This window comes from Methylobacter sp., from assembly GCF_023227905.1.
Taxonomy (GTDB): domain Bacteria; phylum Pseudomonadota; class Gammaproteobacteria; order Methylococcales; family Methylomonadaceae; genus Methylobacter_A.
The window spans coordinates 1-47,790 of the sequence record NZ_JALOCF010000036.1; the positions used below are offsets into that span (position 1 = coordinate 1).

Sequence of the window (47,790 nt, forward strand, 5' to 3'; positions counted from 1 at the left end):
TCTCGCGGCGTGGGTCTTTGAGGTCTTCGAAATACGGCAGCGGATTGGGTAACATTCTTGTTATCTCTGCAAATTGCCAATTCTATACTTCTTGTCCTGTCAATGGCGAGATAGCGCGATTGCCCTGATTGTTACAGATACCTATTCCTGTAACTACGCCGGATTGCAGTACAATAAGCGCTTTGCCCAACTGTTCGCCGATATCAAATATGATTAATCAAAAAAAACTGCTCCGCTCCGATATACGCTACGAATGTGGCGACGCTTTCTATGAGCGTGGACGCAGCTACTTTGAAAGAGGCATGGTGATTAATTTCACCGTTAAAAGCGAAGGCGCTCTTTTTGTACAGCTCAATGCTGCCGTTAAAGGCACCAATGTAGATCCGTATCGACAAAATATCCGTATCATTTGGCGGCCGGACTATAGCGCGGCAGAGATTGAAGGGGACTGCACCTGCCCCATAGGCTATAACTGCAAACATGTTGCCGCTGTTTGCCTGATGTATCAAAATCCCAAGCAAAACCTTCCTGCCACGGAAGATAAGACCAATTGCCTTGATTGGCTCGACAGCCTTCATGAGCAAGTGCCGAAACAACGCGATGCCTGCCAGGACTTCATCGCGTATATCCTCAAACCCGGCAACACAAAGCACGAATTCACCGTTGAGTTTTTAATTACCAAAGCCAAAAAAACCGGCGGTTTGAATAAAGGCAGAAGAACGACCTTAAACAATCTCCGCTACAGCTATTCCTATCTCAATTATGTGCAACCGGAAGATCAGGAAATCGCAAAACTGCTGACTGCGCTTAATCCCGCTTTTAAGGATGAACCCTTAATTGCCGGCGCTACCGGTTACTTGGCCTTGTCCAAGTTGCTGAAAACAGGCCGACTGTTCTGGCAAGACACTGAGCGAGTGCCATTAACAAAAGGCGTTGTCCACGATTTAAAATTTGTCTGGCAGACCGCCGATAACGGCGATTATCAATTAACGACCGAAATCGACCCGCCTGCGACCCTGCTGCTTACCGATCCGCCGCAATATCTGGACGAAGCTTTGGGCATGATAGGTCCAGTCAACACCCACAATCTGTCGATGGAGCAGCTTAAACATATTCTGTCCGCCCCGCGTATCCCGGCCGAGCATGCCGATGAATTCAGTCAGCGCCTGCTTATCGAGCACCCCAGCCTGCCGCTGCCTGCTCCCAAAAAAATCGAACTCATCGAAGCCGACGAGCTGACGCCTATCCCTCAGCTATTGCTGTTCGGACATCAGGCAACGCCCCAGCAGTACACCCATTTTATGGCAGTCAGTTTCAATTATGGTGAATGGACACTTTCTGCGACCTCTCCTGAAGACTACAGCGTCGTAAAAACCGGGCAGGGGCTGGTGCGGGTTAAACGCAACCTGGAAGCCGAGCAGATGGCAATACATCGCCTGACCGAGTTCGGTTTTATCGCCGCCCCATCCATCGAAACCGGCATACAAGAACTGCTTTTATACAGCCCGGCAAAAACAGTAATGGACAGCGCCGCGCGTTGGGGGGACTTTCTCCAGAACACCTTGCTGGAGTTGGAACAGGACGGCTGGATGATCGACATTGATGACAGTTTCCTGCTTAATTTCCAAACCGCCCAAAACTGGGATGCCCAGATCAGCGAAAGCCAACAGGACTGGTTTGAAATGCACTTTACCATCGAAGTCAACGGCCAGCCTCTGCCTCTGCTGCCGTTAATCATGCCGGTGCTGGAAAACTACGACCCCGAACACCTACCGGAAATGCTCAGCATACCGCTAGGCGCGCACAACTACCTGAACTTGCCCAGCGATAAAATCAAACCGTTTCTGAACGTATTGATAGAACTGTTTAACACCAGCACCTTGGGCAAGGACGGAGTACTGAAACTGTCCCGTTTTAACGCCGCAACGCTGGCTGACATGGAAGAACAAAATCACGGTCTGTTCAGCATCAGCGGCGGAAAAGAGTTGCGGGAGTTGGGACAAAAACTGAAAAATTTTACCGGCATCCAGGATGTCGCCCTGCCCAATAACTTGCAGGCGGAACTGAGGCCTTATCAGCAGCAAGGCCTCAACTGGCTGCAATTTTTACGGGAGTATAAATTCTCCGGCATACTCGCCGACGACATGGGCCTGGGCAAAACCATACAAACCCTCGCCCACCTGTTGCTCGAAAAACAAAACGGCCGGATGCGCCTGCCCTGCCTGATCATCGCGCCGACCAGCCTGATGAGCAACTGGCGTCGGGAAACCGAACGCTTCACGCCTGATTTGAAAATCCTGATCTTGCAGGGCAACGAACGCAAACAACTATTCTACAAAATCAGGGACTACGACCTGATCCTGACCACCTACCCTTTGCTGTCCAGAGATGAGGAAACGCTGCTGGAGCATGACTACCATTACCTGATCCTCGACGAAGCCCAAACCGTTAAAAACCCGCTGTCCAAAGCCGCGCAATTGGTGCGCCGCATCAAAGCCAATCACCGGCTTTGCCTGACCGGCACGCCGATGGAAAACCATCTGGGGGAACTGTGGGCGCAATTCGATTTCCTGATGCCGGGCTTCCTGGGCGACATCGCCACCTTTAAAAAACTCTACCGCACCCCGATTGAAGTGCATGGCGATAGCGAGCAAAGAGCACGGCTGTCGCGCCGGGTTGCACCTTTTATGCTGCGTCGCACCAAGCAGGAAGTCGCCACCGAACTGCCGTCCAAAACCGAAATCATCCGTTCCGTACCGCTTTATGACAAACAGGCCGCGTTATACGAGAGCATCCGCCTGACCATGGAGAAAAAAGTCCGCGATGCGATTGCCCTGAAAGGCCTGTCGCGCAGCCATATCACCATCCTGGATGCCTTGCTTAAACTGCGCCAAACCTGCTGCGACCCGCGCACCCTGTCGCTCAAGGAAGCGCAAAAAGTGCAGGAATCCGCAAAGCTCGACCTGCTGATGGAGCTATTGCCTGAGCAGCTCGAAGAAGGCCGCCGAATTCTGGTGTTCTCGCAATTCACCCGCATGATTGCGCTGATTGAAAATGAATTAACCGCAAAAAACATCGGCTACGCCAAACTGACCGGCCAAACCCGCAACCGCGACGAAGCCATAGAACGGTTTAAAAGTGGGCAAGTAAACGTCTTCCTGATCAGTCTTAAAGCCGGAGGCGTCGGCTTAAACCTGACCGAAGCCGACACCGTGATTATTTACGACCCGTGGTGGAACCCCGCCGCAGAAAGCCAGGCCGCAGACCGCGCCCATCGCATCGGCCAGGACAAACCGGTATTCGTGTACAAACTGATTACCGAAAATACCGTCGAGGAAAAGATTATCGCGATGCAGGATAAAAAGCGCGCCTTGGCCGAAGGCATTTACAAAGGCGGCGAGAAAGAGGAATCGTTGAAACTGACGGCGGAAGACCTGACGGCTTTGTTCGAACCGTTGACATAAGCTAAAGCCATGGCGAACAACGCCCCAGGTTACGCCTTACTGCTGTAGCCGTTTGATAAAGGTTCGTGAAAGCTTCGGTCGATACAATGGCCTCTGGTAGCCGTTCAAACAAACCTCCTCATGTTCTTCCAACGGCAACGTGGCACGTTTTTCTTGCCCCTCTCGACGGGTAAGCTTCCCGTGCCCCAGAATTGAACGGTTACCAACCGCTTATCCGGCAGCAACTCGCCATAAGCCTGCACGCTGCAATGCCGCCAGGCGTCCTGGTTCCTTGCCCGGTACTACCTCGGTTTCCGTGCAGTCTTTTCTCCACGATAACTTCCAAGCGTACCAATCCATAATCTCATAAATGTCAGCCTGAATGCGCGAGGCCACGGGACAATATTTTGTCGGGCGGCTATGAAGCAGACATGACGTACCGTAGAATAGCAAGTCTTATATTTGAAGAACGGTTTTACAAGGTATAAAAATTTATCGTCAGTCTAATTTTTTGCAAACATAAAACTGTGCTTATTTAGGCTGATCAAAAAAGATGTTATGAGTAACAAACCCATCGAAATCCTCAAAACCGTTTTCGGCTACGATAAATTCAGGGGATCGCAGCAGGACGTCATCGAACAACTGATCGCCGGTCAAGACGCCTTGGTGCTAATGCCGACCGGCGGCGGCAAGTCGTTGTGCTACCAGATTCCGGCGCTGATCAGGCCCGGCGTCGGCATTGTGATTTCCCCATTGATCGCGTTAATGCAGGACCAGGTCAATGCCTTGCTGCAATTGGGCGTCAAAGCCGCCTTCCTGAACTCGACCTTGTCCCTCGAAGAATCCCGAAGCGTCGAGCGGCAACTGCTTAACGGCGAGCTGGATTTGCTGTACATCGCCCCGGAACGGCTGACCTCGGAGCGTACCGGCGCGTTGTTCAAGCAGATCAAGATTGCACTGTTTGCGATTGACGAGGCGCATTGCGTGTCGCAATGGGGGCACGATTTTCGATCCGATTATCTCCAGCTGTCTCTGCTGCACGAGCGTTTCCCCGACATTCCCCGTATCGCGCTGACTGCAACCGCAGACGACAAAACCCGCGAAGAAATCAAATTACGCCTGAATCTGGAGCAAGCAAAGCTCTATCTTAGCGGCTTCGATCGCCCGAACATCCGTTACCGGATCGTGCAAAAACAAAATGCCCGCGATCAGCTCATCGATTTTATCCGCGCCGAACATGCCGGCGATTCCGGGATTGTGTATTGCCTGTCGCGCAAGAAAGTCGACGCCACCGCCGAATGGCTCAGAACCAAGGGCGTCAACGCCCTGCCCTATCATGCCGGGATGGATGCCGGTTTGCGCGCCAAACACCAGCACCAGTTTTTAATGGAAGAGGGTTTGGTGATTGTGGCGACCATTGCGTTCGGCATGGGCATCGACAAGCCCAACGTCCGCTTTGTCGCGCATCTGGATTTACCCAAAAGCGTTGAAGCCTATTATCAGGAGACCGGCCGCGGCGGACGCGACGGCTTGCCCGCCAACGCCTGGATGGCTTACGGCTTGCAGGATGTGATCACGCTGCGAAAAATGCTCCAGGATTCCAATGCCGATGAAGCGCACAAGCGCATCGAATACCACAAACTGGATGCGATGCTGGCCTTGTGCGAGCAGGTTCATTGCCGTCGCCAAGCCTTGCTGAGCTATTTCGGCGACCGTCTTGAGCAGCCCTGCGGCAACTGCGACACCTGCCTGGAACCGGTCAAGACCTGGGACGGCACGGTAGCCGCTCAAAAAGCGCTATCCTGCATCCATCGCACCCATCAGCGTTACGGCGTCGGCTATTTGATTGATGTGTTGCGCGGCAAGTCTACCGACCGGATTCTAAAGTCCGCCCATGACCAGCTATCGACCTTCGGCATCGGCATTGATATTGAAGAACAGCAATGGCATTCGGTATTCAGGCAGCTGGTCGCACGGGGATTGGTTGCGGTCAATTTCGACCAATTCGGCGCATTGCAACTGACCGAAGCCTGTCGGCCGATTTTGCGCGGCGAGCAGCAATTGATGCTGCGCAAGGATTTACAGCCTGAGAAAGTCAAAGGCAGCAAGAAGACCAGCCGGGAATTTGCTAAGGCGGACGATACCCTGCTGTGGAATGCGTTGCGCGCCAAACGTAAGATGATTGCCGATGCCCAGGATGTGCCGCCTTATGTTATTTTTCATGACGCGACCTTGATGGCGATGCTGGAAGCCAAGCCGACCAATCGCCAGCAAATGAGCCTGCTGTCCGGCATCGGTGTGCGCAAGCTGGAGCTTTATGCCGATGAATTCCTGGCCGTGATCAGCGAATTTGTCGATATCAACAAAAACGGGCCGATCGGCCTGTCGGACACCATGGCCGAATCGGTGGCCTTGTTCCGGCTGGGGTACAGCGTCAAGCAGATTGCCCAGCAACGGGAGCTGCAAGAGTCGACTGTTTACGGGCATCTGGCCCAATCTCTGGAACAGGGATTGCTGGTACTGACCGATGTCGTGGAGCTACCCGAGCAGGAAATCAGGCGCATAGAACAGGCTATTATGGACTTGCCCGAAGAGCAACGGAACGCGCTCAAGCCGATTTATGAACTGTTTGGCGGGCAATACAGTTACGGAGTTTTGCGGTGCATCAGGGCGGCGTTGCAGCATCAAACGGGGTGATTATTCTATCTTGTGGACGCATCAAAATTTTTATTCACCACGAAGACACGAAGAAATAAAACTTCGCGTCTTCGTGGTGAAAATCTCTACTTTTTTGACCAATGAAATTCTCGATCATTATCCCAACCTTGAATGAAGAAAAAACCATTGCCTCGTGCCTGCTGCCGTTGCAGCCATTGCGCAATAACTGTGAAATTATCATTGTCGATGCCGGAAACGCATCGTCTAATTTCCCCCATGCCCATCTGGCCGACAAAATCATCAGCTCCAAAAAAGGCCGCGCCCGGCAAATGAACCTCGGCGCAAGCCATGCCGGCGGCGACGTATTAATATTCCTTCATGCCGACACCTATCTGCCCGACAACGCCTTGCAATTAATCGAACAACACCTGGACAGCAAGCAATGGGGCCGATTCGACATTCAATTAAGCGGCGATCATTTCATGTTAAAAGTAATCGCCTGGATGATGAACCGGCGCTCCCGCCTGACCGGCATTGCCACCGGCGATCAAACGATTTTTGTGACCCGGCAAGCGTTTGCGGCGGCGGGCCAATACCCTGAAATTGCTTTGATGGAAGACATTGCGTTGAGCAAAGCACTAAAAAAAATCAGTCCGCCGCTTTGCCTTGACGCCAAAGTCACCAGTTCCGGGCGAAGATGGGAGCATTTCGGCGTTTACCGGACTATACTGCTGATGTGGACTTTACGGCTGCGTTATTTCTTTAACACGGACCCGCAACGACTGGCCGAACTTTATTCGAGGGGGCGATTTTGGAAACCATAATCCGTTTATCCGTAGCACTGGCTATTTTTTTCCTGATGATAGCCTGGGAATACGCTCGTCCCAGACGAACCTTGCATATCGGCCGTACGCAGCGCTGGCCGACCAATCTGGGCCTCGCCGCGTTCAACGTTTTAGTCATGCGCTTCAGCTTGGGCAGTGCCGCCTTTTTCAGCGCGGCCGCTGCCGCAGAGCACGGCTATGGCATATTAAACCTTGTCCGGGCCCCGGAATGGCTGTCGGTCATCGTCACCTTGCTGCTGCTGGATTTTGCGGTTTACCTCCAGCACATTGCTACGCACAAATGGGCGCCGCTCTGGCGCTTGCACCAGGTGCATCATACCGATCTGGAATTCGACGCGACCACCGCCGTGCGTTTTCACCCATTGGAAATCATGATTTCGATGGTTTACAAAGTGCTGTGGATCGTTTTGATCGGCGCAACGCCGTGGGCGGTTATCGCTTTCGAGATACTGCTTAACGGCGCGGCGACATTCAACCACAGCAATATCAATATCCCGCCGGCAATCGATAAGAAACTGCGCTGGATGGTCATCACCCCGGACATGCACCGTATCCACCATTCGACTTTTCCGGTCGAGACCGACAGCAATTACGGCTTTTCGTTTTCTTTTTGGGACCGACTGTGCGACACCTACACCGAAGAACCCAGGCAGCCGCAGACATCTATGGACATCGGCTTGACGCCTTTCCGCGACGTGCGTGAACTGGGGTTTGTGGAGTTATTGCGGTTGCCTTTTAAAGCGTTGCGGAAACGGTGATTCATTTAATATCCATAAGTATCAACTAAAGATGTATCACCACGAAGAACACGAAGTTTTATCTTTCCTTCGTGTTCTTCGTGTCGCCTAGAGGCGCCTACTTTTGGCTTCGTGGTGAATTAATCGTTTTACATTAGCTGACACTTAATAGAGCAACTGACATCTTGCCTTTATATGACTTACAAATACCCTAATGCCGTGCTGATGATTTTCTGTAAAGCCCCGGTTCCCGGCCAGGTTAAAACCCGCCTAATGCCGGAACTGACTGCCGAACAGGCCGCCGGACTTCATACCGAGCTCAGCACAGCAACGCTGCAACGGGCGGCGCTAAGCAAGCTATGCCCCGTGCAACTGTGGTGCACGCCATCCATCGACCATATATTTTTTACTGAATCGAAAGCCGCCTATCCGCTACTGCTAAAGCAGCAACAAGGGGCCGATTTGGGCGAGCGCATGCACCTCGCTTTTTGCTCGGCGCTTGCCAGTTACTCACGCGCTCTGCTAATGGGTTGCGATTGCCCGTCAATGACCGAGCAGGATCTGGAACAAGCCTTAATTGCTTTAAATGAGGACAATGAAGTCGTGTTAGCCCCGGCGGAAGACGGCGGCTACGTCATGATCGGGCTCAGTCAGCCCCGGCCGGAACTCTTTGATAACATGCCCTGGGGAACAGATCGGGTGCTGGCCCAAACCCGGTCCCGCATCGAACGCTATAAGCTTCGCCATCACGAACTGAACGAGCAGTGGGATTTGGATACGCCGCAGGATTTGGAACGGTACCGTCTACTTCAAAGCAGATAAGCGCAAGGTTCCGTTGTCTTACTTGATCGCCCGCAATAAATTCCCGTAATACAGTTCCTTGCCGGTTTTGGTCAGCATCCACAGTTGCTTGATTTCCACTTGGCTTGCAGAAAAATACTGCCCGGCAGATTCCGCCAAATCCGCCAGATCTACTTTGGGCGAGTAGGTGTTGAGGATTAAAAAAGCGCCCGAATTCATCAGTCCGTGCGCCGTTTCTATCAAGCCGGACAGATGGTTTTCCAGTTTCCATTTTTCGCCTTTTGCGCCTAAGCCCCAAGCGGGCGGGTCCATAATGATACCGTCGTACTTATTGCCCCGTTTCAATTCGCGCCGGGCAAATTTTAACGCATCCTCATGCACCCATTTGATGTCGGAAAGACGGCTGCGCTCCTTGTTTTCGTTGGCCCAGGTGATCAGCTGTTTGATCGAATCCACATGCACCACGTCCGCCCCGGCGTCTCGGGCAACCAGCGAGGCCGCGCCGGTATAGGCAAACAAGTTCAAAACCTTTTGCCCGGCGCTAACCCGCTCTTTAATGAATCGCCAGTTTGCCTGTTGCTCTGGAAACAGCCCCACATGCTTGAATTTGGTCAGCTTCAAACCGAAATTCAGGTTTTCATAAGAGATAAGCCATTGCTCGGGAGCCTGCGGCTTGATACTAAGCCAGCGACCCTGAGTTGAAGATTGTTCTTCAAATTCCCAGTGCGCCATGTCCAGCCATTGGCTATAAGTCCAGCCCGGTTTGAAATTGGCCTGTATTTCCGGGCGGATGGTGATGACTTTGCCCCAACGCTCCAGCTTTTTTCCGTCACCCGCATCAAGCAACTCGTAATCGGGCCAGGACGATCCGTATTCGCGCGGGAATGGCTCGGTTTGCGCTTTTGCTTCCTTGGCCCCCTTATTTTCAGGCGGCTGCTGCCGACCCTTTGCCATTTTCGTCATCTGCTTGGATTTAATGCCATGAATCTCTAACTAAGCCTCGTCGATTCATACACAAGGTTTTGCAACATCACCTGGCTGGTGAGATCAAGCTCATGAAACGAGACGCCATGCGTGAACCTTGGCGGCGCGTCTTTTTTCTTGCTGGGCAACTGTTGGACGCTGCGAATCGTCGCACTGGTATTTATATGCGCACTCTGATTGCTCGGTTTTATTGGGAAATCGAAAGATAGTAGAGTTTCTTCATTGAGCCCACCCAACGCGTTATCGGCAACTATCGCGGCGCCTGTGACGCTGATATCGCTAATCACTCCGGTCACGCCATTAATTTGCACCGGCAAATTGACTTTGGCTCTGACGGCGCCGCGCAGTGCTATGGATTTAATATCGGTCGGGAAACTGAGGTGAATATAATAGTACGGAGCTTTAAAAACGGTTTTTACCCGGCTTGTCAGCGTGAAAACATCGACTCCTGCCAATATCCGCAGGGTAACCTGCTCGCCCGTATTAACCTGAATCGAAAGCCCGTTCTCAAAAGGCATCTTTACTATCAGATACTCCTTATCCACGTAGCCGATCAGTTCCGTATAATAAATAGATGGCTTGGCGCCATGCTGCAACATCATTTGCAGGCGTGCACCGACTTGCGGATTAATTTCTTTAAAAGTGGCCATCCTATTTCACCCAAGCGCTAAAGAGGCGCTCTCTGCAAGCCGTTAATACAAGCCTAATTGCAACTGTGCCACTTCCGACATCATTTCGCGCGACCAAGGCGGATCAAGCACCACTTCGACATTGACATCGGCGACGCCGGGCAGCGCGCGAATACATCTTTCCACGTCGCTCTGGATCACCGGCCCCATGCCGCAGCCCGGCGCAGTCAGGGTCATCTTAACGTGAACATCATTCAGGCCTTCCGCTGTCGGCGTTACTTTGCATTCATAAACCAGGCCGAGATCGACAATATTAACCGGGATTTCCGGATCGTAAACCGTTTTCATCACTTCCCAGCAGTTCTTTTCAACCGCCGCCGCATCGGTTTCCGATGCCAGTGTATGCAGTTGGTTCGGTTCCTTGCCCAATGCATCGGCATCCGCTCCGGCAATCCGCACCATGTGTCCATGTTCGGTGACCACGGTATAGTTATCGCCGAGCGCCTGGTAAATAGTAACCGTCTGACCTTTGCTTAAAGTCCCGGTATTACCGTCAGGGATAGTAACAACATTGACATCTCGGGTTAAAACTACGTCTTCTCTTTCAGCCATAATAATTCAGTTATAAATAGAAGGTTCGCGCATCGATAGCTTGGCCGGTTATGCCTACACTTTCTGAGCCGAATAAATACAGATAAATGGGGGCCAGCGATTTCATTGACGGCAGCTTGCTTTTATCTTCAGCCGGATAGGCACGTTTTCTTAGCGGGGAGTCTACAGGCCCTGGTATCAAGGTGTTGACCCGGATTTTCCCGAAAGACTCATGCTCTTCTGCCAGTATCTTTGCAAAGCCTTCCAAAGCTATTTTTGAAACGCCGTAAGCGCCTGCATAGGCCGGAGCCTTTCTGGCTGAGGAATCGGACGTGAATACGATGGAGGCATGTTCGCTCTTTTGCAGCACCGGCAGTAAGACCCTGCACAGTAAGAAAGGCGCGTTCAGGTTGACGTTTAAAGTATGCCCCCAATCCTGGGTTCTGTGGGTGGCGACCGGAGAAAAGGCGCTGAACTCTACTGCGGAATGCAATATGCCCTGCAGGGAACCGTATCTTTCATCGATCTTGTCGGCTAATTCCTGGTAGTCGTTTTCATTGGCGCCCGCCAAGTCAAACGGATAAATGATCGGTTCAGGCGCCTTGATTGCCAAAATCGCATCGTAAACCGCTTCCAGTTTGGGAATGTTTTTATCCAGCAGAATAATATGCGCGCCGTGCTTGGCCAATGCCAAAGCAGCGGTACTGCCTAAGCCGCCGCCTGCGCCGGTGATTAAGATGACTTGATTTGTTAACGGCATGACAATGATGCTATCCAGGTTGAAATTTGATCGGGAGACTCGATTAGCGCGTCCGCGCCCCAGGTTTCCGGCGTATCTCCGGGTTTAATGTAGCCGTAAAGCGCGGCCAGTGTTTTCATTTGTACGCTTTTTCCGGCAGTAATGTCGTGCCGGGCATCGCCGATATACACGCATTCCTGCGGATTAACGTCAGCTTGTTTGCAGGCCAGCAGCATCGGTTCCGGGTGCGGCTTGGGGTTAGCGGTGGTATCGCCGCTGACGATGCAGGCGGCGCGCTGGGTCAGGTTCAGGGCGTCCATCAACGGATTGGTGAAGCGTTCGCGCTTGTTGGTGACCACGCCCCATTTAAGCCCCTGGGCTTCAATAGCGGCCAGCGTCTCAATCATGCCGGCGAAAAAAACCGTGTGTTCGGCGATATTGTCCTGATACAAATTGAGCATGGTTTCCAGAATATCCGCTTTTACCTGCTCGTCACGCAATGGCTGGCTTGCATTAATCATCGCTAAAGCGCCGTATGAAATAAACGGCTTGATGATTTCAGGCGCAACGGCGTCAAAACCGTGGAGGTGCAGCGCCCGGTTCAGGCATGCAATCAGGTCCGGCGCGGTATCGACCAGAGTGCCGTCCAAATCGAACAATACGCAGGATAATTTAAAATCGGCAGACATGGGTTATACGGAGCGTTTAAACGCAGCGATGTAATTGACGTCTATATCCTTACCCAGACTGAAATGCTTGGTAAACGGATTGTATTCGATGCCTACCATGCCCTGTAGCTCAAGGCCTGCCGCGCGCGCCGACTGGCATAGCTCCGACGGTTTTATGAAAGTTTTAAAGTCATGGGTGCCTTTAGGCAGCATTTGCAGCACGTATTCCGCTGCAAAGATAGCCAATAAATATGCCTTGGGCTTACGGTTCAGTGTCGAAAAAAACACCATGCCGCCGGGTTTAACCATTCTGGCGCAAGCGGAAATGATCGAACCGGGATCAGGTACATGCTCAAGCATTTCCATGCAGGTCACATGATCGAAGCTTTCCGGCTGTTGCTCGGCCAAGTCTTCAGCGCTAATTTTTTGATAGTGGGCATTAACACCGGATTCAAGACCGTGCAAATCGGCGATATCGATAAGGTCTTCGCTAAGATCAATGCCCAGCGCATCAGCGCCTTGCTTGGCCAGGCCTTCGGTTAAAATACCGCCGCCGCAGCCGACATCAACAATGCGCGCTCCTGATAATTCCGCATAACGACGGATAAACTCGATACGCAACGGATTAATGTCGTGCAGGGTCTTGAATTCGCCCTGGGTATCCCACCAGCGTTCCGCCATCGAGCCGAATTTATGGATTTCATGGGGATTTACATTGTTTGAAGCTGTCATCGTGCTAACCGTGATGTGAGGTTGATATAGTTTACTATATTAGTAGGTTATTCGTCATACGTTGTCTGTCGAACAGTTTTTCATGATACCCGATTTGCTTAAGATACATCCATTATAACGACATATCATGAATGCTTATATTGTCGGCATTGGCTGTCTGCCGGACAAAAAAAAGGCCGATGCACACGCACCGGCCTTTTTTAGCTCATCGATTTAAAGACTGTTAACAGCGTTTAACTCTTGGAAAGCTTGTTCCAAACGAACCACCATGCCGACTTCACCGGCACGTTGCCAAACGCGTGGATCGTAGTATTTTTTGTTGGGCTTGTCGTCACCGTCAGGATTGCCGATTTGGCCTTGCAAATAACCTTCGTTTTGTTTGTAGTAGTTCATGATGCCTTCCCAAGTCGCCCATTGGGTATCGGTATCGATGTTCATTTTGATTACGCCGTAGCTGATAGATTCCTTGATTTCTTCAGCGCTGGAACCTGAACCGCCGTGGAAGACAAAGTTCAAAGTGTTTGCAGGAACGCCGAATTTTTCAGAAACGTGTTTTTGTGAGTTAGCCAAAATGCTTGGCGTCAATTTAACGTTGCCTGGTTTGTAAACGCCGTGAACGTTGCCGAAAGAAGCGGCAATAGTGAAGCGCGGGCTGATTTTGCTTAATTCTTCATAGGCATAAGCCACGTCTTCTGGCTGGGTGTACAACATGGAATGATCCATATCGCTGTTGTCAACGCCGTCTTCTTCACCGCCGGTGCAGCCCAATTCGATTTCCAGCGTCATGCCCATTTTGGACATGCGTGCCAGATATTGGCCGCAGATTTCAATGTTTTCTTTCAGGCTTTCTTCTGACAAGTCCAGCATGTGCGAACTGAATAAAGGCTTGCCGGTTTCAGCGAAATGTTTTTCGCCGGCATCTAATAATCCGTCAATCCAAGGCAGTAGTTTTTTAGCCGCGTGGTCGGTATGCAAAATGACCGGTACGCCATAAGCTTCAGCTACATTGTGTACGTGTTTAGCACCGGAGATAGCACCCAAAATAGCTGGAGTTTGGCCTTCAGCTTTAAGGCCTTTACCGGCAATAAATGCTGCGCCGCCATTGGAAAACTGGATAACGATAGGCGATTTTACTTTCGCGGCCGCTTCCAACGCTGCATTAATCGAATCAGTGTTAATGACATTTACCGCAGGCAATGCGAATTTGTTTTCTTTGCAAATTGCAAAGATTTTTTGTACGTCATCGCCAGTGACAACACCGGGTTTTACTACATCTGAAATTTTCTGTGACATTAAAGGTTCCTGTTTCAATCTGTTACGTTGAGGGAGATCAAGCCGAAAGTCATTGTGGTTGCGGATACAAATACCCATAGCCCAATGCGGTCAGCCGGATATTATAAAGTGTGTTCATATAATAGGCTACTTGCCAATTGCCGATTACTTGCAGCCAAAGCTCTCTTACAAAGCATCCAATTGCGCATAGGCCAGCATTAACCATTTGATGCCGACTTGCTTGAAGTTGATTTGCACCCTTTCCTGTGCACCGGCGCCTTCCATCTGCAGCACCATGCCTTCACCGAATTTGGCATGACTGACACGCTGCCCCAGTTTGTATTTTCCTTCCATTTGCAAAGACAGCGCTTTCGGTTTTGCCGAGGTTACCGGATGGCTCACGGTGGCGCGCATTCTGACTTCCTGAATATGCTCCGACGGAATCTCGCGCAAAAAACGCGACGGCCTCGGATAAGTCTCCCTGCCGTATAAACGCCTGGATTCGGCATAGGTCAGATACAAGCGCTGCATGGCGCGGGTGATGCCGACATAGCAAAGCCTGCGCTCTTCCTCCAATCTACCGACATCATCGACGGACTGTTGCGACGGGAACAAACCTTCTTCCATGCCGACCAGGAACACTTGCTTAAACTCCAGGCCTTTGGCCGAGTGCAGGGTCATCAACTGTACGCAATCGTCGAAGTCGTCGCCTTGCAGTTCACCAGACTCCAGCGTGGCATGCGCCAGGAACATGTCCAATTCGCTCAAGTTCTCTTCGTCTTCCATGTCTCCGATTGAAGTGGCATCAAAAAGCCGCGCCGCATTGACCAACTCTTCCAGGTTTTCTACTTTTTCTTCGCCTTTGTCGGCTTTATCCTTTTGATACAGCTCAATCAAACCGCTTTTTTCGACTACCAGTTTGACCTTTTCATACAGTTCCAGGCCTTCCGTCTGCGCATCAAGCTGCTTGATCAACTCCAAAAAACCGATCAAGGCATTGGTCGCCCTGGCTGACAAGGTACGCTGGTTAATCAGCACAATGGCCGCCGCCCATAACGACAGGCCTTGATCCCTTGCTATAGTACGGATGTCGTCGATGGTTTTAGTGCCTATGCCGCGCGTCGGGGTGTTGATCACCCGCTCAAACGAGGCATCGTCATTGCGGTTGGACATCAGCCGCAGATAGGCCAGCGCGTTTTTAATTTCCATCCGCTCAAAGAAGCGCAGCCCGCCGTAAACCCGGTAGGGTGTGCCGGTGGTCATCAGCCTTTCTTCGAACTGGCGGGATTGGGCGTTGGACCGATAAAGAATGGCAATATCCTTGCGCATGCCGCCCTCATTGACCCAGGCCCTGATTCGATCAACCACAAAATGGGCTTCATCCTGTTCGTTAAATGACGCATACAAGGAAATCAATTCCCCTTCGCCGGCATCGGTCCACAGCTCTTTGCCCATGCGGCCGTCATTAACGCTGATAACCTTGTTGGCAGCTTTCAATATATTGCCGGTCGAGCGGTAATTTTGCTCCAGCTTGATGACCTGGTGATTCGGGTAATGTTTTTGAAAGCTGTAAATATTCTCGATTTTCGCGCCGCGCCAGCCGTAAATCGACTGATCGTCGTCGCCGACCACAAAGATATTGTCCTTGCCCTCGGTCAACAGCCGCAGCCACGCATATTGTATGGTGTTAGTATCCTGAAATTCATCGACATGCACTTGCCTGAAACGCTGCTGGTAGTGCTCCAGCACATCAGGATTATCGCGCAGCAATTCATGCGCCCGCAGCAACAACTCGGCGAAGTCGACCAGACCGGAGCGGTCGCACAGCTCTTCATAGGCTTTATATATGATCAGCATTTGCCGCTGAAAAGGATCGCCGGTTTCCCTCATATGCCGCGCCCTGATGCCTTCGTCTTTTTGGGCATTGATATACCATTGCACCTGGCGCGGAGGCCATTTATCCGCATCAAGATTTAGCGTAGCCAACAGGCGCTTGATAAGCCGCAACTGGTCGCCGGAATCCATCACCTGAAAAGTTTCCGGCAATTTGGCCTGCTTGGCATGCCGCCTTAACAACCGGTGCGCGATGCCGTGAAAAGTCCCTATCCACATGGATTGTGCGGACATATTGAGCAAATCTTCAATCCTGCCGCGCATTTCCTTGGCCGCTTTATTGGTAAAAGTGACTGCCAGAATACTGTGTGCTGACACACCCAACACCTGGATTTGCCAAGCGATGCGATGGACTAAAACGCGGGTTTTGCCGCTACCGGCTCCCGCCAAAACCAGCATGGCTTGAGACGGCGCGGTAACAGCCTGACGCTGGGCATCATTGAGGGGATCTATTATTGAGGTAACATCCATTGCCTAAAGCACCTACTATTGGTAATTTTTTCGCTTGCACATTTTTTGGAGCTGTGTATATTGCATGAGTTCGATCATGACAGACTGAACCGTTGCTTTGCTAAAGATAATAATAACTACACACAGAGGATTCTAAGATGAATTTTGATTTTAAACGTATGCTTAAATTTGAACATAATATTGGCGAGAAGGAAAAGAAATACCGTTTATACGCAGGGTCCGCGCTTCTGGTTATTTCACTTTTCATCCCCGGCGGTGAGGTGCTTTTATTATTGATAGGCTTGGTTCTTGTTGCAACCGGTTATTCAGGCTGGTGCCCGGTTTACTCAGGGCTTAACAAAAATACTTGCGAAACCGCAGGCGGCCCAACTGATAGCGCCCCGACAGAAAACGACTCTACAGAGGGCTAAGTTAGCTCAGGCACAAGGCTAAATTCCGGTTTGTCTTGTGCCTTGATTGCCTTACTCTTCTTTACGAAACTCACCTTCCAGCACATTGTTTTCAGCCGTTTTTGACTGCTGAAAATGCGCCCCAGCCTGAACGAGATAATGCTCAATCACATATTGAGCAATTTTTCTGCGTAACTGCGGAATTAAGCAGGCAACGCCAATTATATCCGTAATAAACCCCGGCGTTAGCAACAATGCTCCTCCGACCAGAATAATTGGGCCTTCTACCATTTCATAAGCGGGGATCTCGCCTCGCGCCAAGTTCTCCTGAAAGCGCTGAAAAGTTGCAAAACCTTGCTGTCTCAACAGCCATGTGCCCAGCACTGCGGTAAACACCACCAGTAAAATGGTCGGGAACGCCCCAATAATCCCGCCCACTTGTATCAGCAAATAAATTTCTGCAAAAGGGATAATCAATATTGCCAGAAATAGTATTTGAAAATTTTTCATCTAAAGTACTCTTGTTGTCATCATCGTCGTTACAATATAAGGGCAATTCCAGTTAATTTCTAGGATAATATCCGATGCTCCAGTTTTTATGACCTGTAACATGCCTGCTGACTATCAAATAATATTCTGTACTTGCCCTGATAAAGACACGGCGGAAAAAATAGCCCGACTACTGGTCGCCAATCACGAGGCTGCCTGCGTAAATATTTTACCCGGCATTACTTCCATTTACGCTTGGCAGGGACAAATTGAGTCCGCCCAGGAACATTTATTGCTGATTAAGGCGCATAAAGATCACTATCAGTCTATCGAAACAACCTTGCGCAACCATCATCCTTACGAACTGCCTGAAATAATTGCCGTCTCTATTGAGCGCGGCTTACCTGAATACCTGCATTGGATAGATTCATGCCACTCTTTAAAATAATTTTTCTTTGCTTCCTGTCTGTTGTCAGTCAATCGGCCTTTGCGTTGGGCGCTGACGAAATACTGCCGCCCAACCAGGCCTTCAAGGTTTCTGCAAAAGCACTTGCAGCGGATCAAATCGAAATTTCCTGGGACATAGCCGATGGCTATTATCTTTACCGCAATAAGATGCGTTTTGAGTCTAAAACCACGCAAATCCAGTTAGGTGAACCCGTTTTTCCGGCCGGGCAAACCCACCATGACGAAAACTTCGGCGATGTGGTTATTTACCGCAATACCCTAAACGTGCCGGTTGCGGTAACCGTCGAAAACGGCGCATCCTCACTGCAATTGCTGGTGCAGTATCAAGGCTGCGCCGACCGCGGCATTTGCTATCCGCCGCAGAAAACCACTTTCGACCTGAAACTGCCCTCACCTGCCGCCAAAACCGATCCGGTCAAGCAGCTTATAAAAGGCGCTCAAGGCTTGAAAACTGGGTTGTTCGAAGATGCCTTGCTGCCGCCGGAACAGGCTTTCGAGTTTTTTGCATCGGTCAAAGATGACCGTACCCTGCACGTCAACTGGCATATCGCGGACGGCTATTATCTTTACAGGGAGAAAATTCAATTTGAATTGATCAATGCCGACGGCGTAAAGCTTGGGACTTACGACGTTCCCAGAGGAGCGCCCAAACAGGATGAAGCTTTCGGCCAGGTTGAAACTTTCCATGACAAACTCGACTTCGACCTGCCGCTTATCCGTTCCAGCCAAACGGCACAAAACGTCACCCTACAGGCAAAATACCAGGGGTGCGCCGATCGGGGCGTTTGCTATCCGCCGATGAGCAAGAAAATCGACCTGTCCTTGCCGGTGGCGCAGCAACTTGACGTGCAGGAACTTTCCGAACAGGATCAAATCGTGCAGTCCTTGCATAAGGACAGCTTCGCGGTAACCCTGTTCAGTTTTTTCGGATTCGGCTTGCTGTTATCGCTAACCCCGTGCATTTTTCCGATGATCCCGATTTTATCGGGCATTATCGTCGGCCACGGCAACCGAATTAACACCACTAGAGCCTTTTTACTGTCGCTGAGTTATGTGGTCGCCTCGGCGCTGACCTACACGGTATTCGGCATACTGGCCGCGCTGTTCGGCAGCAACCTGCAAGCAGCTTTCCAGGAACCCTGGATTATCGGCCTGTTCAGCGCTATCTTTGTGGCGCTATCTCTGTCCATGTTCGGTTTTTATCATTTGGAACTGCCCAAATCCTTACAGGTCAAACTGCACAATTCCAGCGAAATACACCGTGACGGCTCGCTCTGGGGTGCGGCCATCATGGGCGCACTATCCTCGCTGATCGTCGGCCCTTGTGTCGCCGCACCGCTGGCAGGCGCGCTGATTTTTATCGGCCAGACCGGCGATGCGGTACTGGGCGGCAGCGCCCTTTTCGCTCTGGGCTTAGGCATGGGCGTACCGTTGCTGCTGCTGGGCGCATCCGCCGGAAAACTGCTGCCCAAGGCCGGAAACTGGCTCAATTCCACCAAAGCCGTGTTCGGCGTGATTATGCTGGCGGTCGCGGTGTGGATGCTCAGCCGGATTTTACCCGGCAACGTGATCATGGTTCTCTGGGCGATGCTGCTGATATTTCCGGCTATCTATCTCAGCGCTGTCGACCCATTACCTGAAAACAGCTCCGGCTGGCGGAAATTATGGAAAGGCTTGGGCTTAATGATGCTGTCTTACGGCCTGTTATTGCTGATCGGTTTCAGCCTGGGCAACAGCAATCCGTTAAAGCCGTTGCAAGGGCTCGGCTTAAGTACGGCTCAAGCCGCAGAACCGGGCATCAACTTTGAACGCATCAACTCGCTAGCCGCTCTGGAAGCCCGCATCAATCAGGCCGCCGCCAATCATCAACCGGTCATGCTGGATTTTTACGCCGACTGGTGCATCTCCTGCAAGGAAATGGAAACGTATACCTTTGCCGACCCGCGCGTTAAACAGGCGCTCAAAGGCTATGTACTGCTGCAAGCTGATGTCACTAAAAACTCGGATGACGATAAAGCCCTGTTGGAAAAATTCAGCTTGATAGGGCCGCCGGCGATTTTGTTTTTCGGTTTGGATCGTCAGGAAAAAACCGCCAACCGAGTTATCGGTTATCAGGATGTAGAAACTTTTCTTACATCGCTGCAACGAGGTAAATAATGAAACAAGCAGGCCTGATTATTATTGCCGCGATTCTTGCGCTGGCTCTGGGCATATCCGCCCGGCATTTTTTTTCAACCACTCCAAAAAATGATGTTAGCGCTTTACCCGAATTCAACCTGTCCGATTTGTCTGACCGGCAGCACAATATTTCCGAATGGCGAGGCCGGATATTAGTGCTCAACTTCTGGGCGACGTGGTGCCCGCCCTGTCTCAAAGAAATACCCGATTTTATCGACTTGCAGAAGCAATATGCCGACAAAGATGTGCAGTTTATTGGCATCGCATTGGAGGACAAGGAACCGGTAGCCAAGTATGCCGCAGCAACTCACATCAATTACCCGATTTTATTGGGCGGCGACAATGGCATCACCCTGGCTCATCAGCTGGGCAATAGTATGGATGCCGTTCCCTATACGCTTATTGTTGATCGACAGGGGCAAATCATATACCGGCATCCGGGAGAATTATCTAAAGAACACTTACTGGAAATTATTACGCCGTTGTTGAAATAAATTTCCAGCAACAAACCATTTAAGGCAAATTTTGTTAAAACTCCAGTTCCAAATTGGCTTCGCAAAAATCAAACTTAGCCTCCTCGGATTCTGAACCGTCGGCATAGACCGCCTTGACATACTGATTGCAGCCTTCGTTATTGGTGCTTGAATCCCAAACCAGCATGAGATTATCGCCTGCCGCAATACCCTGACCGATATCGAAGAATCCCCAATCCTTCTTGTCCTCGGACACCAGAAGCTTAGTTATTTTGGTGCGGGTATTATTGTGCACTTTGAACGAATACTCTGATTCGGCTGCTATTGCATTATTAATAAAAATCTCTCCCACGAACAACAAAGCAATGGCTGTCAATGCGCCGGCAAAATTGTGAACTTTCATGTTCCTTCTCTCTAGTTTGAGCCGCAACGATATGTCACGGAGCCCTTATTTATATAATTGCGTAAAGCTTGTGTCAATCATCCAAAAACTCAACACACGATAGGAGCAAACAATACTTCCTTTTAAAATCGGTTGATTTGTACGTAATAACTCCAATTACCGTGAATTCTGCCGTTAACTTTGGCTAAAAACATAATATCTGGACAAAACCCTATAAATTGGGCAAAATTAATAGTTAATAATGCTTCTTCACCTCTAACTGATTTCAAGATTAATGGCGACTATCACCGTTTTAAATGGGCCGAATTTAAACCTGTTAGGCATTCGCGAACCCGGTCTTTACGGAAATCAAACCCTCGCCGACATTAAGCAACATCTCGAACAAAAAGCTTCAGACTTGAATCATCAGCTTAACTTTCACCAAAGTAATGCAGAACATGAAATTGTGGAAATAATACATAAGGCTTATCAAGCCCATGTTGACTTTATCATTATTAACCCGGCAGCCTTTACTCATACCAGCGTTGCCATTCGTGACGCGCTGCTGGCAACCAAGATCCCATTTATAGAGGTTCATTTATCAAACGTGCATGCACGCGAACCCTTTAGAAAACATTCCTATTTCTCGGATATTGCCAAAGGCGTTATCTGCGGATTAGGCGCAACAGGATACGAATTGGCCTTACTGGCCGCTCATCAGATATTAGCCGAGAGACACTAAAACTATGGATATTAGAAAAATAAAAAAACTCATCGAGATTATCGAGGAATCAGGCATTGCCGAACTGGAAATCAAAGAGGGCGAAGAATCCATTCGCATTAGCCGTTATTCTGCTGCGCCCGCTGCGGTCGCTTACGCACCCGCACCTGCTGCCGCCACTCCTGCTGTAGCAACCCCTGCTGCTCTGCCTACAGAAGAAAAAATCACCGGACACGTGGTCAAGTCGCCAATGGTCGGTACTTTTTACCGCTCCGCTTCGCCCGGCACCAAGGTTTTCGTCGAAGTCGGCCAATCCGTTCAAGTCGGCGATACATTGTGCATCATTGAGGCCATGAAAATCCTTAATCAGATTGAAGCGGATAAAAGCGGAACCGTCACCAAAATTCTGGTTGAAAACGCTGAGCCTGTCGAATATGGCCAACCATTATTCATCATTGAATAACACCAGGAACGGGGAACTCATGTTCGATAAAATCGTTATCGCCAATCGTGGCGAAATAGCACTGCGTATTTTACGCGCCTGTAGAGAATTAGGCGTTAAGGTGGTTGCCGTGCATTCCGAAGCAGACCGTGATCTAAAACACGTGCGTCTGGCGGATGAATCCGTCTGCATCGGCCCTGCGGCATCCGCTGACAGCTACTTGAACATTCCGGCCATTATCAGCGCCGCCGAAGTGACCGATGCGGAAGCCATTCATCCCGGTTACGGCTTTCTGTCTGAAAACGCCGATTTCTCTGAAAAGGTAAAGCAAAGCGGCTTTGTTTTTATCGGCCCCAACGCGGAAACCATCCGCATGATGGGCGATAAGATTTCCGCCAAGAATGCGATGCTGGCAGCCGGAATTCCTTGTGTACCCGGCAACAATGATCCGCTGTCGGATGACAACAAAAAGAACCTGAAGCTGGCCCAGGAAATCGGTTATCCGGTTATCATCAAAGCTGCCGGCGGCGGCGGCGGTCGCGGCATGCGCACAGTGCATACCGAAGCGGCGTTATTAAATGCGATCGCGATGACTAAAGCCGAAGCGGGAACCGCTTTCGGCAATCCTACTGTGTACATGGAAAAGTTCCTGGAAGACCCCAGACACATCGAGTTTCAAATCATGGCCGATTCGCATGGCAACGCCATCCACCTAGGCGAGCGCGACTGCTCGATGCAACGCCGCCATCAAAAAGTGGTCGAAGAAGCGCCCGCGCCCGGCATCACCGAAGAGCAACGCAAATTTATCGGCGAACGCTGCGCCAAAGCCTGTGTCGATATCGGCTATTTGGGCGCCGGAACGTTTGAATTTTTGTATGAAAAAGGTGAGTTCTATTTCATTGAAATGAACACCCGCGTACAAGTTGAGCACCCTGTGACTGAAATGGTGACCGGCTTTGACATCGTCAAGGAACAATTACGCATTGCGGCCGGTGAGCGGCTGTCTATTACTCAGGATCAGGTTAGGATTCAGGGACATGCTATCGAATGCCGGCTAAATGCTGAAGACCCCAAAACCTTCATGCCCTGCCCCGGCACGATAGACCAGTTTCATATGCCTGGCGGCCCCGGCATTCGTTGCGAGACTCACATCTACAATGGCTATAAAGTGCCGCCTTATTACGACTCGATGATCGGCAAGCTGATTGCTCATGGCGAAGACCGCAAAAGCGCCATCGCCCGAATGAACACGGCGCTAAGCGAAATTATCATCGACGGCATTAAAACCAATATCCCGTTACAGCATGACATCATGAATGACAGTGCCTTTGCAGCCGGCGGGCAAAACATCCATTACCTGGAAAAAAAGCTGGGGATTTATTAAAATCTAAAAAGTTCACCACGAAGGCACGAACGACTGCATGGACAGGAAATGATCCTGTCATTCCTCTGCATTGACCTCCAGGGATGGAGGAAATGCCGCAAGATTGCCTGGAGCAATCGCGGCCCCCACATCCCTGTGGGTTATACAGGAGCAATTGCCGAGAACACGAAGCTTTACATTTATGTTTCTTCGTGACCTTCGTGGTGAATACATCTTTCCGCCCTCCAAAATACCCCTTAATCATGGCCTGGCATCAAATTTCCGTTATTACCAATGAAGATCTTGCGCCCCGGCTTGCCGACTTTTTCGACAATCTCGGTGCGGTGTCCGTTACTTATATGGATGCCGAAGACGAACCCGTTTACGAACCGGCTATCGGCGAAACCAAAATATGGAGCAACACTGAAGTCATAGCGTTGTATGAACTGGACGCCGATCCCACTCTGGTCAAGGCCTTGACTTACGCGCAGTTCAAGCCGGAGCAATTACGCAACTGGCGGCATGAAGAGGTTGCGGACCAGGAATGGGAACGCGCCTGGATGGAATACTACAAGCCGATGAAGTTTGCCGACAAGCTCTGGGTTTGCCCGACCGACCAGGAGCAGTATGAGCCAGGCACGGTTTGTCTGACCCTCGATCCGGGGCTTGCTTTCGGCACCGGCACTCACCCGACCACCGCTTTATGTCTGGAATGGCTGGCCAGCCACGACTTGACCGGCAAAACCGTCATCGACTACGGCTGCGGCTCCGGAATTTTGGCTGTTGCGGCGATTCTATTGGGCGCTAAGGAAGCTCACGCGGTAGACATTGATCCGCAGGCAATCACCGCCACCCAGAGCAATGCGCTAAAAAACAAGGTGCAAGATAAAATCGCCTGCTATCTGCCTGAGCAGTTTACGCCGTTTCAGGCGGACATCGTGCTGGCCAACATCCTGGCAAAACCCTTAATCGACATGGCGGAGCAGATTTCCAATCTGGTCGCTCCCGGCAGCCATCTGGTTTTGTCCGGCATTTTGCATGAACAAGCCGAGTCGGTGATGAACGCGTATCGGCCATACATAACATTCAACGCGCCGGTGCAGCAGGAAGACTGGATCAGGCTGGACGGCATCAAGCGCTAATCAGCCTTCATGCTTGCGTACCTCATAGCAGTGGGTGGCGCATAGGATTGCTGACCGGGTCCGGGTAAACAATCTGTTTTTTAAAGATACGCCCAGCCGGAACCCAACATTTCGGCCACAGCAACCAGACTGATCGTTGCCGCACTGAAAACCAAAGTCGGCAGTTATACTTTCAAACTCAATTTATTAATATGGCTCATCCAGAAATTTACTTAAAAAAGAACGAAGACAAACGTTTACGCAAAGGCCATCTATGGGTGTTCAGCAACGAAGTCGACACCAAGCGCTCGCCGCTTGAACAGTTCAACGCAGGCGATCTGGTACAAGTAAAAAGCGATGACGGCAAGGTGCTGGGCACCGCCTACATCAATCCTCAAGCCCTGATTTGCGCCAGGCTTCTGTCCAGAAAAGCCAACTTGAAATGCGGCGCCAATTTTTTCAAAGAGCGCTTGGCTACCGCGCTGGCCCTGCGGGAAAAACTGTTCGACAAACCCTACTATCGCCTGGTTTTCGGCGAAAGCGACGGCTTGCCCGGCCTGGTCATCGACCGTTTCGGCCCGGTCTTGTCGGTGCAAATAACCACCGCAGGAATTGATCAGCGCAAAGAATTCCTGTTTGCCGCGCTGATTGAACTACTGAATCCCGAGGCCATTATCCTGAAAAACGATAACAGCCAGCGGCAGCAGGAAGGCTTAAGCCTGGAATCCGAGCTAGCCTATGGCAAGCTCCCGGAGCCGCTGATCATTGAAGAAAACGGCGCCCAATTTAAAATCGACATTCTGGAAGGACAAAAAACCGGCTGGTTTTACGACCATCGCAGCAGCCGCGCCCAATTGGCGGGCATTGCAAAAGGACAGCGGGTGCTCGATCTATTTTCTTATACCGGAGCATGGGGCATTCCTGCCGCCTTGGCCGGAGCACTGGAAGTCACCTGTGTCGATGCCTCGGAAAGCGCACTGGCGCTGGCAGGGGAAAACGCGGCGCTGAATGGAGTTCAGGATAAAATGCACTTTGTGCGTAGCGATGTGTTTGAGTTTCTGAAGCAAGCCCGTCTGGAAAACCAGCTCTACGACATTATCGTGCTGGATCCTCCTGCTTTAATTAAGCGTAAAAAAGATTTCAAGCAAGGCTATGAAGCTTATCGCCGCTTGAATCATCTGGCTTTACAGGTACTATCCAAGAACGGCATACTGGTCTCGGCATCCTGCTCCCATCACCTGAGCCGTGACAACCTGCATGAAATTTTACGCTCGTCAGGACGACATATAGACCGTCATTTGGTGTTTTTTGCCGCCGGAGGACAGGGGCCTGATCATCCTATCGACCCGGCTGCCCCCGAGACGGAATACTTGAAAACTTTTTTTTGTTCCGTCTCTTCAAGCTTGTAAAATGTAAGGTATTTATGATCGATGCAAAAACTACGGAGCCCTGCGTATTATGCGGTCAACCGGTAGAAATTACCGGCTTCTCGCTAACCACAAGCGACGGTCTGCAAAAATTTTGCTGCGCCGGTTGCCTGAGCATTTATCAGTTACTAAATAAGGACGATGCTAAACCGACGATAACCCCCCTGCTAACAACAAAAAAATGAGGATATAAAAATAATGAAAGCTTGCGAGTCCTGTAGCCGTGTTGAAATCGGCAAAAATCACCAAAAAATCCCGGTACTGCAAAGAGGCATAGGCATGGTCTTGGTGTACCTGCCCATCCTTACCCTTCCGTTTGTGTTTGCCAGCGCTTATATGACTTACTGGCACTTGCTGCTGATTGGCGCCAAAAACCTCAAAACTTACTCTGACTTTCTGCCTGACCGTGCCAGCCATCGCTATACCTTAAAAAATCAAATCACCATGCACGGCTCGTTCAAAACCAGCACCTCACAGTCAAAACTGTTCTGGATTCTGAACTGCACTTGGTATTGCCCTTACAGCGTCGCCTTGTTCGAGTGGCATGCTTATATGGTCAAGATTGTCGAGAACTGGTGGTGCCCGTTCGGCCATGACAAAAAGGAAGGTTATGACAACGCCAAGATAGATAAGTCTTTCTGGCATATTTATCCAGAGGATATTGTCAAACTGGAACCGGAAGACCGCGACAATCCCATCTGGAATGACGACGGAGATAAGTAAGTTGGACGAAGGGCAAAAGGCGAAAGGCTAAAAAACCTTCCGTGTGCCTTTAGCCCTTCGCCCTTCGCGTTCTCTATGCAAATTGGTCCTTATCAACTGGAAAACAATCTGATCCTGGCGCCCATGGCCGGTATCAGCGATCGGCCGTTCAGAGAGTTGTGCAAGCAATTCGGCGCAGGTTTGGCCGTATCTGAAATGGTCGCATCCAATCCGGCTTTAAGCCGACATAAAAAAACGTTATTAAAAACGGACCATAGCGGTGAAGTCGGCATACGTTCCGTGCAGATCCTAGGCACCGATCCCCAACAAATGGCCGATGCGGCAAAGCTCAACGCCCAAAAAGGCGCCCAAATTATCGACATTAATATGGGTTGCCCGGCCAAAAAAGTCTGTTCAGTCGCGGCAGGCTCTGCATTATTAAGGGATGAAGCGCTGGTAAAGCGGATACTTGACGCAGTCGTTAACGCCGTCGATATTCCGGTTACATTAAAAATCCGTACCGGCTGGGACATGCATAGCCGCAACGCCCTTGAAATCGCTCAAATAGCCGAAAATGCAGGCATTGCGGCACTGACCATTCACGGACGAACTCGTGCCTGCAAATTTGACGGGCAGGCCGAACATGAAACTCTTAAAAGGGTGAAACAAACCATCAGCATTCCGGTTATCGCCAACGGCGATATTGATTCCCCCGAACAGGCTCAGTTTGTGCTCCACTCAACCGGTGCGGACGCCATAATGATCGGCCGCGCCGCCCAAGGAAATCCATGGCTATTTAGCCAAATAAGTCACTTTATCAACCACGGTAAACACCTTGAAAAACCAACAATTAATGACATACACAGCACTCTCATGAATCATTTGGATAAACTATATAGCTTCTACGGTAAAGCGAGCGGTGTTAGAATAGCCAGAAAACATATAGCCTGGTATTTCAAGCATATTGAGTCCGTAGCTCAAGACGCGCGGAATATCATCAATCAGGCACAGTGTCCATCCCAACAAATAGCGCTGATTAATTTGGCATTTAAACCTTTAACCACCGACCGTGCTGAATAATATGAACGCATCCCAAAAAAGTGCTGAAGTCATTAACATAGACAGCAAAAAAATCGCCGCCATTCCCTTATCCGCGCATGTGAAGCAGACAGTGGAGCAATATTTTTTGCACCTGAATGGTCATGATGCAGTGGATTTGCATGCCATGGTTATCGGTGAAGTCGAAAAGCCGTTATTGCAAGCCACACTGGAACATTCCGGCTACAACCAAACCAAAGCCGCTAAAGCGCTGGGCTTGAGCCGCAGCACCTTGCGTAAAAAACTGGAATTCTACGGCCTGTCCTAATGCCCAAACAAGGCTGGTTTTACCCCTCCCCTTCATTCTGAGATCTGCATGAACAAAAAAGTCACTCGCGCGCTGGTCAGCGTATCCGATAAATCCGGTATCGTGGATTTTTGCCTGGAGCTCCATCAATTAGGCATCGAAATCCTGTCTACCGGCGGCACTGCCAAGACACTGGCTGAACATAATATTCCAGCGACCGAAGTTTCCGATTACACCGGTTTTCCTGAAATGATGGATGGCCGGGTTAAAACCTTGCACCCCAAAGTCCACGGCGGCATTTTGGCCCGCCGCGGCATTGATGACGCGGTGATGGCGGCAAATGGTATTAAGCCGATCGATATGGTGGTGGTTAACCTGTATCCCTTCGAACAGACCATCGCCAATCCTGACTGCGATTTAGATACCGCCATTGAAAACATCGATATTGGTGGTCCGACCATGATCCGCGCCGCTGCCAAGAATCATGCCGACGTAGCAGTGATCGTCGATCCGGCCGATTACACCGCAGTTATTGCCGAACTAAAAAACAGCAACGGGCTTTCTCATCAAACCCGCTTCAACCTGGCACTAAAAAGCTTTGAACACACGGCGCGTTATGACACCGCGATCTCAGCCTATCTTGGCAATATTAACAACGTGCAATTTCCTGAAACGCTGAATTTGCAGTTTTACCGCAACCAGACCATGCGTTATGGCGAAAATCCGCACCAAAACGCCGCTTTTTACCGCGAAAAAGCACCGGCCAGCGGCACGATCGCGGCTGCCAAACAACTGCAAGGCAAAGAGTTATCCTACAATAATATTGCCGATGCCGATGCCGCCCTGGAATGCGTCAAATCATTTGGCGACCAACCGACCTGCGTTATCGTCAAGCATGCCAACCCTTGCGGCGTAGCCCAGGCTAGCAGCCTGCTTGATGCTTACGATAAAGCTTACGCCACCGATCCCACTTCCGCATTCGGCGGCATTATCGCGTTTAACCGTGAGCTGGACGAACAAACCGCTGCTGAAATCGTCAAACGCCAATTTGTCGAAGTCATCATTGCGCCGTCTGTCAACGCGGCTGCACAAACCGTTTTAGCTGAAAAACAAAATGTTCGCGTATTGGAATGCGGCCAATGGAGCCGCGATAAGCAACCGTCACTCGATTTCAAGCGCGTTGCCGGTGGCCTATTAGTTCAGGACAAGGATTTGGGCGAAATCAGCGCGGCTGACATCAAAGTAGTCAGCAAACGTGCCCCGACCGAACAGGAGATGGCGGATTTGTTATTTGCCTGGAAAGTTGCCAAATTCGTCAAATCCAACGCGATCGTGTACTGCAAAAACAGCCAGACTGTAGGCGTCGGCGCAGGACAGATGAGCCGGGTTTATTCGGCCAGAATCGCCGGCATCAAAGCCGCCGATGCGGGTTTGGATGTGCCGGGTTCCGCAATGGCTTCCGACGCGTTCTTCCCGTTCAGGGACGGCATCGACTCCGCAGCCGAAGCAGGCATCACCGCCGTCATCCAGCCCGGCGGCTCGATGCGCGATAATGAAGTCATTGCCGCAGCCGATGAGCATAATATCGCAATGGTCTTTACCGGCATGCGTCATTTCAGGCATTAATTTTAGACGAAGGGCAAAAGGCGAAAGACAAAAAAACTCCCCTTAGCCCTTAGCCCTTAGCCCTTAGCCCTTAGCCTTTTATTTATGAAAATCCTCATCGTCGGCAGCGGCGGCCGTGAACACGCCCTCGCCTGGAAAGCCAAACAGTCACCCAAAGTCGAAAAAGTGTTCGTCGCACCCGGCAATGCCGGTACCGCGCTGGAACCGTCTGTAGAAAATATCGCCATTGCCGCCAACGATATTGACGCATTATTGGCATTTGCCCGGAAAGAAGCGATTGGCTTGACCATCATCGGCCCCGAAGTGCCTCTGGTTTTGGGTATCGTTGACCGTTTCCAGGAAGCGGGTCTCAAGTGCTTTGGCCCGACCGCAAAAGCCGCGCAGCTCGAAGGCTCCAAGACTTTTTGCAAAGATTTCATGATCCGCCACCACATTCCAACGGCGAAATACCAATCTTTTACCGACAAACAGCAAGCCATAGCCTACATAAAACAACAAGGCGCACCGATCGTAGTCAAGGCCGATGGCTTGGCCGCAGGCAAAGGCGTCATCGTCGCCCAGTCCGAACAGGAAGCAATAGCGGCTGTTGAAGATATGTTATCCGGCAATGTGTTCGGCGAAGCGGGCAATCGCGTTGTCGTCGAAGAATTCCTGACTGGCGAAGAAGCCAGCTTTATCGTCATAGCCGATGGCAAGCATGCCTTGCCGATGGCAACATCCCAGGATCATAAAGCCCGCGACAATGGTGACAAAGGCCCTAACACCGGCGGCATGGGTGCTTACTCCCCTGCCCCGGTCGTCACCCCTGAACTTCACCAACGGGTCATGCGCGAAGTCATCGAGCCGACCTTAAAAGGTATGGCCGAAGACGGCCTGCCTTACACGGGCTTTCTGTATGCCGGCTTGATGATCTCCGCAGACGGCGCTGTTAAAGTGCTAGAATACAATTGCCGTTTTGGCGATCCTGAAACGCAACCGATCATGATGCGCTTGAAGAGCGATCTGGTGGAGCTCTGCGAAGCCGCGCTGACCGGCAATCTCGACGAAACCAGCAGCGACTGGGACGAACGCGCCGCATTAGGCGTTGTTTTGGCGGCCGGCGGCTATCCTGACGCCTCTCAAAGCGGCGCAGTTATTTCCGGCTTGCCGACTGAGGAACAAGAAGACCGCAAGGTGTTTCATGCAGCCACCCAACAAGTCGGTGACGATCTGGTTACGGCCGGCGGACGGGTGCTATGCGCTTGCGCTTTGGGCCATGATATCAAGGAAGCCCAAAGCAAAGCCTACGCGCTAACTAATAACATCCATTGGGATAATGTCTATTACCGTACCGATATTGGTTTTAAGGCTATTCGGTAGTTTTTTGCTTTCCTGTTTATTTATCTAATATAATTAAAATACGGTTTTTAGACAGATGCCAGAAATAAATGCCATTAATATTTTTAATAAGTATTTCGAGATGGTTCCTGCGGTTACCGACGAACTTAAGCATGAAGTATATAAATTACGTTATCAAGTCTATAGCACTGAAAATGGAGATAAAACAGGATTTAATAATTTTATAGACCATTCTGGCGAAATAGAATTTGATGAATACGACTCGCATTCAAGTCATTATTTAATTCGCCATCGTGAGCTTCGAACTTATATGGCAACTACCCGACTTATTTTGCCAAATGCCCATAATGGAAAAAAACTATTTCCAATAGAAAAACACAGCCAGATTGATGATGTTGATTTATTAAAATTAATACCCCGACATAATTTGGCTGAGCTGTCCCGATTTTGTATATCGAAAGAATTTAGGCGCAGGAAAAACGAGGGGCATTTATTGATCACTAACGATATTGTTGGTTCAAAAGTTATATTTGAACAAGAAGAAAAACGGAGCTCTTCCTATTTGACACTGGCTTTAATTGCATGCGGCATTAAAATGAGCTCTGAAAATAATATTCATTACTGGTACGCTTTCATGGAACCAGCTTTGATTCGGATTATTTCGGCATTAGGCATACATTTTGTTGAAATTGGCCCATTAGTGAACCACTACGGCCTACGCCAACCTTGTGTGATTAAGATAGATGATCTCCTGGATGGCGTAGCCAAAAAAAATTTAAATCATTGGAATATGCTAACTAATAACGGGCAAATCCGGCCGCGATAAAGCCGCCGAATTTCGCATCAATATTACTTATTGCAAACCTATTCTATTTGTTTATTTAAAAGCCAATAACGGCTTCAATATAGAAGCTTCTTCCCGGCAATGGGATATTTTGCGGCAGTGCAGGGCTTGCAGGCTCAAGATTATTAGCATCGAACATATTGCGGATGGATGCTGACAGATTAAGATGCCCAAATAGTTTTTTGCCTCGCAATGTTAAGTCAATCGTCTCATAATCTTTTAGTGATCTATTATCGTCGAATGCACTGGTTCGGCTGCCGATCCAGTTAACCTGCGGCTGTAATTGCCACTGCGGCAAAAACTGCCAGCCAACTGCTGTATATACATGATGCTCAGGTACACCTGTCACTCGGCTATTAGTGTCGGTGCTACGGGCGTTTTGCCAAGCGTAATTACCCATTACATTCCAATTTTCAGTGGCTTGCCAGTTCCATTCGAACTCAGTGCCGTAACCATTCTGATTGCCGCTATTTTGAAAGGTGACCGATCCTGCCGGTATGGCGATAAGATTTTCAATTTCATAATAATACAGATTGACTGCCGTTCTCAGTCCAGAGAAAGGCCGGTAATCAAAAGCCCATTCAACAGTGTTAATGATCTCCGGCTTTAACTGCTTGTTGCCAACGATGACAGGATTATTCTGGTTGCCTTGCTCTGAAAAGTTTGGCGCCCTGAAGGCTTTGCCATACAACAGTTTGCTGGTCAGTTGCTCATTAATGTCCCAAACCAGGGCTGCACGCGGATTTACGGTGTTGCCAAAATCAGAATAGTCATCGAAGCGCACACCGGTTGTTAACTGCCAATGTTCAGCGAATTGCCATTCATCCTGTGCTACAGCAGACCAGATTGATCGGTGGGTATCGGGTAAATACACAAACTGTGTACCAGTCACATCAGTTAAGGCGCCACTAACTACTGCGGGCAGCGGCGTCCCATAACCGAAATTTCTACTCTCACTGGTAGTGATCTCTTCATACCGAAAGCCTGTGCCTAACCGCAACACATGATTGCCCCAACCCTGATAGATTGAACTCAACTCAATGGACGGAATTTTCTCTATTCGCCCTAAATTATTATTGACGCCATTAGGAAAAAACGTCCTTGGAACTAAAGGATCAAGCGTATTGCTGATATTTCCAGTATCAGTAACCGGCAGGCTGGCATTATTTGGAAAAACCTGAAATGCCGCGTTAAAATCAGCCTGCAGGTAACTGAAATGTGCCGTCAGTTCCAAATCGTCAAACCAGTCCTCTGTGGAGAAACGCACATCCCCCAGGTATTGCTCCCCGTTAGCTTTACCCCTTGGATCTAGCGTTGCATTAACACCAGCGCGAGCACCGCCATCAATTTCATTGAAGCCCCAGAAGCCGATATCCCAATGCTTACGCTGTAATGAGAGATGCCCATTCAAAGTTTCATAGCGAGTCGGCATTGCCCCTGGCGCTAAAGAGGCATGGGTGCCAAATGCATTATCTTTAACGGTTTGAGCGTCAGCATTAAGAATCCGCCCGTCATCCCCGCTGGTATGCTGGTATTGCAAACTGGTCGCAACATCCCAGCCCGCCCACTTGGCGCCATGTTGCCCCCAACCGCTCTGGGTGCTGTGATCACCTACGCGGGCACCAACTTTTGTGCCATCAATATCCTTGGCTTTTTTGGTAATAATATTAATAACCCCCGCAAAAGCATCCGCGCCATAAAGTGCTGACCCAGGCCCCCTGATAACTTCCACTCGTTGAATTGCTTCAACAGGCAATTCCATACCGGACATCGTTGTGCCACGGAACGGCGTAGTGATGCGCGTACCGTTTAACATTATCAGAAGTTGTGAATTGGTGGGGTTTTGTATGCCGCGAACACTGTAATTATAATCATAAGTGCTTCTTTGCAAGCTGGCATGAACCCCAGGCACTGTCTCCAAAACCTCATGCAGTTCGGTCGCCCCCATAGATTTGATCTGTTCAGCGGTAATGACACTGGTTACTGCGGCAGATTGGAAAATCGGCTTTGGCGTTCCGGTGGCAATGCTGACGATAGGTGTCGCGGCAAGTTCAGCCGGCGACATGGCAAAGAAATCATCCACCTTATTTGCCTCTGCCTTAACAAAATCGCTGTAAAGCATCAGCGCCAAACAGTTAACAACAAGTGTGGTTTTGACTTTCATTTTGACGTCCCTGTAAAGGGGGTTATAAGTTTAAGTTCTCCCAGCGGCACCGGTTTCCCAATCCCGTAGCCTTGCGCATAGTCCACGCCTAACTCACTAAGCAAATTAAAGATTTGTTCGTTTTCAACAAATTCGGCAATGGTCTTTTTACCCATAACATGCCCAACTTCGTTAATGGATTTCACCATCGCAAAATCCACCTTATCATGCAGAATATCCTTAACAAACAAACCATCAATTTTAAGATAATCGACCGGCAAGTTCTTTAAATAGGCAAAAGAGGACAAGCCGCTGCCAAAGTCGTCCAACGAAAACAAACACCCCCGCTCTTTTAATTGATTAATGAATTTGGTCGCATAGGATAAATTGGCGATAGCGGCTGTTTCGGTTACCTCAAAACAGATTTTATGTGCCGGAATTGCCCATTTGGAGAATTGCTCGGAAAGAAACACCAGCATGGTTTCATCGGACATCGACAAGCCGGATAAATTAACCGAGCAAACTGACAAGTTATCCAGAAAACCGGGTTTATTCGCTATCCATTCGAATAGATGCCTGATTACCCATCGATCCAACTCAGACGCCAAATTATAACGTTCTGCCGCCGGTAGAAATGCTCCAGGGGGAATAATGCGTCCATCCTCATCCCGATAACGAACCAGTGTTTCAAAATGCAGGCCGTCCTCGGGATGAGCGATTGCGACGATCGGCTGCCCGTACAGGCAAAACCGATTCTGTTCCAGCCCCTGCTGAATTTTTTCTACCCATTGCATTTCTCCCTGCCTCATGGCCAACTCTTCATCGTCAGGACGGAAAACATGCACCCGATTTCGGCCGTTGTCTTTCGCCGCATAGCAGGCGGCATCGGCCTCTTTAAGCAGATTGACAGCATTACCACTAGAGCTGTTAATAGCTGAAATACCAATGCTCGCGCCGATGGTAAAGCTTCTGTCTTCCCAGGCAAAACGGAAATCTTTAATCAAATCCCGTATATTCTCACAAGCTTGAAACGCTTCATTCAATGAGCAATTGCCCATCAACACGCCAAACTCGTCACCACCCAGTCGAGCGACAAAATCATGTTTCCTTATATTCCGTCTTAACAGCTCACCCAGCTGTCTAAGCAGTTCATCGCCGGCAAGATGCCCGCAGGTATCGTTGACCACTTTAAATTGATCAAGATCCAAGTAACACAAAGCATGTTCCGAATTATCGGTATGAGCCAATGCGACCGCATGCTTGATATAATTATCGAACTGGGTGCGATTGGCCAAGCCTGTCAAAGCATCATGGCTTGCCTGATAAGCCACTTTTTCGCTCAATAAGCGGGCTTCCATGATATCTTCGCCCACCAGCAATAAACTGCTCTGCCGATGTTCATTTTCAACCCGTCTCGCTGTGGCCCTAACCCAAATAATCCTTCCTTTACTGCAAACCTGTCTAAGCTCTTGTTTATAGACCAGCAAAGGGTTCGCCAAACAATGCTCCATTAATTCATGCAGGATAGACGTGTCATCCGTATGAACAAAATCAAAAATCGAGCAACCTTGCAGTTCATCAACAGATAAGCCCAGATGTCGCGCGCAGGTTCGGTTAGCGGATAAAATACGCCCGTCTATGGACAGATTAAAAACCATGGTCGGATTGTCATTATAAAGCGCCAGATAGCGGTCTTTTGCCAGCGTCAAAGCCTGGTTCTGAGCTTCAACAGTACCGATCAAGCCATTGAATGCATCAACCAGAACACCTAACTCATCATCATTAACTTTAATTGCTCTCAACGAGTAATCTTTGGTATCGCTAATTTTTTTAACTTTATCGACAAGCTTTTTTATCGGCGAGGAAATAAGCGTCAATAGCGGCGTTGATAAAAAGAAACTCAGTATTGATACCCCGGCCAACACCAGAAGTATGAGTCCTGAAAACTGTATTCTGCGCCAGTAAGCCTTGGTTAAATCAGCATAAATATAGACCGTACCCAATTGTGCGCCATCGACATCAACCAGTTCAGTGATATGTAGATGGTCTTTTTCAAACCGGGTTATTTCAGAGTTAATGGATAAAGGACACTCGGATGTCTTTTGTTTCTGTAATTGTGCAAAAACAACACCTTGTCCATCATAAAGACACGCTAGCCGCACGTCGGGCAGATTGCCGAAGACCGCCAGGTTTTCATTGGCCAAATCCTTGTCCCCAAACATTAAAGCAGCGGTACTACGATTACCTACAATTCGAGCCAAGGTTGACAAGTCATCCTGAGTATTCTTCTGAAATTCCGTGATTTCCAGCACTATCAACAACAAACCGGCAAACAACAAAGAGGTAATACTGGAAAATGTTAAAATTAGCAGTAGTTTTCGATTTATAGGCAAATTACGAACAAATCTAATCATTGCTTTCCTCCCCAACAAGCTCAGCGACTTCCAATAACTTTGCGCTGATTTTTAAATCGCTCTGTTGCAGCATTTTTAGATTAATTTGTAACTTTATATTGCCCTGTCTATTTACAAAGCCAATCATCCCTCCCTGAGCAGCAAACTCTTTACTTTCGCCTACGGTTAAGGATTTATTGGTTTTTTGAATAGCCAGCATGCTTTCAAGCAAGACGTTATCCTTGACAGAGGTGCTGATAAAAAGGATATGGCAGCTCTGCTCTTTATTAAGGCTATTAAACCTGAATAGTTTAATAGGTCGTCCAAATGCCGTGCGTTGTTCGATGGGATCTATTAAACCGCCGAAAGGATCCTCACCCACAATACAAAGGTTAAAGGTTTCACTGTTATCCTCAGGCCAGGTAATAAATTTGGTGAAATTATATAAATAACCGGCTTTTACTTTATATTCGACATTGGCATCATCAGCCATAGCCTGCTGCGCAAGCAAGACTATGAAAAAAAAAACACCTGATAAACTGACAATTTTCATCTATTCTGACGCGTGAGATAATTGAATGAGTATAGACATTATTTCGAAGTATTTATTATTTTTATGTAAATTTTGCCGATTAATGCGCAGTAAAATGTCATTTTGTTTTATCGTATACTCATGATCCCACCCTGACGTAAACGACCCGGCATTATAAACATTCCTGAAGCCGATCGTATCGTGGCGAATGAGTCACTCCGCCTTAATCTTCCGAAACGTCAAATTAATCCGTGGCGTTTTCAGCTTTTTCGTTTTAGGCACTGAATGCGTCCAATGGTGCTGCAAGGTTCCGGCCATTACCAACAAATCGCCATGACCTAAAGCAATATCCCGCTTTTCTTTGCTTTGTTTATGATGCAGTTTAAATAGCCGCTCGTCGCCGAGGCTCAACGACGCAATTACCGGATTTAGCCCCAGCTCTTTTTCATTATCGGCATGACAGCCCATCGAGTCTTCCCCGTTGCGGTACAAATTGGCTAATACGCTGTTAAAGGAGCATTGACATTGCCGCTCCATCCTTTCTCTGATGGCTTGTAACACCGGAGTCCACGGCAGTGGCTGATGGCTAACGCCCGAATAGCGGTACCAGGCATCCTTGTCCCCATACCAGCACATCAAACGGGGCACTTTAACCCACCTGCCGTAAATAAAAATCGCCTCTTCCTGCCAAACCAGCTCGGTTTGCAACTGTGCAAATAACCGGTCAGATTCCGGCAAACTGTAAAACTGCTTGATTAAATAAAGTTCGCCGTCAAAGGGGACTAAATTGGCCGCCATTAAGGTGCGGCGAAAAATCGTTTCATCACCCTGATCATATAATCGTGATCCAGCACCCCGGCGCTTTCCCTGATACTGTGCATCGCCCACATGGGATTGCCGACATCGATCGAGCGGATGCCGAGTTTTGCAGAGGTAATCGGCCCTATTGTGCTGCCGCAGGGCATATCGCAACGGTGCGAATATTTCTGATACGGTACGCCGGCCTGTTCGCACCAGTCAACGAACATCGCCGCCGACACGCTTTCCGAGCTGTAGTTATGATTGGCGTTGATTTTAATCACCGGGCCTTTGTTGACGATAACTTTATGGCCCGGATCGTAAGCATTGGGAAAATTGGGTTGGTAGGCGTGCGCCATATCCGAGCTGATCATGAAGCTTTTCGCCAGCGCCCTGGCATAATCCTCTCCGTCGGTTGCGGTCGCCAAAGCGATACGTCCAAGCACATCGGGCAGGAAACTGCCGTCTGCGCCTTTGTTGCTTTGACTACCGATTTCTTCATGGTCGAATAACGCGCATACTCGCGTGCTGTCCGGCCGTAAATCTGCATTATCCAGCAGCGCCTGTAACGCCGCATGACACGATGCCAAATTATCCAATTGGCTGTTTGCATAAAACTCGCTTTCAGCTCCCCAGAAAACCCCTTTTTGCGTATCGTACACCGCCAAGTCCCAGGACAAGATCCGCGTAGCGGCGATGCCGGTTTGCTGATGCAACAACGCCGAAAAATAAGCTTGCGGCAGTTGTTCTTCGGCCGATGCCGACAAGATCAGCGGTAATTCGGTTTGCTTTTGCAGTTTCAGGCCTTCCTCATTGACCGTCCTGTTCATATGAATGGCCAAATTAGGCAACCGCAGCAGCGGTTGATCGAATTTAACCAGCATACCGGTTATCTGATCCTGATCGTTTTTATAAGCGATACGTCCGGCAAGGCTCAAATCCCTGTCGGTAAAGGTCGCCAGTATCGGGCCGCCGTATATCTCGACACCCAACCTCATCAAGCCGTCCGCGCTACTGGCGGCATTCGGCTTGATCCTTAAGCCGGGCGAATCGGTATGTGCGCCGATAATCTTAAAGCCGGTTTCAGCCAGCGGTTTTTGCCCTACTATAAACAGGATAATCGAGGAATCATCGCGCACCACGTAATACCGCCCGCCCGGCTGCAATGTCCACTTGGCCGTTTCGTCAAGACGTTGCCAGGCCGGTGTTTGCGTTGCAAGCAGCGCTTCAATGGTTTTAACGACGTGCCAGGGACTGGGGCTTGCGTCGATGAAATCCAGTAAATTTTGAACCGGTTGTCTAGCACTCATACTCTTTCTTTCAAGTCTAATGCGGCGGAATTGATACAGTAGCGCAATCCTGTCGGTCGCGGACCGTCCTCAAAGACATGGCCTAAATGCGCGCCGCAGGATTTACAGGTCACTTCCACCCTGCGCATGCCGTGACTGACGTCAGCATGTTCAGCAACGCTATGCTCCGATAGCACATCCCAGAAGCTCGGCCAGCCGGAGCCGGAATCATATTTGGTCGTCGAATCGAACAACGGATTGCCGCAGCAAATGCAATGATAAATACCGTCTTTCTTGCAATCGACATATTTGCCGGTAAAAGGCGGTTCGGTAGCTTTCTGGCGGCAAATGTTAAATTGCTCCGGCGTTAATTTGTCTTGCCACTGGATATTTTCGTCGTGCTCTTTATTCGTCATGTTTTTACCCCTATAACAAGCATTTACAATGCCGTGTATTGTACGCGCTCAAGGCCGCATAGCCAAAAGACTGCATGCCAAATTGATACGAAAACAAACATCGATTAGTTATGATTTTTGCCTATGATACAATGCAATAGTTATTGAATTTTAAATACGTGATCAACCATGACAGAACAAATGACTAGCGGGATCGAATTAATGTTTACCGGGATGAGCATAGTATTCCTGTTTTTGACCATGTTGGTAGTCGCTATCAACCTCATGTCGGCACTGGTGCAACGCTACTTCCCGGAGATACCTGTATCAAGGTCAGTTCCCGGCATTACCAATGATATTGACAAGAGCGTTGTTGCGGCGATAACTGCCGCCGTACACCAGTACCGCAAAAAGCATAACTAACCACCTTTAGGTCAACGATCAAAATTTACGAAGGTTTCAGGAGAAACAATAAGCATGTCCACTGTTAAAAAGCAGCCCTTAGGTATCACCGAAGTCGTTCTGCGTGATGCCCATCAATCCATTTTGGCAACCCGGTTGCGCATCGAAGACATGCTGCCGATTTGCGAAAAGCTCGACCAGATCGGTTATTGGTCTATTGAGTCCTGGGGCGGCGCAACCTTTGATGCCTGTATCCGCTACCTGGGCGAAGACCCTTGGGAAAGACTGCGCCTGCTGAAAGCTGCCATGCCCAAAACGCCCCAGCAAATGCTGTTCCGCGGCCAGAATATCCTGGGCTACCGTCATTATGCCGACGATGTGGTCGATAAGTTCGTCGAGCGTTGCGTCGTCAACGGTATTGACGTATTCCGCATTTTCGATGCGATGAATGACATGCGCAACATCGAGCACGCGGTCAAAGCCGTGCTCCGCACTGATGCCCATGCGCAAGGCACCATTTCCTACACCACCAGCCCCGTACACACCATGGATTTATGGGTTGATCTGGGTAAACAGATCGAGGACATGGGCGCGCATTCCATTTGCATCAAGGACATGGCCGGACTGCTCAAGCCTTACGATGCCTTTGAACTGGTCAAACGCCTGAAAAAAAGCACTAAAATTCCGATCCATCTGCATTGCCATGCCACCACAGGCTTGAGTGTCGGCACGCTGATCAAGGCCGCCGAAGCTGGTGTGGACAATGTCGATACCGCCATTTCGTCAATGAGCATGACCTACGGGCACAGCCCCACCGAAACCATCGTCGCCAGCCTGGAAGACACCGGTCGCGATACCGGCCTGGACCTGGTCGAACTGGAACATATTGCCACTTATTTCCGGGACATACGCAAAAAATATGCGCAATATGAAGGCAGCTTAAAAGGCGTCGACAGCCGTATCCTGATTTCCCAAGTGCCGGGCGGCATGCTGACCAACATGGAAAGCCAACTGAAAGAACAGGGCGCCGCCGACAAGTTCGACGAAGTCATGCTGGAAATCCCGCGTGTTCGCGAAGACTTGGGCTTTATTCCACTGGTGACGCCGACTTCGCAAATCGTCGGCACCCAAGCCGTGATTAATGTGATGAACGGCGAACGCTACAAAAACATCACCAAGGAAACCGCCGGCGTTTTAAAAGGCGAATATGGCGCAACGCCTGCACCGGTCAACAAAGCCTTGCAAGAAAAGATATTGAACGGTGCAGAACCGATTACCTGCCGCCCAGCCGACCTGATCGCGCCGGAAATGGACAAACTGATTGCCGAAGTCAAGGAAAAAGCACAAGCCGAGGGCGTAACTCTTTCTGCCAGCATCGAGGAAGACGCGCTGATCAACGGCTTGTTCGCGCAAGTCGGCTGGAAGTTTTTGGCTAACCGGGGTAATCCGGCCGCCTTTGAAGCCGCGCCGGATGCGCAAGCCTTTGCTGCCGCCAATGCATCCCCGGCCTCAACCTCTACTCCGCCGCCCCAGCCGCAAACGGAAACTTATACCGTCAACGTCGATGGCAGGAATTTCAGCGTTATCGTTGGAGCCAACAACGCCGCCCTGACGATTCAGCCCGCCGCCAGTGCGACTCATGCCGCGCTGATAGCCAGCAGCGGCGCCATGGTTGAGTCTCCAATGGCCGGCAATATTTTGAAAGTTCTGGTCGATGTAGGCAGCATCGTTGCCGAAGGCGATGTCGTAATCATCATGGAAGCGATGAAAATGGAAACTGAAGTCCGTTCCAAAACGGCCGGAATCGTCAGTACTATTAACATAAAAGAAGGCAGTGCCGTTGCCGGAGGCGATGTGCTGATTTCTTTATAAAGGATAACTGCAGAAAATTCGAGAAACCGTAGCACCCACAGGGCATAAAGGGCGGCCATCCGGCCGCTCTACATGACTTAATAAAGAGACATCTCATGGAAAATATCATTTCACTCTGGCATAGCACCGGCATATACAATTTCACTGGCGGACAGGCCTTTATGATGATGGTCGGCTTTTTGCTGCTGTTTCTGGCCATCAAAAAAGGCTTTGAACCCTTGCTGTTATTGCCGATAGGCTTTGGCGCCATACTCAGTAATATCCCGGTTGCCGGTATCGCCGAGGAAGGCGGTATTTTGTACTACTTGTATTACGGCATTAAAACCGGCCTATTTCCGTTGCTGATATTCATGGGCGTTGGCGCAATGACCGATTTCGGCCCCATGCTGGCTAACCCTAAAACGTTGTTGCTGGGCGCTGCGGCGCAATTCGGCATCTTTGCCTCATTGCTGGGAGCGCTGGCGCTCAACGCCATACCGGGGCTGGAATTCAGCATAAGAGATGCCGCTGCAATCGGCATTATCGGCGGTGCCGACGGCCCGACCGCTATTTACGTGGCGTCAAAATTATCGCCCGACTTGTTGGGAGCTATCGCGGTCGCGGCATACTCCTACATGGCTCTAGTGCCATTAATACAGCCGCCGATCATGCGCGCCTTAACCACCGAAGACGAACGCAAGATCGAAATGCAACAACTGCGCGTCGTGGGAAAAACTGAAAAAATCATCTTCCCGTTGATGCTGCTGGTTATCTGCGCCCTGTTGCTGCCGTCAGCCGCACCTTTAATCGGCATGTTCGCATTGGGCAATCTGATGAACGCCTGCGGCGTGGTTGAGCGCTTGAGTCAAACCGCACAAAATGAGCTGATCAACATCGTCACTATTTTCCTGGGATTAGCGGTAGGTTCAAAGCTCAGCGCTGATGCTTTTTTGCAAATCAAAACACTGGGCATTCTAGGTTTAGGAGCGATTGCTTTTAGCATCGGCACGGCGGCCGGCGTGATCATGGCGAAAATAATGAATAAATTCAGCAGCATCCCGATTAATCCGCTAATCGGCGCAGCCGGTGTCTCCGCAGTGCCGATGGCCGCGCGGGTAGCCAACAAAATCGGACTGGAGAGTAACCCGCATAACTTCCTGCTGATGCATGCCATGGGGCCTAATGTCGCCGGGGTGATTGGTTCTGCTGTGGCGGCGGGGATTTTATTGAGTCTGGTTAAATAACCACAGTAAAGATTGGAAGCCACTCTGTTGACTTAAACCGTTCTTGATGAGGACAGGCGACCAGCCTAGGTCGCCTCGTCGTTTTAAGCGCCTGAAAATGACGCCCCTTAAGCGGCTTCCATCTTGCGCTTTCCATCCCAAAAAGATGATTTTTTTATTGCCTCGACTGTTTTTTCAAAACCCTGTTCCGCTCCGGATTTTAAATGGCCAATCAAATGCTTCAGCAATGCCTCCGCATTGGCGCCCAGCTCTTTTCCAATAACAGGTAATGCTTCCACCTTTTGCATCACCGGCGCTACTAACCACACTTGAAAAATGACCTGACTTTGCATCGGTAGCGCCTGTGCAACGATAGCAACTTTGTCATACCATAGTTTGCATGGATAGATGATTTTTTGCTCGATCTGGGATTGACTGTTTTTTAGATGGTGGTCGGTCAACTCAACAACTTCACTGATCATTAATCTGGCCGGCTCAACAACCCATTTTTCAAAATACATTATCGCCTGATCAGGACATTGATGAACTATATTGGAAGTGGTATGAATGTTTTCGTGAATCAGCAATTTTTTCTTGCTGATGAAATCCTTGGCTTCATAAACAATGCCCCGAATGACTTCAATCTGCTGCTGAATTTGCGCTAAAGCCGGGTTGATTATTTTTTCATCAATTCCATTTTTGGTTTGCTCCCTGCATTGGTGAATTGTAAATATGGTTTTTTTCAACAACGATTGTTGAGCGTATACCAATTTTAATTCCAGTTCATGAATCTTTAAATCGCGCTCAGTTAAAGATTTTTTCAGCGAAACGATAGTCTTCTTATTTTTTTTCAGCTGCTCGGAAAGCTTGACCACCTCCGCTTCCAGTTGAGTTAGCTTCGCCAACTTGCCTGTTTTGGTGCCGTTATCAGATGCCATTATCCACCTCGCTACGTAATTGTTTATATTTATTATTGTTTTTGCCAACAAAGGCAAACTCATACATAACAAACAACCCGCTTAAAGTCAATAAAACAAAACGCTTTCAGCGATTATTTACTCCCGCCGATACCCGATTACAATTTGTAGCTCCTGGATAACTAAAAACATACCGTTAGCCTTGCAAGCTATTGAGTTCCCTCCTCTATTTTTTGGCGCTGTTGATCCGCGGCGCCCTGAATCTGTTGCTCAACCTGTTTGGCCTGCTGCAAAGTTTCCAGTTGCGTTTTTAATGGACCGGGATCTACAGCTTCAACCTGTTTATCGTCTTTATTGCAGCCGACGATTGCAACCAGCGCCAAAATTGCCGCCACTCTAATTAATAGTTTCATCTTGTTTCCTTGCTGTGGTTCAGATTTAGGGCAGCTGACTCATTTCCGAAGCCTTGCCGTAATCAACGCCGACACTGATGATAAAACTGCTGGCCTCTTCGATATTCATGGCGGATTTAATTACCTTCGATTTCTCGACAATCACCGTAAAGCCGGATGTCGGGTTAGGTGATGTCGGAACAAACAGCACATATTTATCATCGTACCGGTTAGTAACATAAGCAGTCATCCACACGCCGTCTTTGGGATACTCGACATAGACCACTTCCTTTGCAATAGTCCGGTCATGGGATGTAAACATATTGATGACTTTTTTAAGCACACGGTAAAGCGTGTTCATCAATGGGATTCGATCAATAATATGGTCAAAGGCTCCAATCACCCAGGAACGGCCTTCCCGGACTAATTTTCGGCCAATGTATACCAGAATAAAAAAACTGATCGCGAAAACCAGGATCGTATAAAGATAATTATCCGCATAGCCGTAAACCATTTGGAACAAATCGGAAACCCGGTCTTTTACGAAGATCATAATTTGCAAAACGATGACAATCGGAATAACCGCAAGCACTCCGATCAGGAAATAATTCAACAGTTTTTTAACCAAGTCTTTCATTTCTCTCTCCAAATTTTATAAGGACTTCATTATTAACAAGATACCTGATGCAAACAAAAACGCCGCAAATATCTTGTTGTATTTTTCATTATCGATCCCGTTGTAAAGCATTTCTTCAGTCAATAAAAACATCACGACAGCGACCTGAATAAAGCTTATCTTGTCCGTAAATGACACCGTAAAATCATTACCGATAAACCATAACGTCGCTAATTGACACAAGGCCAGCGTCGCATAGCTTGCCGCAGCCGTCACGCGCGTTTTGTTTTTCGGGTACTTCTTGCTGTAAATGATCGCGGTTAACATAGAACCGCCTAAGTTGCTCATGCCATGAACCAGTCCCATCCCCATCAGATAAATTCTTTCATACTTGACGATGGACTGTAACGTTCTATCAATAACTGATGAAAAATTTTTTAACGCCACAAAAATCAGCAGTGTACCAACCACCAGACTGATATTGATCTCGACCGTAGTAACCACCAGTAAAAACATCACCACTAAAGGAATACTGTAAACCAGTACATTTTTATAAAACCGGGTATCAACATCTTCGTAGTGCCTCAGAACTTGCAAAGCGCTTATGGCAATAGAAACAGGCAGCAACACGCCCAGTGCATCGACAAAGCCATAGCCGAGTAAAAGCAACAGGGGAGTACCAAATAATAATACGCCTACCCCAAAAACAGACTGAACTACAGATGTTGCAACAACCGTAAGTAAAATATCGGTCGGCATGGCGTTCCTCTTTAATGGATGTTATATCAATACGCCATTATACCCGAGGCTGAAACTAAGCAAATTTATGATTCTGGTCCTCCCCAGGAAATAATATTCATCGATCATAATGCTGTCATAACCAACAAGAGAACCTCAGCCAACGCAAGGATAAAGTTATACCTTATCGCGTTAGCGTTGGTTTAATACCCGCCAACAATCTCAACACGGCTCCGTCCTCCGCCTTGCTTTTCAACCACCACCTTGGCGCCGATACGCTCTACCAAAATAGGCACATGCGAGATAACACCGACTTTCCTGCCCAAGGCTTGCAGGGTATCAAGGCTGGCAATGGCGATGTCCAGCGTTTCAGGGTCCAGGCTGCCGAAACCTTCATCGATAAACAGCGATTCAACCTGGGTTTTGTTGGATGACAACGATGCCAAGCCCAAGGCCAGCGCCAGCGACACCAAAAAGCTTTCGCCGCCGGACAGGCTGTGAATGCTCCGTACATCGTCCGCCATGTCGCGGTCGATGATTTGCAGTTCCAGGTCGCTGCCCGGCACGCGTTGCAGCGCGTAGCGCTTGGCGAAGTCTTCAAGATGTCGGTTGCTGTGCGCCAGCAACGCTTCCAGGGTCAGGCTTTGGGCAAAGGTACGGAACTTGGCGCCGTTTTTTGAGCCGATCAATTCATTCACGCTCTCCCATTGCTCCCAGCGCTCCCGTTGGCTGTCCAGCTCCGTTTTCAAAAGACGCCCGGTTTCTATTTTTTTATCGTCTTCCCGCAGCAGTATGACCTGCTCTTCTTTTTGGCTATGCGCAATCTGTCTTTGCTGCTGCAACTCGACCGACAGTTTATTAGCATCTTCCTCAAGCAACTCGACCGCATGGCTTTGGTCGCAGGAATTCCCTACGTCTTGCGACACTTCTGCCCTCCATGGCGGTTGATGTTTAAAGCAATCGTCGGCCTTAACTTTCAACAACGCCAAAGACTCTTGCAGACTTCGCTCCAGAGCCGCCATTTGGGCTTTGCGCTCCGTCAGCCAACCGTCATCTTTTTCCAATAAGCCGCTTAACTGCTCCACATCGATGGCCTGCTTTTCCAGCGACTGGTTCAGCGCACTTAGGGATTTTTCCAAGTTGCCGTAACGCCTGCCGGCCTCGGTTTGCCAATGCCGCTGATTTTGTTTATGGGTTGCCAGCTCCGTTTCGGCCTGATTGACTGCATGACCGGCCTGCTGCTGGGCAGCTCTTGCAACCTGTACGTCCTGGTTGACGGTTTGCTCGAAGCTGTCGGCGGTAACGCTTGGCAACACCGTCTCGCGCTCGACTGACAATTTTTGCTGTTCTGTCGTTTGGGCGATTAACTCGGCCTGTTTAATTCGATGTTGTTGCAGGCATTGCTTTAGCGCCTGCTCGGCAAGCTTTTCGTCGTGGTTGATTTTTTCCAGGGCTTTGGCGGCGGCTTCAATCTGCTGCCCGGCGAGTTGGAATTGCTGCGCTTTTGCCGCGTAACCCTGCCTGAATCCTGTGGCGGAATCCTGCAAATCAGCTTGCCAGTTGTCGACCTGACGAAACGGGGCCGCCAGTAACTCGACAATCGCTTGCAGTTGCTTGTCCAGTTCCTGAACACTGGCAGCGACATGTTCCAGATCGATTTTATTTTTGGCATGTTGCTTATCCAGCTCGGCGTATTCGACAGACAGCTTTTCCTTATTCCGGCGATCTGCATCGAATAAATCCTGTGCCGCTTTTAGCTGTTTTTGCAAGTCAAGTGCTGCCTTTTCCTGCTGCCTGATTTGTTCCAGCGCGGAATTGACCTGCTCTTCATGACCTTTTAGTGCAGGCAACAGCTGAATATCCGTAACCGAAAAATCAGGCGACTGCCAAAGAGGGTGGACGAGACTGCTCCCGACCGATGCGACCTTATCTTGCATAGCCAGAGCCGCCCAATCGCTGCTGCAAATATCGAGCTTTGTCTGCGCCTCGGCCAGCCTGCCTTCCAGTGTCGTTTTTTGCTGTTGTCCTTGACTGATGCCTTTGGTCAATTCGGCGCTGGCTTTAATCAGCGCTTCATGCCGGCTTTCCAGCTCAACGACCCGTGCTGACTGTGCTAAGGCATGTTCATTGCCTAGGCTCGCCTGATCGTTCCACGGATGCTCAAGCGCTCCGCAGACCGGGCAAGGTTGGCCTTGCTGCAACAATGCGCGGAACTGCTCGGCGTTTTTATGCGTCGTCGCCTGTATCAGCTCCAAAGCTTTTTTTGCCTCGCTCAAAGCGATGCCATTAGCCGCCTGTTGCTGGTTTAAGGTTTGCAGTTGCAGCGTGCC

At 49.6% G+C, this 47,790-nt stretch carries 45 protein-coding genes; 23 read left to right on the forward strand and 22 right to left on the reverse strand.

Going from position 1 to position 47,790, the window contains the following annotated elements; all coding sequences use genetic code 11:
• The first annotated feature begins 209 nt into the window (after positions 1 to 209).
• Entirely contained in the window at positions 210 to 3,464 is a 3,255-nt protein-coding gene (locus M0R47_RS14155; protein ID WP_292555951.1) for an SNF2-related protein, read from the forward strand.
• Positions 3,465 to 3,674: 210 nt separating this feature from the next.
• Here the strand turns inward: M0R47_RS14155 and M0R47_RS14160 are convergent, their stop codons facing one another.
• Positions 3,675 to 3,803 (reverse strand): hypothetical protein, encoded by a 129-nt coding sequence (locus M0R47_RS14160; RefSeq protein WP_292555953.1) that lies wholly within the window; start codon positions 3,801 to 3,803, stop codon positions 3,675 to 3,677.
• A gap of 198 nt (positions 3,804 to 4,001) precedes the next feature.
• Between M0R47_RS14160 and recQ the strand changes: the two genes are divergently transcribed.
• The 4 genes from recQ (at position 4,002) to M0R47_RS14180 (ending at position 8,505) form a co-directional block, all read left to right on the forward strand.
• Positions 4,002 to 6,140, forward strand: a complete 2,139-nt coding sequence (gene recQ / locus M0R47_RS14165; RefSeq protein ID WP_292555955.1) for a DNA helicase RecQ — start codon at positions 4,002 to 4,004, stop codon at positions 6,138 to 6,140.
• Positions 6,141 to 6,241: 101 nt separating this feature from the next.
• Positions 6,242 to 6,925 carry a TIGR04283 family arsenosugar biosynthesis glycosyltransferase gene (locus M0R47_RS14170; protein WP_292555957.1) on the forward strand — a complete coding sequence of 228 codons (684 nt, stop codon included), beginning with the start codon at positions 6,242 to 6,244 and terminating at the stop codon, positions 6,923 to 6,925.
• Positions 6,913 to 7,704: a sterol desaturase family protein gene (locus M0R47_RS14175; RefSeq protein ID WP_292555959.1), complete on the forward strand. Its 792-nt coding sequence runs from the start codon at positions 6,913 to 6,915 to the stop codon at positions 7,702 to 7,704. The genes M0R47_RS14170 and M0R47_RS14175 overlap by 13 nt, the downstream gene beginning before the upstream one ends.
• A gap of 174 nt (positions 7,705 to 7,878) precedes the next feature.
• Positions 7,879 to 8,505: a TIGR04282 family arsenosugar biosynthesis glycosyltransferase gene (locus tag M0R47_RS14180; RefSeq protein ID WP_292555961.1), complete on the forward strand. Its 627-nt coding sequence runs from the start codon at positions 7,879 to 7,881 to the stop codon at positions 8,503 to 8,505.
• A gap of 18 nt (positions 8,506 to 8,523) precedes the next feature.
• Here the strand turns inward: M0R47_RS14180 and M0R47_RS14185 are convergent, their stop codons facing one another.
• From M0R47_RS14185 to uvrD, 8 genes are all read right to left on the reverse strand, one after another.
• Entirely contained in the window at positions 8,524 to 9,438 is a 915-nt protein-coding gene (locus M0R47_RS14185; RefSeq protein ID WP_292555963.1) for a class I SAM-dependent methyltransferase, read from the reverse strand.
• Between the two features lie 35 nt (positions 9,439 to 9,473).
• Positions 9,474 to 10,118, reverse strand: a complete 645-nt coding sequence (locus M0R47_RS14190; protein ID WP_292555965.1) for a flagellar brake protein — start codon at positions 10,116 to 10,118, stop codon at positions 9,474 to 9,476.
• Between the two features lie 42 nt (positions 10,119 to 10,160).
• The gene (sufT, locus tag M0R47_RS14195) at positions 10,161 to 10,709 is read right to left on the reverse strand and encodes a putative Fe-S cluster assembly protein SufT (RefSeq protein ID WP_292555967.1); all 549 of its coding nucleotides are present in this window, start codon (positions 10,707 to 10,709) and stop codon (positions 10,161 to 10,163) included.
• A gap of 10 nt (positions 10,710 to 10,719) precedes the next feature.
• Complete coding sequence (locus M0R47_RS14200) at positions 10,720 to 11,448, reverse strand: SDR family NAD(P)-dependent oxidoreductase (protein WP_292555968.1); 729 nt, start codon at positions 11,446 to 11,448, stop codon at positions 10,720 to 10,722.
• Positions 11,439 to 12,116 carry an HAD-IA family hydrolase gene (locus M0R47_RS14205; RefSeq protein WP_292555969.1) on the reverse strand — a complete coding sequence of 226 codons (678 nt, stop codon included), beginning with the start codon at positions 12,114 to 12,116 and terminating at the stop codon, positions 11,439 to 11,441. The genes M0R47_RS14200 and M0R47_RS14205 overlap by 10 nt, the downstream gene beginning before the upstream one ends.
• Positions 12,117 to 12,119: 3 nt before the next feature.
• Positions 12,120 to 12,827, reverse strand: coding sequence for a bifunctional 2-polyprenyl-6-hydroxyphenol methylase/3-demethylubiquinol 3-O-methyltransferase UbiG (gene ubiG / locus M0R47_RS14210; protein ID WP_292555972.1), 708 nt, complete (start codon positions 12,825 to 12,827; stop codon positions 12,120 to 12,122).
• A 213-nt stretch (positions 12,828 to 13,040) separates the two neighbouring features.
• Entirely contained in the window at positions 13,041 to 14,120 is a 1,080-nt protein-coding gene (fbaA, locus tag M0R47_RS14215; protein ID WP_292555973.1) for a class II fructose-bisphosphate aldolase, read from the reverse strand.
• Between the two features lie 165 nt (positions 14,121 to 14,285).
• The gene (uvrD, locus tag M0R47_RS14220; protein ID WP_292555975.1) at positions 14,286 to 16,463 is read right to left on the reverse strand and encodes a DNA helicase II; all 2,178 of its coding nucleotides are present in this window, start codon (positions 16,461 to 16,463) and stop codon (positions 14,286 to 14,288) included.
• A 137-nt stretch (positions 16,464 to 16,600) separates the two neighbouring features.
• Here uvrD and M0R47_RS14225 point away from each other — a divergent pair, with 137 nt between their 5' ends.
• A complete protein-coding gene (locus M0R47_RS14225; RefSeq protein WP_292555978.1) occupies positions 16,601 to 16,873 on the forward strand; it encodes a DUF2892 domain-containing protein in 273 nt (90 codons plus the stop codon).
• A 51-nt stretch (positions 16,874 to 16,924) separates the two neighbouring features.
• Here the strand turns inward: M0R47_RS14225 and M0R47_RS14230 are convergent, their stop codons facing one another.
• Positions 16,925 to 17,362, reverse strand: coding sequence for an FxsA family protein (locus tag M0R47_RS14230; RefSeq protein ID WP_292555980.1), 438 nt, complete (start codon positions 17,360 to 17,362; stop codon positions 16,925 to 16,927).
• 100 nt (positions 17,363 to 17,462) lie between these two features.
• Here M0R47_RS14230 and cutA point away from each other — a divergent pair, with 100 nt between their 5' ends.
• The 3 genes from cutA to M0R47_RS14245 are packed head-to-tail and all read left to right on the forward strand — an operon-like array spanning position 17,463 to position 20,481.
• Positions 17,463 to 17,789: a divalent-cation tolerance protein CutA gene (gene cutA / locus M0R47_RS14235; RefSeq protein ID WP_292555982.1), complete on the forward strand. Its 327-nt coding sequence runs from the start codon at positions 17,463 to 17,465 to the stop codon at positions 17,787 to 17,789.
• On the forward strand, positions 17,771 to 19,966 hold the full coding sequence (locus tag M0R47_RS14240) for a protein-disulfide reductase DsbD (protein ID WP_292555984.1): 2,196 nt from the start codon (positions 17,771 to 17,773) through the stop codon (positions 19,964 to 19,966). The genes cutA and M0R47_RS14240 overlap by 19 nt, the downstream gene beginning before the upstream one ends.
• Positions 19,966 to 20,481: a TlpA disulfide reductase family protein gene (locus tag M0R47_RS14245; protein WP_292555986.1), complete on the forward strand. Its 516-nt coding sequence runs from the start codon at positions 19,966 to 19,968 to the stop codon at positions 20,479 to 20,481. Before M0R47_RS14240 ends, M0R47_RS14245 begins: the two co-directional genes overlap by 1 nt.
• Positions 20,482 to 20,515: 34 nt before the next feature.
• Here M0R47_RS14245 and M0R47_RS14250 read toward each other — a convergent pair whose 3' ends face one another.
• Complete coding sequence (locus tag M0R47_RS14250; protein ID WP_292555988.1) at positions 20,516 to 20,863, reverse strand: hypothetical protein; 348 nt, start codon at positions 20,861 to 20,863, stop codon at positions 20,516 to 20,518.
• A 274-nt stretch (positions 20,864 to 21,137) separates the two neighbouring features.
• Between M0R47_RS14250 and aroQ the strand changes: the two genes are divergently transcribed.
• The 11 genes from aroQ to M0R47_RS14305 all read left to right on the forward strand — a co-directional run bounded on the left by aroQ (position 21,138) and on the right by M0R47_RS14305 (position 31,753).
• Entirely contained in the window at positions 21,138 to 21,584 is a 447-nt protein-coding gene (aroQ, locus tag M0R47_RS14255; RefSeq protein WP_292555989.1) for a type II 3-dehydroquinate dehydratase, read from the forward strand.
• Between the two features lie 4 nt (positions 21,585 to 21,588).
• Positions 21,589 to 22,026: an acetyl-CoA carboxylase biotin carboxyl carrier protein gene (gene accB, locus M0R47_RS14260; protein WP_292555991.1), complete on the forward strand. Its 438-nt coding sequence runs from the start codon at positions 21,589 to 21,591 to the stop codon at positions 22,024 to 22,026.
• 19 nt (positions 22,027 to 22,045) lie between these two features.
• Positions 22,046 to 23,389: an acetyl-CoA carboxylase biotin carboxylase subunit gene (gene accC / locus M0R47_RS14265; RefSeq protein ID WP_292555993.1), complete on the forward strand. Its 1,344-nt coding sequence runs from the start codon at positions 22,046 to 22,048 to the stop codon at positions 23,387 to 23,389.
• 242 nt (positions 23,390 to 23,631) lie between these two features.
• Positions 23,632 to 24,510, forward strand: a complete 879-nt coding sequence (prmA, locus tag M0R47_RS14270) for a 50S ribosomal protein L11 methyltransferase (protein WP_292555994.1) — start codon at positions 23,632 to 23,634, stop codon at positions 24,508 to 24,510.
• A 191-nt stretch (positions 24,511 to 24,701) separates the two neighbouring features.
• Positions 24,702 to 25,898 (forward strand): class I SAM-dependent rRNA methyltransferase, encoded by a 1,197-nt coding sequence (locus tag M0R47_RS14275; RefSeq protein WP_292555996.1) that lies wholly within the window; start codon positions 24,702 to 24,704, stop codon positions 25,896 to 25,898.
• Between the two features lie 216 nt (positions 25,899 to 26,114).
• Positions 26,115 to 26,639: a hypothetical protein gene (locus tag M0R47_RS14280; protein ID WP_292555998.1), complete on the forward strand. Its 525-nt coding sequence runs from the start codon at positions 26,115 to 26,117 to the stop codon at positions 26,637 to 26,639.
• Positions 26,640 to 26,714: 75 nt separating this feature from the next.
• The gene (gene dusB, locus M0R47_RS14285; protein WP_292556000.1) at positions 26,715 to 27,698 is read left to right on the forward strand and encodes a tRNA dihydrouridine synthase DusB; all 984 of its coding nucleotides are present in this window, start codon (positions 26,715 to 26,717) and stop codon (positions 27,696 to 27,698) included.
• Position 27,699: 1 nt separating this feature from the next.
• Positions 27,700 to 27,984 carry a helix-turn-helix domain-containing protein gene (locus M0R47_RS14290; protein WP_292556001.1) on the forward strand — a complete coding sequence of 95 codons (285 nt, stop codon included), beginning with the start codon at positions 27,700 to 27,702 and terminating at the stop codon, positions 27,982 to 27,984.
• 48 nt (positions 27,985 to 28,032) lie between these two features.
• Positions 28,033 to 29,589, forward strand: coding sequence for a bifunctional phosphoribosylaminoimidazolecarboxamide formyltransferase/IMP cyclohydrolase (purH, locus tag M0R47_RS14295; RefSeq protein WP_292556003.1), 1,557 nt, complete (start codon positions 28,033 to 28,035; stop codon positions 29,587 to 29,589).
• Between the two features lie 84 nt (positions 29,590 to 29,673).
• Positions 29,674 to 30,948, forward strand: coding sequence for a phosphoribosylamine--glycine ligase (purD, locus tag M0R47_RS14300; RefSeq protein WP_292556005.1), 1,275 nt, complete (start codon positions 29,674 to 29,676; stop codon positions 30,946 to 30,948).
• Positions 30,949 to 31,003: 55 nt separating this feature from the next.
• Positions 31,004 to 31,753, forward strand: a complete 750-nt coding sequence (locus M0R47_RS14305) for a PEP-CTERM/exosortase system-associated acyltransferase (RefSeq protein ID WP_292556007.1) — start codon at positions 31,004 to 31,006, stop codon at positions 31,751 to 31,753.
• A gap of 55 nt (positions 31,754 to 31,808) precedes the next feature.
• Here the strand turns inward: M0R47_RS14305 and M0R47_RS14310 are convergent, their stop codons facing one another.
• The 6 genes from M0R47_RS14310 to msrB form a co-directional block, all read right to left on the reverse strand.
• The gene (locus tag M0R47_RS14310; protein ID WP_292556008.1) at positions 31,809 to 33,935 is read right to left on the reverse strand and encodes a TonB-dependent receptor; all 2,127 of its coding nucleotides are present in this window, start codon (positions 33,933 to 33,935) and stop codon (positions 31,809 to 31,811) included.
• Complete coding sequence (locus M0R47_RS14315; RefSeq protein ID WP_292556010.1) at positions 33,932 to 36,328, reverse strand: EAL domain-containing protein; 2,397 nt, start codon at positions 36,326 to 36,328, stop codon at positions 33,932 to 33,934. Before M0R47_RS14315 ends, M0R47_RS14310 begins: the two co-directional genes overlap by 4 nt.
• Positions 36,321 to 36,860, reverse strand: a complete 540-nt coding sequence (locus M0R47_RS14320; RefSeq protein WP_292556011.1) for a YfiR family protein — start codon at positions 36,858 to 36,860, stop codon at positions 36,321 to 36,323. The genes M0R47_RS14315 and M0R47_RS14320 overlap by 8 nt, the downstream gene beginning before the upstream one ends.
• A 192-nt stretch (positions 36,861 to 37,052) precedes the next feature.
• Positions 37,053 to 37,637, reverse strand: coding sequence for an alpha-ketoglutarate-dependent dioxygenase AlkB (locus tag M0R47_RS14325; protein WP_292556013.1), 585 nt, complete (start codon positions 37,635 to 37,637; stop codon positions 37,053 to 37,055).
• Entirely contained in the window at positions 37,637 to 38,947 is a 1,311-nt protein-coding gene (locus M0R47_RS14330) for a M18 family aminopeptidase (protein WP_292556015.1), read from the reverse strand. Before M0R47_RS14330 ends, M0R47_RS14325 begins: the two co-directional genes overlap by 1 nt.
• Positions 38,944 to 39,342, reverse strand: coding sequence for a peptide-methionine (R)-S-oxide reductase MsrB (gene msrB, locus M0R47_RS14335; RefSeq protein WP_292556017.1), 399 nt, complete (start codon positions 39,340 to 39,342; stop codon positions 38,944 to 38,946). Before msrB ends, M0R47_RS14330 begins: the two co-directional genes overlap by 4 nt.
• Positions 39,343 to 39,510: 168 nt before the next feature.
• Between msrB and M0R47_RS14340 the strand changes: the two genes are divergently transcribed.
• From M0R47_RS14340 to M0R47_RS14350, 3 genes are all read left to right on the forward strand, one after another.
• Entirely contained in the window at positions 39,511 to 39,744 is a 234-nt protein-coding gene (locus tag M0R47_RS14340; protein WP_292556019.1) for an OadG family protein, read from the forward strand.
• 54 nt (positions 39,745 to 39,798) lie between these two features.
• Positions 39,799 to 41,595 carry a sodium-extruding oxaloacetate decarboxylase subunit alpha gene (oadA, locus tag M0R47_RS14345; protein ID WP_292556021.1) on the forward strand — a complete coding sequence of 599 codons (1,797 nt, stop codon included), beginning with the start codon at positions 39,799 to 39,801 and terminating at the stop codon, positions 41,593 to 41,595.
• A gap of 95 nt (positions 41,596 to 41,690) precedes the next feature.
• The gene (locus tag M0R47_RS14350; protein WP_292556022.1) at positions 41,691 to 42,818 is read left to right on the forward strand and encodes a sodium ion-translocating decarboxylase subunit beta; all 1,128 of its coding nucleotides are present in this window, start codon (positions 41,691 to 41,693) and stop codon (positions 42,816 to 42,818) included.
• 107 nt (positions 42,819 to 42,925) lie between these two features.
• Here the strand turns inward: M0R47_RS14350 and M0R47_RS14355 are convergent, their stop codons facing one another.
• The 5 genes from M0R47_RS14355 to M0R47_RS14375 form a co-directional block, all read right to left on the reverse strand.
• Positions 42,926 to 43,735: a hypothetical protein gene (locus tag M0R47_RS14355; RefSeq protein ID WP_292556023.1), complete on the reverse strand. Its 810-nt coding sequence runs from the start codon at positions 43,733 to 43,735 to the stop codon at positions 42,926 to 42,928.
• Between the two features lie 188 nt (positions 43,736 to 43,923).
• The gene (locus M0R47_RS14360; protein ID WP_292556025.1) at positions 43,924 to 44,127 is read right to left on the reverse strand and encodes a hypothetical protein; all 204 of its coding nucleotides are present in this window, start codon (positions 44,125 to 44,127) and stop codon (positions 43,924 to 43,926) included.
• A gap of 25 nt (positions 44,128 to 44,152) precedes the next feature.
• A complete protein-coding gene (locus M0R47_RS14365; protein WP_292556026.1) occupies positions 44,153 to 44,743 on the reverse strand; it encodes a DUF502 domain-containing protein in 591 nt (196 codons plus the stop codon).
• A gap of 15 nt (positions 44,744 to 44,758) precedes the next feature.
• Positions 44,759 to 45,481, reverse strand: coding sequence for a TSUP family transporter (locus M0R47_RS14370; RefSeq protein WP_292556028.1), 723 nt, complete (start codon positions 45,479 to 45,481; stop codon positions 44,759 to 44,761).
• 182 nt (positions 45,482 to 45,663) lie between these two features.
• A partial coding sequence (locus M0R47_RS14375) for an SbcC/MukB-like Walker B domain-containing protein (RefSeq protein ID WP_292556030.1) occupies positions 45,664 to 47,790 on the reverse strand: 2,127 nt, incomplete at its 5' end.

Excerpts from the sequence above, each read along its gene's own strand:
- M0R47_RS14155 (WP_292555951.1), top strand. The coding sequence starts at position 210 with ATGATTAATCAAAAAAAACTGCTCCGCTCCGATATACGCTACGAATGT.
- M0R47_RS14160 (WP_292555953.1), bottom strand. The coding sequence starts at position 3,803 with ATGGATTGGTACGCTTGGAAGTTATCGTGGAGAAAAGACTGCACGGAA.
- recQ (WP_292555955.1), top strand. The coding sequence starts at position 4,002 with ATGAGTAACAAACCCATCGAAATCCTCAAAACCGTTTTCGGCTACGAT.
- M0R47_RS14170 (WP_292555957.1), top strand. The coding sequence starts at position 6,242 with ATGAAATTCTCGATCATTATCCCAACCTTGAATGAAGAAAAAACCATT.
- M0R47_RS14180 (WP_292555961.1), top strand. The coding sequence starts at position 7,879 with ATGACTTACAAATACCCTAATGCCGTGCTGATGATTTTCTGTAAAGCC.
- M0R47_RS14185 (WP_292555963.1), bottom strand. The coding sequence starts at position 9,438 with ATGGCAAAGGGTCGGCAGCAGCCGCCTGAAAATAAGGGGGCCAAGGAA.
- M0R47_RS14190 (WP_292555965.1), bottom strand. The coding sequence starts at position 10,118 with ATGGCCACTTTTAAAGAAATTAATCCGCAAGTCGGTGCACGCCTGCAA.
- sufT (WP_292555967.1), bottom strand. The coding sequence starts at position 10,709 with ATGGCTGAAAGAGAAGACGTAGTTTTAACCCGAGATGTCAATGTTGTT.
- M0R47_RS14200 (WP_292555968.1), bottom strand. The coding sequence starts at position 11,448 with ATGCCGTTAACAAATCAAGTCATCTTAATCACCGGCGCAGGCGGCGGC.
- M0R47_RS14205 (WP_292555969.1), bottom strand. The coding sequence starts at position 12,116 with ATGTCTGCCGATTTTAAATTATCCTGCGTATTGTTCGATTTGGACGGC.
- ubiG (WP_292555972.1), bottom strand. The coding sequence starts at position 12,827 with ATGACAGCTTCAAACAATGTAAATCCCCATGAAATCCATAAATTCGGC.
- fbaA (WP_292555973.1), bottom strand. The coding sequence starts at position 14,120 with ATGTCACAGAAAATTTCAGATGTAGTAAAACCCGGTGTTGTCACTGGC.
- uvrD (WP_292555975.1), bottom strand. The coding sequence starts at position 16,463 with ATGGATGTTACCTCAATAATAGATCCCCTCAATGATGCCCAGCGTCAG.
- M0R47_RS14225 (WP_292555978.1), top strand. The coding sequence starts at position 16,601 with ATGAATTTTGATTTTAAACGTATGCTTAAATTTGAACATAATATTGGC.
- M0R47_RS14230 (WP_292555980.1), bottom strand. The coding sequence starts at position 17,362 with ATGAAAAATTTTCAAATACTATTTCTGGCAATATTGATTATCCCTTTT.
- cutA (WP_292555982.1), top strand. The coding sequence starts at position 17,463 with ATGCCTGCTGACTATCAAATAATATTCTGTACTTGCCCTGATAAAGAC.
- M0R47_RS14240 (WP_292555984.1), top strand. The coding sequence starts at position 17,771 with ATGCCACTCTTTAAAATAATTTTTCTTTGCTTCCTGTCTGTTGTCAGT.
- M0R47_RS14245 (WP_292555986.1), top strand. The coding sequence starts at position 19,966 with ATGAAACAAGCAGGCCTGATTATTATTGCCGCGATTCTTGCGCTGGCT.
- M0R47_RS14250 (WP_292555988.1), bottom strand. The coding sequence starts at position 20,863 with ATGAAAGTTCACAATTTTGCCGGCGCATTGACAGCCATTGCTTTGTTG.
- aroQ (WP_292555989.1), top strand. The coding sequence starts at position 21,138 with ATGGCGACTATCACCGTTTTAAATGGGCCGAATTTAAACCTGTTAGGC.
- accB (WP_292555991.1), top strand. The coding sequence starts at position 21,589 with ATGGATATTAGAAAAATAAAAAAACTCATCGAGATTATCGAGGAATCA.
- accC (WP_292555993.1), top strand. The coding sequence starts at position 22,046 with ATGTTCGATAAAATCGTTATCGCCAATCGTGGCGAAATAGCACTGCGT.
- prmA (WP_292555994.1), top strand. The coding sequence starts at position 23,632 with ATGGCCTGGCATCAAATTTCCGTTATTACCAATGAAGATCTTGCGCCC.
- M0R47_RS14275 (WP_292555996.1), top strand. The coding sequence starts at position 24,702 with ATGGCTCATCCAGAAATTTACTTAAAAAAGAACGAAGACAAACGTTTA.
- M0R47_RS14280 (WP_292555998.1), top strand. The coding sequence starts at position 26,115 with ATGAAAGCTTGCGAGTCCTGTAGCCGTGTTGAAATCGGCAAAAATCAC.
- dusB (WP_292556000.1), top strand. The coding sequence starts at position 26,715 with ATGCAAATTGGTCCTTATCAACTGGAAAACAATCTGATCCTGGCGCCC.
- M0R47_RS14290 (WP_292556001.1), top strand. The coding sequence starts at position 27,700 with ATGAACGCATCCCAAAAAAGTGCTGAAGTCATTAACATAGACAGCAAA.
- purH (WP_292556003.1), top strand. The coding sequence starts at position 28,033 with ATGAACAAAAAAGTCACTCGCGCGCTGGTCAGCGTATCCGATAAATCC.
- purD (WP_292556005.1), top strand. The coding sequence starts at position 29,674 with ATGAAAATCCTCATCGTCGGCAGCGGCGGCCGTGAACACGCCCTCGCC.
- M0R47_RS14305 (WP_292556007.1), top strand. The coding sequence starts at position 31,004 with ATGCCAGAAATAAATGCCATTAATATTTTTAATAAGTATTTCGAGATG.
- M0R47_RS14310 (WP_292556008.1), bottom strand. The coding sequence starts at position 33,935 with ATGAAAGTCAAAACCACACTTGTTGTTAACTGTTTGGCGCTGATGCTT.
- M0R47_RS14315 (WP_292556010.1), bottom strand. The coding sequence starts at position 36,328 with ATGATTAGATTTGTTCGTAATTTGCCTATAAATCGAAAACTACTGCTA.
- M0R47_RS14320 (WP_292556011.1), bottom strand. The coding sequence starts at position 36,860 with ATGAAAATTGTCAGTTTATCAGGTGTTTTTTTTTTCATAGTCTTGCTT.
- M0R47_RS14325 (WP_292556013.1), bottom strand. The coding sequence starts at position 37,637 with ATGGCGGCCAATTTAGTCCCCTTTGACGGCGAACTTTATTTAATCAAG.
- M0R47_RS14330 (WP_292556015.1), bottom strand. The coding sequence starts at position 38,947 with ATGAGTGCTAGACAACCGGTTCAAAATTTACTGGATTTCATCGACGCA.
- msrB (WP_292556017.1), bottom strand. The coding sequence starts at position 39,342 with ATGACGAATAAAGAGCACGACGAAAATATCCAGTGGCAAGACAAATTA.
- M0R47_RS14340 (WP_292556019.1), top strand. The coding sequence starts at position 39,511 with ATGACAGAACAAATGACTAGCGGGATCGAATTAATGTTTACCGGGATG.
- oadA (WP_292556021.1), top strand. The coding sequence starts at position 39,799 with ATGTCCACTGTTAAAAAGCAGCCCTTAGGTATCACCGAAGTCGTTCTG.
- M0R47_RS14350 (WP_292556022.1), top strand. The coding sequence starts at position 41,691 with ATGGAAAATATCATTTCACTCTGGCATAGCACCGGCATATACAATTTC.
- M0R47_RS14355 (WP_292556023.1), bottom strand. The coding sequence starts at position 43,735 with ATGGCATCTGATAACGGCACCAAAACAGGCAAGTTGGCGAAGCTAACT.
- M0R47_RS14360 (WP_292556025.1), bottom strand. The coding sequence starts at position 44,127 with ATGAAACTATTAATTAGAGTGGCGGCAATTTTGGCGCTGGTTGCAATC.
- M0R47_RS14365 (WP_292556026.1), bottom strand. The coding sequence starts at position 44,743 with ATGAAAGACTTGGTTAAAAAACTGTTGAATTATTTCCTGATCGGAGTG.
- M0R47_RS14370 (WP_292556028.1), bottom strand. The coding sequence starts at position 45,481 with ATGCCGACCGATATTTTACTTACGGTTGTTGCAACATCTGTAGTTCAG.